General features: G+C 60.0%; 51 protein-coding genes and 4 tRNA genes (2 of these 55 only partly in view). 20 read left to right on the top strand and 35 right to left on the bottom strand.

What is annotated here, in order from left to right:
- From ccmE to ACQUTG_RS09565, 8 genes are all read right to left on the bottom strand, one after another.
- Nucleotides 1-178, bottom strand: partial view of a cytochrome c maturation protein CcmE gene (gene ccmE / locus ACQUTG_RS09530; RefSeq protein ID WP_428919160.1) — the beginning only. 293 nt of this gene lie to the left of the window's left edge; the window shows 178 of its 471 coding nt (coding positions 1-178); it begins with the start codon at nt 176-178; the stop codon falls past the left edge of the window.
- A gap of 14 nt (nt 179-192) precedes the next feature.
- Entirely contained in the window at nt 193-426 is a 234-nt protein-coding gene (ccmD, locus tag ACQUTG_RS09535) for a heme exporter protein CcmD (protein WP_372985093.1), read from the bottom strand.
- Between the two features lie 3 nt (nt 427-429).
- On the bottom strand, nt 430-1,194 hold the full coding sequence (locus ACQUTG_RS09540) for a heme ABC transporter permease (RefSeq protein WP_428919161.1): 765 nt from the start codon (nt 1,192-1,194) through the stop codon (nt 430-432).
- Nucleotides 1,195-1,206: 12 nt separating this feature from the next.
- On the bottom strand, nt 1,207-1,929 hold the full coding sequence (gene ccmB, locus ACQUTG_RS09545; RefSeq protein WP_428919162.1) for a heme exporter protein CcmB: 723 nt from the start codon (nt 1,927-1,929) through the stop codon (nt 1,207-1,209).
- Nucleotides 1,919-2,557: a cytochrome c biogenesis heme-transporting ATPase CcmA gene (gene ccmA, locus ACQUTG_RS09550; protein WP_428919163.1), complete on the bottom strand. Its 639-nt coding sequence runs from the start codon at nt 2,555-2,557 to the stop codon at nt 1,919-1,921. The genes ccmB and ccmA overlap by 11 nt, the downstream gene beginning before the upstream one ends.
- A 176-nt stretch (nt 2,558-2,733) precedes the next feature.
- Nucleotides 2,734-3,843: an ATP-binding protein gene (locus ACQUTG_RS09555; RefSeq protein ID WP_428919164.1), complete on the bottom strand. Its 1,110-nt coding sequence runs from the start codon at nt 3,841-3,843 to the stop codon at nt 2,734-2,736.
- Nucleotides 3,840-6,122 carry an ATPase, T2SS/T4P/T4SS family gene (locus ACQUTG_RS09560; RefSeq protein WP_428919165.1) on the bottom strand — a complete coding sequence of 761 codons (2,283 nt, stop codon included), beginning with the start codon at nt 6,120-6,122 and terminating at the stop codon, nt 3,840-3,842. Before ACQUTG_RS09560 ends, ACQUTG_RS09555 begins: the two co-directional genes overlap by 4 nt.
- A 35-nt stretch (nt 6,123-6,157) precedes the next feature.
- Nucleotides 6,158-6,964 carry a MinD/ParA family ATP-binding protein gene (locus tag ACQUTG_RS09565; RefSeq protein WP_428919267.1) on the bottom strand — a complete coding sequence of 269 codons (807 nt, stop codon included), beginning with the start codon at nt 6,962-6,964 and terminating at the stop codon, nt 6,158-6,160.
- A gap of 167 nt (nt 6,965-7,131) precedes the next feature.
- Here ACQUTG_RS09565 and upp point away from each other — a divergent pair, with 167 nt between their 5' ends.
- Nucleotides 7,132-7,770, top strand: coding sequence for a uracil phosphoribosyltransferase (gene upp / locus ACQUTG_RS09570; RefSeq protein WP_372985086.1), 639 nt, complete (start codon nt 7,132-7,134; stop codon nt 7,768-7,770).
- A 2-nt stretch (nt 7,771-7,772) separates the two neighbouring features.
- A complete protein-coding gene (locus tag ACQUTG_RS09575; protein ID WP_428919166.1) occupies nt 7,773-9,029 on the top strand; it encodes a uracil-xanthine permease family protein in 1,257 nt (418 codons plus the stop codon).
- Between the two features lie 52 nt (nt 9,030-9,081).
- Here the strand turns inward: ACQUTG_RS09575 and ACQUTG_RS09580 are convergent, their stop codons facing one another.
- The 5 genes from ACQUTG_RS09580 to ACQUTG_RS09600 form a co-directional block, all read right to left on the bottom strand.
- The gene (locus ACQUTG_RS09580) at nt 9,082-9,429 is read right to left on the bottom strand and encodes an Hpt domain-containing protein (protein WP_428919167.1); all 348 of its coding nucleotides are present in this window, start codon (nt 9,427-9,429) and stop codon (nt 9,082-9,084) included.
- Complete coding sequence (locus ACQUTG_RS09585; protein ID WP_428919168.1) at nt 9,407-11,161, bottom strand: PP2C family protein-serine/threonine phosphatase; 1,755 nt, start codon at nt 11,159-11,161, stop codon at nt 9,407-9,409. The genes ACQUTG_RS09580 and ACQUTG_RS09585 overlap by 23 nt, the downstream gene beginning before the upstream one ends.
- Nucleotides 11,158-11,463 (bottom strand): STAS domain-containing protein, encoded by a 306-nt coding sequence (locus ACQUTG_RS09590; protein WP_428919169.1) that lies wholly within the window; start codon nt 11,461-11,463, stop codon nt 11,158-11,160. Before ACQUTG_RS09590 ends, ACQUTG_RS09585 begins: the two co-directional genes overlap by 4 nt.
- A gap of 123 nt (nt 11,464-11,586) precedes the next feature.
- Nucleotides 11,587-13,038, bottom strand: coding sequence for a sigma-54 dependent transcriptional regulator (locus ACQUTG_RS09595; protein ID WP_428919170.1), 1,452 nt, complete (start codon nt 13,036-13,038; stop codon nt 11,587-11,589).
- Nucleotides 13,039-13,171: 133 nt separating this feature from the next.
- Nucleotides 13,172-14,530 carry a DUF1329 domain-containing protein gene (locus ACQUTG_RS09600; protein WP_428919171.1) on the bottom strand — a complete coding sequence of 453 codons (1,359 nt, stop codon included), beginning with the start codon at nt 14,528-14,530 and terminating at the stop codon, nt 13,172-13,174.
- A 196-nt stretch (nt 14,531-14,726) separates the two neighbouring features.
- On the opposite strand from ACQUTG_RS09600, the gene ACQUTG_RS09605 reads away from it, so the two are divergent.
- Together ACQUTG_RS09605 and ACQUTG_RS09610 are read left to right on the top strand one after the other, a co-directional pair.
- Nucleotides 14,727-15,239 carry a DUF6586 family protein gene (locus ACQUTG_RS09605; protein WP_428919172.1) on the top strand — a complete coding sequence of 171 codons (513 nt, stop codon included), beginning with the start codon at nt 14,727-14,729 and terminating at the stop codon, nt 15,237-15,239.
- Nucleotides 15,240-15,290: 51 nt separating this feature from the next.
- Nucleotides 15,291-15,551, top strand: a complete 261-nt coding sequence (locus tag ACQUTG_RS09610; protein WP_428919173.1) for a hypothetical protein — start codon at nt 15,291-15,293, stop codon at nt 15,549-15,551.
- A gap of 33 nt (nt 15,552-15,584) precedes the next feature.
- On the opposite strand, the gene ACQUTG_RS09615 is transcribed toward ACQUTG_RS09610, so the two are convergent.
- Complete coding sequence (locus ACQUTG_RS09615) at nt 15,585-16,076, bottom strand: cell division inhibitor SulA (protein WP_428919174.1); 492 nt, start codon at nt 16,074-16,076, stop codon at nt 15,585-15,587.
- A 46-nt stretch (nt 16,077-16,122) separates the two neighbouring features.
- Nucleotides 16,123-16,731, bottom strand: coding sequence for a transcriptional repressor LexA (lexA, locus tag ACQUTG_RS09620; protein ID WP_410328469.1), 609 nt, complete (start codon nt 16,729-16,731; stop codon nt 16,123-16,125).
- A 198-nt stretch (nt 16,732-16,929) separates the two neighbouring features.
- On the opposite strand from lexA, the gene ACQUTG_RS09625 reads away from it, so the two are divergent.
- Genes ACQUTG_RS09625 through ACQUTG_RS09635 form a run of 3 tightly spaced genes read left to right on the top strand, consistent with a single transcriptional unit; the run spans nt 16,930 to nt 19,366 of the window.
- On the top strand, nt 16,930-17,931 hold the full coding sequence (locus ACQUTG_RS09625) for an amidoligase family protein (RefSeq protein WP_428919175.1): 1,002 nt from the start codon (nt 16,930-16,932) through the stop codon (nt 17,929-17,931).
- Nucleotides 17,924-18,667, top strand: coding sequence for a gamma-glutamyl-gamma-aminobutyrate hydrolase family protein (locus ACQUTG_RS09630; RefSeq protein ID WP_428919176.1), 744 nt, complete (start codon nt 17,924-17,926; stop codon nt 18,665-18,667). Before ACQUTG_RS09625 ends, ACQUTG_RS09630 begins: the two co-directional genes overlap by 8 nt.
- Nucleotides 18,668-18,682: 15 nt before the next feature.
- A complete protein-coding gene (locus ACQUTG_RS09635; RefSeq protein ID WP_428919177.1) occupies nt 18,683-19,366 on the top strand; it encodes an SIMPL domain-containing protein in 684 nt (227 codons plus the stop codon).
- 7 nt (nt 19,367-19,373) lie between these two features.
- Here ACQUTG_RS09635 and ACQUTG_RS09640 read toward each other — a convergent pair whose 3' ends face one another.
- Complete coding sequence (locus ACQUTG_RS09640; RefSeq protein ID WP_428919178.1) at nt 19,374-23,123, bottom strand: translocation/assembly module TamB domain-containing protein; 3,750 nt, start codon at nt 23,121-23,123, stop codon at nt 19,374-19,376.
- Nucleotides 23,120-24,817: an autotransporter assembly complex protein TamA gene (locus tag ACQUTG_RS09645; RefSeq protein ID WP_428919179.1), complete on the bottom strand. Its 1,698-nt coding sequence runs from the start codon at nt 24,815-24,817 to the stop codon at nt 23,120-23,122. The genes ACQUTG_RS09640 and ACQUTG_RS09645 overlap by 4 nt, the downstream gene beginning before the upstream one ends.
- A gap of 218 nt (nt 24,818-25,035) precedes the next feature.
- Between ACQUTG_RS09645 and ACQUTG_RS09650 the strand changes: the two genes are divergently transcribed.
- Complete coding sequence (locus tag ACQUTG_RS09650; RefSeq protein WP_428919180.1) at nt 25,036-26,043, top strand: hypothetical protein; 1,008 nt, start codon at nt 25,036-25,038, stop codon at nt 26,041-26,043.
- A gap of 38 nt (nt 26,044-26,081) precedes the next feature.
- Nucleotides 26,082-27,551, top strand: coding sequence for an amidase (locus tag ACQUTG_RS09655; RefSeq protein ID WP_428919181.1), 1,470 nt, complete (start codon nt 26,082-26,084; stop codon nt 27,549-27,551).
- Between the two features lie 27 nt (nt 27,552-27,578).
- Here the strand turns inward: ACQUTG_RS09655 and ACQUTG_RS09660 are convergent, their stop codons facing one another.
- Entirely contained in the window at nt 27,579-31,064 is a 3,486-nt protein-coding gene (locus ACQUTG_RS09660; RefSeq protein ID WP_428919182.1) for an EAL domain-containing protein, read from the bottom strand.
- Between the two features lie 328 nt (nt 31,065-31,392).
- Between ACQUTG_RS09660 and ACQUTG_RS09665 the strand changes: the two genes are divergently transcribed.
- Nucleotides 31,393-31,710 (top strand): Sua5 family C-terminal domain-containing protein, encoded by a 318-nt coding sequence (locus ACQUTG_RS09665; protein ID WP_428919268.1) that lies wholly within the window; start codon nt 31,393-31,395, stop codon nt 31,708-31,710.
- Between the two features lie 164 nt (nt 31,711-31,874).
- Here ACQUTG_RS09665 and ACQUTG_RS09670 read toward each other — a convergent pair whose 3' ends face one another.
- The 3 genes from ACQUTG_RS09670 to ACQUTG_RS09680 form a co-directional block, all read right to left on the bottom strand.
- Complete coding sequence (locus tag ACQUTG_RS09670; RefSeq protein ID WP_428919183.1) at nt 31,875-32,438, bottom strand: hypothetical protein; 564 nt, start codon at nt 32,436-32,438, stop codon at nt 31,875-31,877.
- Between the two features lie 374 nt (nt 32,439-32,812).
- A tRNA-Met gene (locus tag ACQUTG_RS09675) sits at nt 32,813-32,889 on the bottom strand.
- Nucleotides 32,890-32,987: 98 nt separating this feature from the next.
- Entirely contained in the window at nt 32,988-34,313 is a 1,326-nt protein-coding gene (locus ACQUTG_RS09680) for an acetyl-CoA C-acetyltransferase (protein WP_428919184.1), read from the bottom strand.
- A 326-nt stretch (nt 34,314-34,639) separates the two neighbouring features.
- Here ACQUTG_RS09680 and ACQUTG_RS09685 point away from each other — a divergent pair, with 326 nt between their 5' ends.
- On the top strand, nt 34,640-36,046 hold the full coding sequence (locus tag ACQUTG_RS09685; protein WP_428919185.1) for a 3-oxoacyl-ACP reductase: 1,407 nt from the start codon (nt 34,640-34,642) through the stop codon (nt 36,044-36,046).
- Between the two features lie 243 nt (nt 36,047-36,289).
- On the opposite strand, the gene ACQUTG_RS09690 is transcribed toward ACQUTG_RS09685, so the two are convergent.
- The 6 genes from ACQUTG_RS09690 to ACQUTG_RS09715 form a co-directional block, all read right to left on the bottom strand.
- Nucleotides 36,290-36,365: transfer RNA gene (locus ACQUTG_RS09690), tRNA-Val, on the bottom strand.
- A gap of 9 nt (nt 36,366-36,374) precedes the next feature.
- Nucleotides 36,375-36,451 (bottom strand) — tRNA-Asp (locus tag ACQUTG_RS09695).
- Nucleotides 36,452-36,527: 76 nt separating this feature from the next.
- Nucleotides 36,528-36,603: transfer RNA gene (locus tag ACQUTG_RS09700), tRNA-Val, on the bottom strand.
- A gap of 166 nt (nt 36,604-36,769) precedes the next feature.
- Complete coding sequence (locus ACQUTG_RS09705; protein ID WP_428919186.1) at nt 36,770-37,012, bottom strand: hypothetical protein; 243 nt, start codon at nt 37,010-37,012, stop codon at nt 36,770-36,772.
- A gap of 102 nt (nt 37,013-37,114) precedes the next feature.
- Nucleotides 37,115-37,957 carry a DUF2846 domain-containing protein gene (locus ACQUTG_RS09710; protein ID WP_428919187.1) on the bottom strand — a complete coding sequence of 281 codons (843 nt, stop codon included), beginning with the start codon at nt 37,955-37,957 and terminating at the stop codon, nt 37,115-37,117.
- Nucleotides 37,958-38,096: 139 nt separating this feature from the next.
- Nucleotides 38,097-39,065, bottom strand: a complete 969-nt coding sequence (locus ACQUTG_RS09715) for a hypothetical protein (protein ID WP_428919188.1) — start codon at nt 39,063-39,065, stop codon at nt 38,097-38,099.
- A 383-nt stretch (nt 39,066-39,448) separates the two neighbouring features.
- Between ACQUTG_RS09715 and purE the strand changes: the two genes are divergently transcribed.
- From purE to ACQUTG_RS09740, 5 genes are all read left to right on the top strand, one after another.
- On the top strand, nt 39,449-39,940 hold the full coding sequence (gene purE / locus ACQUTG_RS09720; protein ID WP_428919189.1) for a 5-(carboxyamino)imidazole ribonucleotide mutase: 492 nt from the start codon (nt 39,449-39,451) through the stop codon (nt 39,938-39,940).
- A gap of 450 nt (nt 39,941-40,390) precedes the next feature.
- Complete coding sequence (locus tag ACQUTG_RS09725; protein ID WP_428919190.1) at nt 40,391-41,509, top strand: 5-(carboxyamino)imidazole ribonucleotide synthase; 1,119 nt, start codon at nt 40,391-40,393, stop codon at nt 41,507-41,509.
- A gap of 71 nt (nt 41,510-41,580) precedes the next feature.
- Nucleotides 41,581-42,159 carry a superoxide dismutase [Fe] gene (gene sodB / locus ACQUTG_RS09730; RefSeq protein WP_113862535.1) on the top strand — a complete coding sequence of 193 codons (579 nt, stop codon included), beginning with the start codon at nt 41,581-41,583 and terminating at the stop codon, nt 42,157-42,159.
- 187 nt (nt 42,160-42,346) lie between these two features.
- Entirely contained in the window at nt 42,347-42,934 is a 588-nt protein-coding gene (locus ACQUTG_RS09735) for a LemA family protein (protein ID WP_428919191.1), read from the top strand.
- 10 nt (nt 42,935-42,944) lie between these two features.
- Nucleotides 42,945-44,918, top strand: coding sequence for a M48 family metallopeptidase (locus ACQUTG_RS09740; protein WP_428919192.1), 1,974 nt, complete (start codon nt 42,945-42,947; stop codon nt 44,916-44,918).
- A 179-nt stretch (nt 44,919-45,097) separates the two neighbouring features.
- On the opposite strand, the gene gspD is transcribed toward ACQUTG_RS09740, so the two are convergent.
- From gspD to ACQUTG_RS09770, 6 genes are all read right to left on the bottom strand, one after another.
- The gene (gspD, locus tag ACQUTG_RS09745; RefSeq protein WP_428919193.1) at nt 45,098-47,059 is read right to left on the bottom strand and encodes a type II secretion system secretin GspD; all 1,962 of its coding nucleotides are present in this window, start codon (nt 47,057-47,059) and stop codon (nt 45,098-45,100) included.
- A 32-nt stretch (nt 47,060-47,091) separates the two neighbouring features.
- Nucleotides 47,092-47,949 (bottom strand): type II secretion system protein N, encoded by an 858-nt coding sequence (locus tag ACQUTG_RS09750; protein WP_428919194.1) that lies wholly within the window; start codon nt 47,947-47,949, stop codon nt 47,092-47,094.
- 1 nt (nt 47,950) lies between these two features.
- Entirely contained in the window at nt 47,951-48,742 is a 792-nt protein-coding gene (gspN, locus tag ACQUTG_RS09755; protein ID WP_428919195.1) for a type II secretion system protein N, read from the bottom strand.
- Between the two features lie 166 nt (nt 48,743-48,908).
- Entirely contained in the window at nt 48,909-50,561 is a 1,653-nt protein-coding gene (gene groL / locus ACQUTG_RS09760; protein ID WP_428919196.1) for a chaperonin GroEL, read from the bottom strand.
- Nucleotides 50,562-50,636: 75 nt separating this feature from the next.
- Nucleotides 50,637-50,924 (bottom strand): co-chaperone GroES, encoded by a 288-nt coding sequence (gene groES / locus ACQUTG_RS09765; protein ID WP_011785505.1) that lies wholly within the window; start codon nt 50,922-50,924, stop codon nt 50,637-50,639.
- A gap of 196 nt (nt 50,925-51,120) precedes the next feature.
- Complete coding sequence (locus ACQUTG_RS09770; protein ID WP_428919197.1) at nt 51,121-51,660, bottom strand: FxsA family protein; 540 nt, start codon at nt 51,658-51,660, stop codon at nt 51,121-51,123.
- 365 nt (nt 51,661-52,025) lie between these two features.
- On the opposite strand from ACQUTG_RS09770, the gene ACQUTG_RS09775 reads away from it, so the two are divergent.
- The gene (locus ACQUTG_RS09775) at nt 52,026-52,787 is read left to right on the top strand and encodes an SDR family oxidoreductase (RefSeq protein ID WP_428919198.1); all 762 of its coding nucleotides are present in this window, start codon (nt 52,026-52,028) and stop codon (nt 52,785-52,787) included.
- Nucleotides 52,788-53,084: 297 nt separating this feature from the next.
- Complete coding sequence (locus ACQUTG_RS09780) at nt 53,085-53,393, top strand: MGMT family protein (RefSeq protein WP_428919199.1); 309 nt, start codon at nt 53,085-53,087, stop codon at nt 53,391-53,393.
- Nucleotides 53,394-53,548: 155 nt separating this feature from the next.
- On the opposite strand, the gene ACQUTG_RS09785 is transcribed toward ACQUTG_RS09780, so the two are convergent.
- Both ACQUTG_RS09785 and ACQUTG_RS09790 read right to left on the bottom strand, forming a co-directional pair.
- Nucleotides 53,549-54,883, bottom strand: a complete 1,335-nt coding sequence (locus ACQUTG_RS09785) for an AmpG family muropeptide MFS transporter (protein ID WP_428919200.1) — start codon at nt 54,881-54,883, stop codon at nt 53,549-53,551.
- A 78-nt stretch (nt 54,884-54,961) separates the two neighbouring features.
- Nucleotides 54,962-55,444 (bottom strand): YajQ family cyclic di-GMP-binding protein, encoded by a 483-nt coding sequence (locus ACQUTG_RS09790; RefSeq protein ID WP_428919201.1) that lies wholly within the window; start codon nt 55,442-55,444, stop codon nt 54,962-54,964.
- A 237-nt stretch (nt 55,445-55,681) separates the two neighbouring features.
- Here ACQUTG_RS09790 and ACQUTG_RS09795 point away from each other — a divergent pair, with 237 nt between their 5' ends.
- Entirely contained in the window at nt 55,682-56,653 is a 972-nt protein-coding gene (locus tag ACQUTG_RS09795) for a response regulator (protein ID WP_428919202.1), read from the top strand.
- Between the two features lie 507 nt (nt 56,654-57,160).
- Nucleotides 57,161-57,272: the start of an AraC family transcriptional regulator gene (locus ACQUTG_RS09800; protein ID WP_428919203.1), read on the top strand. It continues 908 nt past the right edge of the window; 112 of the gene's 1,020 nt are visible here — the first part of the coding sequence; its start codon is at nt 57,161-57,163; the stop codon falls past the right edge of the window.

Genomic DNA, 57,272 nt, shown 5'->3' on the forward strand with positions numbered 1-57,272 from the left:
CCATGCCGCCGGCCCGGATGCGTACATCCTGTGGCGCCTCACCGGCAGCAATCTGCGACGGATCGTAGAACAGATTGATATTCTGCCGGAGAGCGTAGGTGGTCAGTGCCACGGCAACGCCGATACCAGCGAGGAGAAAGAGAACAATGGTCAGCCGTTTTTTACGGATCGGGTGCATGCTTAACCTGCTTGTCAGTCCTGGGAAACTTCAACTCGGGTGAACGTGGCGGCGGGTCGCGCTGCCCGCTGCCGGCCCTGGTCCTGGCGCTCATAATTCCTGCGGCAAGCTTCCATCATTACGCTGCGCCGGTGCCGCGACCAGACCATCAGTCCGACCATCAATACGAGAAACACACCGTAGCAGGTCCACACGTAGGGGCCGTGGCCTTCCATTGCAATAAACGCGGAGAGTGAATCAAACGCCATGGATCAGTGCCTCCCCGCCATTACCAGATCTTTTACCCACCGGGTCCGCTGTTCACGGGCGATGATCTCCGTCTGCATCCGGAGGCAGGCCAGCCAACCGAAAATCAGGTACAGCCCCAGTATCGATAACAGCAGGGGCACCCACATTTCCGCGGGCATGGAGGGCTTCTCCGTCAGCTTGAAGGTGGCGGGCTGATGCAACGTGTTCCACCATTCCACCGAGTATTTGATAATCGGAATATTCACCACACCCACCAGCACCAGCACGGCGACGGCGCGGGCAGCGGACTTTTCGTCATTGATGGCCCGATCCAGCGCGATCACCCCGCCATACAGAAACAGCAGGATCAGCATGGAGGTCAGCCGGGCATCCCAGATCCACCAGGTACCCCACGTGGGCTTGCCCCAGACCGCGCCGGTAAACAGAGCCAGGAACGTCAGTACCAGGCCGACCGGCGCTACGGCCTTGACAAACACATCGGCCAGCTTCATACGCCATACGAGGGTAACGACAGCTGCCACCGCCATCATGATGTAGACCGACTGGGCCAGAAACGCGGTCGGCACGTGAATGAAGATAATCCGGTAACTGTTGCCCTGAAGGTAATCCTTCGGAGCAAAAGCCAGGCCCCAGATCACGCCTGCCATCAGCAACAGCGCACCAGAAACCAGCAGCCAGGGCATCAGACGGGTCGCAATCCCGTAGAACCATTTGGGCGAGCCCAGCTTATGAAATAATTGCCACATCGATTGGTACCCGTTAACCAATTACCTTGTTTATTAGCTATTGGACATGCTGATTTTCAGTGCTGATGCCGAAGCAAACGGAGCCAGCGTCAGGGCCAGAACCAGGAAGGCCCCCATCAATGCCAGGTAGGCCCCGACCGGAGCCCCCTCGGATGCGGCCGCCACTGTCCCTGTCCCGAAAATCAGCACGGGAATGTACAGCGGAATGATCAACAGGGACAAGAGCACCCCTGCCGACCGCAATCCCAGGGTCAACGCCGCACCGATGGAGCCTATCAGACTCAACACCGGCGTACCGATCAGCAGCGTTAGACAAAGAATGCCGATAGAGTTCCCCGGCAGATGCACCATAATGCCCAGCACCGGCGTCAGGATCACCAGAGGCAGCCCGGTCAGCATCCAGTGCGCCAGCGTCTTCGCCAGTACCAGCAGGAACAGAGGCTGCGGCTGCAGTACCAACTGCTCCAGTGTCCCGTCGTCAAAGTCATGCCGGAACAGATGATCCAGGGACAACAACACCGACAAGAGAGCTGCTACCCACAGGATACCCGCTCCCGCCTCTCGCAGGAATGACACTTCCGGACTAACCCCGAGTGGGAACAGGGTTACCACCATCACGAAAAACAACAGCGGGTTGAGGAGATCCTGGCGTTGGCGGAAAGCCACCTGCATATCGCGCAGAAATACGGCTTTCATGGCGCCGGAAACACCGACACTGTCCCTGACCGGTTGCACACGAACGGGATTACTCGTCATCCGCCTGACCTCCCCCGAGTACGATGCGTTGCATACCGGGCAGTGCCAGATCATGGTGGGTTGTGACCACGACCGCACCGCCCTCCGCCGCGCGCTGCTGCAATAATGTCTCGATCGCCCTGACTCCGTCGGCATCGATCGCCGTGAATACCTCATCCAGCAACCACAGGGGCTCATCGGCAATAAGCAGCCGTGCCAGCGCGACCCGTCGCTGCTGGCCGGCGGACAGATTGCGGCACGGCACGTTCTGGTAACCCGCCAGCCCGGTCCCCTCCAGCGCCCGGGACAGCGCCTCATCAGAAACCGGGTGCCGGCCGGCCATCAGGGCCCGAAGATTTTCCATGGGGGTAAGCAGTGGTTTGATACCCGGCCGGTGGCCAAGATAAAGCATGTTGCGCAGGAAGCTCTCACGCTGCCCCGCCCTGGGCTGGCCGCACCAGTAAAGATCACCGGACCAGGCATCGTTCAGGCCGGCAAGGATACGCAGAAGGGTTGTCTTGCCCGAGCCGTTCGGGCCTTCAACGCGGGTAACGGTGCCCGGCAATACGGAGAAGGAAAGGTCACGGAATAATATCCGCTCATCCCGTTCACAATGGAGATTGACAGCCTGTAGTAACGGCTCAGACATCAGGGCCCCGAATCCAGGCGATGCGCGTTTTGCGGCACCGGGTGTATTCATGACTGACACGACGGGTGCAGACATCGTTAGCGGCAGGGATTGCCGGCGGCGCGTATTATAACCAAAGGTTTTCCGGATTACTCTTGCCGCGCATCAATTTGCCACATATGGTCGACACAGCCTGGCTACTGGATCAGCGAACGCAGCGCCCAGGCCTGCTTCCAGCTGTCCCCCTCCCGGGTGGCCACCGCCGTGTCGAAGTAATGCCGCAGACGCCTGCGATCCTCCGGCTGGTCCTTGAGCGCAGAACCGATGATGTGGTGCATCAACTGCTCCACCGTCATCGCGTCACCGCCGTAATACCAGGCGTTCAGGCTGGCGGCGTGGGCCACCGCCACCGCTTCCGCCGTGGACAGCGCGGCACCCGCCAGGCGATCGGTACTGCGACCGTCGAGGGTCTGGCCATTGCGCAGCTCATGGAACATGGTCACCAGTACCTCAAGCACCCGAGGGTCCGGCTCCACGGAAACACCGGCGGCGATATTGGCCTTGCGCACTTCCCTGACCACCACATCCAGTTCGTCAGCCAGGTTGCGGATCGGCCGGATCTCCTCGAAATCCATCCGGCGCTTGAGGGCGGCGCTCATGGCATGCACACCCTCATCGATGCTGTTGGAAGTGGCAACCACGTTGAAGCCCTCCCGCGCCAGAATGACGCCTTCATCTCCGGCCAGCTCCGGGATCACCACGACCCGATCCGAGAGCACTGACAGCAAGGCATCCTGCAACGCCTGGGGGCAGCGGGCAATCTCCTCGAACCGCACCAGGCGCCCTTCCATCATGCCCCGCAGCAGCGGGCTGGGCACCAGGGCCTTGAGACAGGGCCCTTCATTCTTGAGGATCGCCTCGTTCCAGCTGTACAAAAGCTGGCTGACCTGGCTGACCGCCCCGCCCTGGAGGGTCAGGGTGGAGCCGCCCGAGATTCCGGCCGCCAGCAGTTCGGACAACCACGATTTGGCCGTACCCGGCTCGCCCACCAAGAGGCAGCCCCGGCTGGTGCACAGGGAAATGATGATGCGGACCACCATCGCCCGGTCCGCCACGAACTTGCGCTCGATGCCGAGCTCATCGTCGCCCATGACAAACTTCTCCACCGCCCGGGGGGACATGCGCCATCCCGGTGGCACCGGCCCCTCGTCGAGGGCCGCGAGTTTCTCGAGCTCCGCGGCGTAGGTAACCTCGGCCGGCTCCCGCTGGGCGGCTTTCTTCTGGTGTGTAGCTTTGCTGGCTGTCATCGGGCACTCCTGCGGCCGCCACGAACTTCCGGTGCCATGCGTTCCCTCGGCAGGATACGCGGCAATTCAGACAGAGGAATCACCCCCTCAATTACATGATCCAGAGCACTGTCACGCATGGTGACCAGGCCGGCATCCAGGGCCCGCCAGCGCAGCTCACCAATGGGCGGCTGGCTGGAAATGGCGTTGCGGATGTCCGAATCCACCTCCATGTATTCAACAATCGCCACCCGCCCGTGGGTCCCCCGACCGTTGCACTTGTCACAGCCCTCACCCTCGAAGCAGCGGAAATCCGTCGGCGCACCCTCGGGGAAAAGTTCCGCGAGGATCGCAGGATCGGGTTCCGCCGGCTGACAGCAATGGCGGCAGATGCGCTTGGCCAGCCGCTGGGCGATCACCGCCAGCAACTCTCCGGCAATGGAGTTGGGGTGAACACCCAGGTCATAGAGGCGCTGCAGGGAATCAACCGCATCGTTACAGTGCAACGTGGATAACACCACGTGCCCCGTCTGAGACGCACGGATGGCCTCCAGGGCGGTTTCCTGGTCCCGGATCTCTCCCACCAGAATGACATCCGGGTCTTCCCGGACAAAGGCCCGCATGGCGTCGGCAAAGCCGAAACCGATTTCAGAGCGGACCCGGGTCTGCTGGATGTTGTCGATGGAATACTCGATCGGGTCCTCGACGGTGATCACTTTGCGCCGGCCATCATCTGCAAGGGTCTGCAGGCCCGCATACAGGGTGGTGGACTTGCCGGAACCGGTGGGACCAACCACCAGCACCAGACCCGCGGGGTTATCCAGCAGGCGCTGATAGCGGGCACCGATGGCTTTGGACATCCCCAGCTCGGCGATGGTCATGGCGCGCCCGGTCTGGGGCAGTAACCGGATAACAGCGTGCTCGCCATGCAGCGACGGCTGGGTCTGGATCCGGAGGTCATAGGAAGCCTCCCCCAGCTTCAGCTGGGATCGGCCACCCTGGGGCAGTCGATGCTCGGCAATGTTGAGCTCGGCCCGCAGCTTGATCACGTTGATTACGCCCCGCAATTCCCGGGGACTGAGCTGGTACTGGGGCAGGTCGTGCAGTTCGCCATCCACCCTCAGGCGGATCCGGACCCGGTCGCCGTATTGTTCGATATGGATGTCACTGGCTTTCTCGCTGACCGCATCCAGCAGGATCGCCTCATACACCGAGACCAGATAGGGGCTTACCTGCTTGTTGCCCCCATGCTCACCAAGTGCCCCGGTCGACTCGGTTTTTGAATCGTGGGTCTTTTCCCTGCCCGTGCCGTGGTCGGCCACGAACTGCTTGCCCTGGGCCGTCAGGTCGAGGGCGGACCATACCCTGCGGAAATCCGTCGGCGTGACCAGCAGGCATTCGATCACGGACTTCTGGGTCAGGCGCTCCAGCTGATCAGTGCGGGCATCGGGATCATCGGTGATAACGGTTATCTTGCCGTCGGCCTCGGCCACCGGAAGCAGTCGCGACAAGTCGAGGAAGGTCCGGGAGAATCGGCGGAACAGGGCCGGCTGCAGATCCGGCAACAGCTCGTCGGCCTCCTTGAATACCATGCCCCGCTGCTGGGCCAGGGTCCGGTACAGGTCGATCTCCTCGAGGTTCAGCTTGCGCCGCACCAGGTCAAGGACCCGCGAATTTGTCCTGGCCGCCTCAACCTTGGCGTCAGCCAGGACTTTTTCGTCGATGACGCCGAGGTCAATCAGGATCTGCTCAGCATTGCGGTTGAAATCCACCCAGCCGAGGGTGCGCATCCGGACCAGGCCGAATCCCTGTTTTTCAAACATCGCCAGACTGGGCACCGGCCCTGCCCTGCCCTCCAGGCAGATCAGCCGCCCCTGGTTCCGGAGGAATGGCAGCACCACATCACGCCGGGGCAGGAAGGTGCTGGAAAGCACCAGATCGCAAAGCACGTCCAGCTCGGGCGCACTCTCGATGTCGGCTACCACCACATCCACGTTGTGGTGGCCGAGCCGGAAGAACCGCTCCCGGGCAGCTTCGGCCACCACCGGGTTGCGCTCCACATAGATGACCCGATGCGCCAGTTCCGACAGCACGGCCGTCAGGTAGCCGGAGCCTCCGCCGACGTGCATTACAACCTGGTCCGGTTCGATTTCCGGTATCAGGGACAGGAGATGCCGGACGGTTTCCTCCCTGGGAATGGAGTGCCCGGTAATAGAGGGGGCAAGATCCGAGCAGGCAACAAACTCGTGGCGGGAAACGGCAAGCAGGGCCTCAGCGCCCCTCGGGTACAGTTTACTCATTAACAGCATCCATCAAGATCAGGTCTCGCTCGGGCTCAGACAAGCCGCTCCACAAAGAATTCCACATGACCACGGGGCGAGGACGGCAGCGGCCAGCTGTCCACTTTCTCCGCCAGGGCCTTGATGGCCAGCGAGGCCCGGGCCCGGGGATACGCCTCCACCACGGCACGCTGGCGCTGCACCGCCTTTCTGAACGCCTCGTCATGGGGCACCATGCCCACATACTCTAGCGCCACATCCAGAAACCTCTCGGTGACCCGGATCAGTTTTTCATAAAGCTGCCGGCCTTCCTGCTCGTTGCGAACCTGATTGGCGAGTACACGGAACCGGTTGATTCCGTAGTCACGGTTCATCAGCTTGACCAGGGCGTAGGTGTCGGTAATGGAGGTGGGCTCGTCACAGACCACCAGCAACAGTTCCTGTGCCGCCCGCAGAAAACTGACCACCGCTTCGGACACGCCGGAGGCGGTATCAATGATCAGCACATCGATCTCATTCCCCAGGTCGCTGAAGGCATTGATCAGGCCGGCATATTCCGCGGCCCCAAGCCGGGTCATACGCAGACTGCCGGAGGGAGCAGGAACGATGTGGATGCCGCCCGGCCCTTCCACCAGGACATCCCTGAGCCCGCACTCGCCCTCCAGAACGTCCTGCAAGGTGTGACCGGCAGTGAGCCCCAGCGACACATCGATATTGCCAAGGCCCAGGTCCCCGTCCAGAACCACCACCCGCCGGCCCCTTTCCGCCAGTGCAACGGCGAGATTCACTGAAATGCTGGTTTTACCCGTGCCACCCTTGCCGCCTGATACCGCAATAACCTGTACCGGATTTGCTGTTGTCATCGTAGCCATGACCTCTCGCCGCGCAGTCCGCAGAAAGTGCCATCTTATAGCATCACCACGGGGATTTCATGATACCTGACGCGCCTCTCCAGATACGGTATCCTTGCGCCATTTACGCGCAAATCCGTCAAACTTGACCCGATAATTCCAGACACACAGGTGACCCAATGCCAATCCACGAGGTACGACACCCCCTGATCCGCCACAAGCTTGGCCTGATGCGCCGCGCGGACATCAGCACCAAGAATTTTCGTGAACTGGCACAGGAAGTCGGTGCCCTGCTGACTTACGAAGCCACCAAGGATTTCAACCTTCAGGAAAAAACCATCGAAGGCTGGGCCGGCCCGGTGAACGTGGAGCAAATCCACGGCAAGAAGGTCACCATCGTCCCTATCCTGCGCGCCGGCCTGGGCATGCTGGATGGCGTTCTCAGCCTGATCCCGGTTGCCCGGGTCAGCGTGGTCGGCCAGATCCGTAACGAGGAAACCCTGGAAGCCAGCACCTACCTGGAAAAACTCGTGGGGGAGCTGGACCAGCGCATGGCCCTGATCGTGGATCCGATGCTCGCTACCGGTGGCTCCATGATATCCACCATCGATCTGCTCAAGAAGGCCGGCAGCACGGAAATCCGGGCCCTGGTGCTGGTGGCCGCGCCTGAGGGGATAGAAAAAGTCCTGGAGAAACACCCGGACGTTTCCATCTACACCGCGTCGGTGGATGAGCGCCTGAACGACAAGGGCTACATCCTGCCCGGCCTCGGGGATGCCGGCGACAAGATCTTCGGCACCAAGCAGAAGGACGTCTGAGCATGCAGGACCATACCAACGATCCGGTCTGGAAACAGGCCATCGCCGGTTCCCAGATGCTGCTGGTCGCCTTCGGCGCCCTGGTACTGATGCCGTTGATCACCGGCCTGGATCCCAACGTCGCGCTGTTCACCGCCGGCATCGGCACCCTGATTTTCCACGTCGTTACTGGCGGGCAGATCCCGATTTTCCTGGCCTCCTCCTTCGCCTTCATCGCCCCGATTATTGCCGCCAAGGGCAAGTTCGGACTGGAGCAGACCATGGGCGGTCTGATGGCTGCGGGGATCCTGTACATTCTCCTGAGTGCCGCGGTAAAGCTGCGCGGCACCGGCTTCGTCACCCGGTTGCTGCCGCCGGTGGTAATCGCGCCAGTGATCATGACCATTGGTCTGGGTCTGGCGCCCATTGCGGTAAACATGGCATCGGGACAGACCGGTGACGGCTCCGCAGAGCTGGTGCCCTACGACACTGCGATCTGGATTGCCATGATCTCTCTGGCGGTCACCATCATCATGACCCTCTGGGCCAAGGGCATCTTCCGCCTGATTCCGATCATGTTCGGTGTTGCTGTCGGCTACATCCTGTCCCTGTTCGCCGGTATCGTGGACATGACGCCGATACGGGAAGCACCCTGGTTTGCCGTACCCGACTTCGTGACCCCGGAGTTCGGCTGGAGCGCCATCCTGTTCATGATTCCAGTGGCCATTGCCCCGGCTATTGAACACATCGGCGATGTCCTGGCCATCGGCAACGTGACCCGCAAGAACTACCTGGAAAAACCGGGCCTGCATCGCACCCTGCTGGGGGATGGCCTGGCCACCAGCGCGGCCTCCATGCTGGGCGGCCCACCCAACACCACCTACTCCGAAGTAACCGGGGCGGTCATGCTGACCCGGAACTTCAATCCGAAAGTCATGTGGTGGGCAGCGGTCGTGGCCATCGTGCTGGCGTTTGTGGGCAAGTTCGGTGCGGCCCTGCAGACCATTCCGGTGCCGGTGATGGGCGGCATCCTGTGCCTGCTGTTCGGTTCCATCGCGGTGGTGGGCCTGAACACCCTGATCCGTCACCAGGTGGACCTGTCCGAGTCACGCAACCTGGTGATCGTCGGCGTGACCCTGGTGTTCGGCATCGGCAACATGGCACTTGGCCAACTGGAAGGGATCGCCCTGAGCGCGGTGGTGGCGGTTGCCCTCAACCTGGTCCTGCCGGGCAGCAGGGAGGCCTGGGGCAAGGCAATCTATGAGCACAAGGCCGACTGAGGCCTTCCGACCGGATACCGGTACCCTCGGGGGGCCGGTATCCGGAAACGGATCAGCGCACCAGGAACCCCTCCAACAAGCTGGTCACGGTCACAAACTCCTGCTCGATCGCCCCGACCAGCCGGGATGCCTCCACGAGATCCGGAACCTTGCCGGCTTCTTCCGCCTCCAGGCATAACTCCCCGAGCCGGGGGGCACCAATATTGATGCAACTGCCCTTCAGGCTGTGGGCGGTCCTGGCGAATGCATCGGCGTCGGCTGCCGCCAGTGCGGTTTTCAGGCTGGCTATGCGGTCCCGGGAGTCCACGATGTAGGTCTGGATCAGAACATCGAATTCATCCTCCATGACATCCTGAAGTTCCGCCAGAGCCTCTTCATCAAGGTGTTGTCTGTCTGTCATCACCATCCCCCTGGTGCGCTGAGAAATACCAATCATAAACGATTTCGACGTGGTTACCCTTGCCCCGGAATGTGATGTTTTTGCTCAGTCGTTTCAAGAGCAACAAACCACGACCGGCGTACCGGGGGCTGCTGTCCTCCCCGACCTCACCGGAAACAAGCGGATGATTCTGGAAATCGAACCCGGCACCGCTGTCCTCACAGACCACACGCAGGCGGCCGCCACCGGGTTTCCGGGTGTGATGCAGGCTGAACCGGATGTAATGGCCATCCACCCGGGCCAGCCTGGCTTGCCGCTCGGAGTAGTATCGGCCGAATCCCTCGGCACTGCGCTTCCACTCCGACGGCAACTGCAGGACCCCGTGCTCCAGGGCATTGTTGTAGAGCTCTGACAACAGGGTATAGATTTCCCCACCCCTTGTCCTCAAACCGGGTACCTCCAGGCAGATGTGGAGCAGCAACGGCAACGGACTGAAATCGCCAAGGGTGCGTTCCCGTATTTCATACTCGCACCGCCACTCGGTCGGGCCGGCGAGGGCCGAAGGCAATGCCTGCTCCGACACTTCGGGCACTTCTGGCTGATCCGTGATATCGAGGGCAACCAGAGTCAGGTCGTCGGACTCGGCGGCTTTGTCACTGAACTGACGCACCGCCGCCAGAACCGCATCGAACGGATGTCGGGGTGGCTTCAGCTGCTCAAGGCACCGCTGAATTCCGGCCAGCCCGAACAGTGCGCCTTGTTCATTGGCCGCCTCGAGTACGCCGTCGGTCATCACCAACAGCCTGTCGCCAGGGCGTACCTGGACAGCTTCCGCCACGCTCTCGAACTGTTCCGGGGGAAGAATCCCCAGGGGCAGGTGTCGCGATGGCAACAGCACCGGGTCGCCATCTGAACGGATCACCCACGCCTCCGGGAGCCCGCCGTTCCAGACCCTGAGCTGGCCCAGCTTGAAATCCGCCTCCACCATTGCGCCACAACAGAACATGCCGGTAGGCAGGATCAACTTGAGCTTCTGGTTGATCTCACGGAGCACATCAGCACCACTGAACCCCTTGCGCGCCATCCCGTAGAAAATCTCGGCCACCGGCATCGCACCAATGGCCGCAGGAAGGCCATGGCCGGTGAAATCACCCAGGAATATCAGCATGCCGCCCGCCGGCCGCGGCGAAGCAAACAGGACATCGCCGTTGAACACCGACAGTGGCGAGGCGTGGTAGCGTATGTTTGGCGAATCCAGACAGCCGGTGTGTGCCACATTGTCGAACACCCGCCTGGCGATGGCCTGCTCTTCCAGCAGTTGCCGGTTACGCTCGCTGATCTGCTCGTGCTGGCGCGAGAGGGTATCGTGCATCCGGCGCATGCGATTGAAGGCTTTGATCTTGGCCTCGATAATCACCCGGCTGTAGGGCTTGGTCAGGAAGTCGTCGCCGCCGGCTTCCAGGCATCGCGCCAGGTCTTCGGCATCGGAGAGAGAGGTCAGAAAAATGACCGGCACCAGGCGTTCACCGGCCAGGGCCTTGATGTGGCGCGCGGCCTCCATGCCATCCATCCGGGGCATCAAGGCGTCCAGAAGAACGATGTCCGGATTGTCCTCACGAAACTTCTGCACGGCCTCGAGTCCATCCGTTGCCTCGATCACCTCATGACCCAGGCGCTTGATGAGTGCCTGAAGGATCAGACGGTCCGTGTCACTGTCATCTGCAATCAGAATTCGCAGGCTGTGGTGGCTCACTTGATGGCAAAAAGCTGCTCAAAATTGGAAATGGAGAGAATCCGGCGAACGTCACTGTTGCAATTCTCGATCGAGATCCGGGCACTGTCGCCACCGGCGTGGTCCCGCAGTAGAAGCAGCATGCCCAGGGCCGAACTGTCCAGGTAGGTTGTGTCAGACAGATCGACAATGTAGTTGGTCACCTTGGGACCGGCATGCTCGTAGGAATCCCGGAACGCCTGGTGGGTGCTGAAGTCGAATCGGCCTTCAATCCGGATAACCAGCGTTTTGCCGTCCTCGGCGAGGCTCGTCTGTATCGGCATTCACAAAACCTCCAGAAGCAATCCATGTAGCCACTGCGACCAGTCCGGTTTTTGCGGAACTGGCCTTGCTCTTCAGAAATTCAGGATAGCTGACAACAGAGCCTTTGTCGCCGGTCCGGGCAGTCAGGATTCGGCCGATTCTTCACGCAAGCCGTATTTGCGCACCTTCTCCACCAGAGTGGTCCGACGGATACGGAGTTTTTCGGCAGCCCGGGCGACCACGCCTCCGGCTTCATCCAGGGCCTGCTGGATCAACTGCTTCTCAAGATTGGAAAGGTATTCCTTGAGATCGATGCCATTTACCGGCAGCAATGCCGGGGCGTCCAGCCCCACCAGGCCGGGCACCCCCGATGGCATGCCGGAGTCCTCCACAGGCCGGTTCTCGTCGTAGTCGTCGACATAGCGGAATTTCTTCGGCAACTCCTGCACGCCGATCACGCCGTAGGGGTGCATGATCGCGAGCCGCTCGATCAGGTTTGCCAGCTCGCGGATATTGCCGGGCCAGTCGTGACGGCACAGACTCATGATGGCGGCCGAGTTGAGGCGCAGCGAACCCCGCTTTTCCTTCTCCATACGGGAGATCAGCTCGTTGATGAGAAGGGGGATGTCCTCCACTCGCTCCCGGAGGGCAGGCATCTCGATGGGAAAGACATTCAGGCTGTAAAAGAGGTCTTCCCGGAATTCCCCCGCCTCGATCATATCTTCCAGATTCCGGTCCGTGGCGGCGATGATCCGCACGTCGACACTCTCGCTGCGATGGCTGCCCATGCGCTCGAAGGTCTGGTCCTGCAGGACCCGGAGCAGTTTCATCTGTAATGGCAGCGGCAGCGCCTCAATCTCATCCAGGTACAGGGTGCCGCCGTCGGCCAGTTCCAGCCGTCCCGCCCGGGCCGAAATCGCCCCCGGAAATGCCCCCTTTTCATGGCCGAACAGCTCGCTCTCCAGTAACTCGGCCGGGATCGCGCCGCAACTGAGGGGCACAAACGGATGATCCCGCCGGGAGGAATGGTAATGCAGATTGCGGGCGACCACCTCCTTACCGGTGCCGGACTCCCCGGTGATCAGCACCGTCACGTCCATATCCGCCACCTGCTCCATCAGATGGTGCACATGCTGTATCTTGCGACTGGTGCCAACAAGGCTGCGGAACAACTGCAAGCCCCGCAAATGCCCCCGCTCCTGCCGGCTACGGTCAGACTGGTCCCGGTAGATCTGTGCCCGATAGAGGGAATCGACAAACTTGGCGTAATTCAGAGGCCATTCGAGGCGGGCAATGATGTGGCTGGCACATCCGTCGGACAACCCGGAGGGTTCGGCACCGTTCACCAGCAGAATCGGCACCCCTGGCAAGGCATCACACACCCGGGCAAGGGATTCACCCACCCGGCTGCCTTCTCCGCTGACAAGAGCAACACCAACTTCTGCCCTTCGCAGGTCATCACCATGAGCCAGCAGCGCCAAAGCTTCGTCGCCGGCGACCACCTGCCCTTCGCCGACAAATTCGAGGATCGTGACCAGATCGTGCCGCCTCAGTTCATCCTCACTGAGCACCAGCACCTTGTTATTTTTAGACATTTTTCCCTTCCATTGGAGACTTCACTGGTATTTAAGACCGCTTGGGAGGGAGAGTCAATTTTATGACGGGGTGAAGGAGTACGGGAAGTGAAGTTGGGGTCAGATGAAGGCCTTCATCTGACCCCGTCTTCATTCACCGCCGGGCAGCCCGGCGGGCGGCGGAGGCGGTGAACTCGTTGCCGCGGAAGCCGGGCGCGAAGTCATAGGCCTTGAAGCCGTCGTCCAGGCCGTCGATGTAGTAGCGACCGGCCTTGAGGTCATAGGTCATTTCCATGGTGGTCCAGAACACCGGCTCGCTGTAGTAAGTGATGTTGTGCGCCTCGGACACACGCCAGAGATTGCCTTCCTGGTCATATTCCTCGGAAGCCAGAATCTGCCAGCTGTCCTCGTCCACGTAGAACACCCGGCGGGAATAGATATGGCTGATACCGGTTCGCAGCCTGGCCTCAACCACCCACACCCGGTGCAGTTCGTAACGCGCCAGCTTCTGGTTGATGTGCTTCGGACGAATCACATCGTCGGCTTCCACGGCATCGCCATGCAACTTGTAGGCGTTATAGGGCACGTACATTTCACGCTTGCCCTTCAGGGTCCAGTCGTACTGGTTGGGGGCACCGTTATACATGTCCTTCTGATCTACCGAGCGCAACGAGGACGAGTTCGGCAGGTCGGTTTCATAGGCCAGGTTGGGGGAACGGCGCAAGCGGCGGGAGCCGGAATCATAACGCCAGGCCAGCCGTGGGGAGCGGATCTGGTCCAGGGTTTCATGAACCAGGGTAATCGTCCCGGCCAGCGAGGACGGCGAAATGGTGTTTGTTTTCAGATAGAAGATCTTGTTATCGATTTCTTCCAGCTCCGCCCCTTTGCGGCTGTATGCGAAGAAATAATCGTATTCATTGACAACGGGATGGTAGGAACCGTCAGTCTGCGGCGTGGCCGAGGCACTGCGGAACGAGATCTCCGTGCCACGGTAGCGAAGGATATGGTTCCAGATCACCTCGAGCCCGTTCTTCGGAATCGGGAACGGGCTGGTCATGATGGTGCCCCGGACCCCGTTGCCGTTATCCAACAGCTCGGCAGCGGTGGCGTTCTCGATGGACTTGTCGTAAACATGCTCCGGAAAGGCTGCGCTACGACGGCTCTGATACACCGGTATGAAAAAATCCGGACCGTATTGTTCGATCATCCGGATATGACCGTCGGACAACTTGTCCCGGTACAGATCCAGGTTGTCCCGGGTAATCACGAACAACGGCTTGTCGTCGGGGAACGGATTGGTTTCGATCTCCCCCTGGCGCCAGCTCGCCGGTGGCGTGTTCAGCCCTCCGGTCCACTCCGGAATGGTCCCTGCCGCATTGGCGCCGCGCTCGGCACCCACCGGGGTCAACTCATTTTCAAGCCTCTCGGCTTCCGCCGGACTTACCTTGGCCAGTGCCTGCCCGGATAATCCGAACAGTACCGCCGCTGCACCCGCGACAATGTGGCTTCGCATACCTGACATCTCCAGCAGTTCCATAAGACGGGCTGCTTTTTGCCAAATTCAAACGATCGTTTCAAGTGAATGTTTGTATTTTCTTGTGACGGCACGGGGAATCATGAGACAGGTGCAGAAATCGTTGCACAGAAATGGTACAATCACTCTCTTAACAATCTGCCAGATCTTCCCAATCCGAAATCGCAGGTACTCCATGGCCTCGCAATGGCATTCGCTGGTCTCACAAAAACTGTTTCTGGCCAAGACGCTACTTGGGCAGCTTGATCTGCCGGCATTGGCAGCCAACGGGCAGCCGGCACCGGAAGCGGAGCAAGCGCTCAGACGGGAAGCGGCGATCCAGGGTGCAACAGAGCTGGTACTCCGCAGCCGGAGATTGTTGCTGGTGATGATCGCCCGGCTTTACCAGGAACGAAATGCCGAGCCGGAGACCCTGGAGGAACTGGCGGCACTGATTGGCGCGGAGGCCAACGAAGTGTACCGGTTGCGTAATCTGTCATCAGAGCCTGGTAGCTGGTGGAATCACCTGGATCAGCTGGAACAGAGCCAGAGTCGTCCGCCGGCGACCCGGAAAACCATAACGGATGACAACGTCATCGCGGTTTCAGCGGAAACCGGGCCAGACAGGTCAGCTGCCGGATTGCTTAGAACCCTGGGCGCACTCAAACATTTTGCAGACGATCTGGAAGAACAGCACAGCGAGTGGTGAATAACCGCCCGACGCTGGATTCCGGATCTCAATAACAGACAGGTTTACTGAATGTCACCATCGTTTTTTGAAATTGTACAATTGAGCAACGGCGACTATGCGCTGCGTCGGATCGACGACGACGGTGCGCCACTGGTCAAAATCTCGTTCTCGCAGGAAGCCCGGGAAATGATGGAAGATCGTGACATGAATGTCGCCAAGGCCATGATCGCCGCGGGCATTGAAGCTGTGGGCGACATCACCCATGACATTGACTGGGAAGAGGAAGAGGTCGAGGCAGTCGACCCGCAGCCCTCCTACACCCTGCACTGATCTGGCGGCGGGCGCCCCGGCCCGCCCCAAGCCTCAACGCTGGCGAAGCACCACCCCGTGACTGTTACCCTCGGCCGATGCGTTCTGGAGCGATTCCAGTGCGGAGCGGCCGAGCTTACAGGTCCACATCACAACAGCGTGGCAGGTACCGGCCCTGAGTGCCCGCTCGGCCAACTGCTGGGCCGGCAGCTCAGGCGTCGAACGCAGTACCAGCAATTCCCCCGTGACAATGCCATGCATCTTCTGCCACTTGCTGACCAGCTCCTGTGGCGGATCAATCCAGGCCAACCAGCGCTTTTCCTGGTTGAGCTGGGTCAGCATCGGCAGTAGCAACTGGAAGTTCTCCACCTGCCCCTGGGGCAGGATAATCTCGGTCACGTTACCGGCAACTTCCGCTGGACGGGGCTCGAGACTGCGGCGGGTGCGAATGACCGCCCGTCGCCCGGGAACATCTGACGCCGGTTCGGAATGGGACAGGACGCCTTGCTGATAGGCCAGATTCTGATTGAAGCTCAGTTGTTCCATAAGTCACCCGCTTGTTCTTTTATCGATTGGCTGTGGCTGGCCCGGCTCAGTGGAGGTCGGAGCGGCGTATGACACCCACGCCCAGGCCTTCGATAAACAGTTCCTGCTCGGTCAGATCCACTTCGATGGGCTCGAATTCGTCGTTCTCGGCAATCAGGTACACCTTGGTTCCATCCTTCCGGAAACGCTTTACGGTCACTTCTTCCCCGACCCGTGCCACGACCACTTGGCCGTTGTGTACATCCTGGGTGCGGTGAACCGCCAGCAGATCGCCATCGAGGATGCCAATGTCCTTCATACTCATACCGCGCACGCGCAGCAGGTAGTCTGCCGACGGCGAGAAGAAATCGGGCTGCAGAGTACAGTGATCCTCGATATGCTCCTGGGCCAGGATCGGACTACCGGCTGCCACCTGACCGATCACCGGCAGGCCCGGATCCTCCTCCGCCTCCGGCAAGCGAATACCGCGGCTGGCACCGGGCACCATTTCGATCGCACCCTTACGGGCCAGCGCCCTCAGGTGCTCCTCTGCCGCGTTGGCAGAGCGAAAGCCCAGCTCCGCCGCGATTTCCGCCCGGGTGGGTGGGTAGCCGGTCTCGTCGACGTAGCGCCGGATAATATCCAGTACCTGTTGTTGCCTGGCAGTCAGCTTCATTCCGTTACTCCGGTCAGTCCAGGTGACAGGCCCGCCCCTGACGGACACGCCTGTTTTTTTATACAGTAAATTGACTATATACAGTGTTTTATCCAGTGTAAAGCCCGCCCACCGATTTTCTGTCGCCGGCGTAACCCGTTGACAGCCAGGGGATGTGTTATGGTGAGAAAAATCCTACATGCAGACTCGGGGAGCCCGATGTCACAAACCAGTACCTGCACGTTACCGGAGGTGCGGCTCAACAGCGAAGGCGAGGAGCGCCGCGTTGGCGTCGAGGTGGAGCTGTCCGGCCTGGGCTATGAAGTACTCGTGGATCATGCATCCCGCCTGCTGGATGCGCCTGCCACAACCATCTCGCGGTATGTCACGAGGATTGATACCCTACTGGGCCCTTTCACGATCGAGCTGGATTCGGATCCGATCAAGGGGCTGGACCTGGCAGATGAACGCCTGCCCAGCTCCATCCGCGAGCTGGGAGGCCAGGCCATGGATGTGATTGATGCTGCGGCCGAGCGTGTGGTTCCACTGGAAATCGTGACGCCGCCGATTCCCCTGTCCCGCCTGCAGGATGTCGAAACCCTGGTGGATGAGCTCCACCTGCTCGGCGCCCTGGGAAGCCGGGAGGCGATTTATTTTGCCTTCGGTCTGCAGCTCAACCCCGAACTGCCGGATCTCCAACCGGCAACGATCGTCCGCTATCTGCAGGCCTTCGCGGCCCTGTATGACTGGCTCAAGGCCAGGCACCAGCTCGACATCAGCCGGAAGTTCACCACCTACATTGAACCCTGGGCCTCCCGTTACACCGACGAGCTGATGGCGGATAGCTACGCCCCCGACCAGACACAGCTGATGCGGGACTACCTGGAGTTCAATCCGACCCGAAACCGGGCCCTGGACCTGCTCCCGCTGTTCTCACACCTGGACGCCGACCTGCTTGTCGAGTACGTGCGGGACCCGCGCATCAAGAGTCGCCCCACCCTGCATTACCGGCTACCGGATTGCGACATCGACAACCCGGAATGGCATTTCTCCAGCGTGTGGAACGACTGGGTCATTCTGGAACAGATTGCCAACCGGGCCGATGACCTGGCGGAACTGAGGGGGTTGTTCCGGGACAGCCGGAAGTTCAGTTTCCACAACCTGACCCACAGCTGGCAGGAAACCACAGACCAGTGGCTGCGTACCAAGGGTTATGTCTGACGCATTACAGGAAGCCCCGGAAATCCCGGGGGTCACCATCGGCATCAGTGGGCCGGCCCGACGCAGCCTGGCCCATCGTCTGATCAGCCTTGCGCTGCGGATGCATGGTGCCCGAACCCATTATATTCGCCCCGGTTCCCGGGTGGATGTATCACTGCTGGACGGTCTGGTGCTCTCCGGCGGCACTCACGTTCACCCGGAAAACTTCGGCCAGCAGCCCCAGGTTACCGCCCGCTATGACCGGCGGCGGGATACCACGGACCAGCGACTGCTGAAGGAGGCTGAGGCCATTGGCATCCCGGTACTGGGCATCTGCCGCGGCGCACAGTTCATCAACGTATTCCATGGCGGCTCCCTGTGCCAGAACGTCACCCCCCTGCGAGTCCATACCCGGCACAGGCCCCTGCTGTTGCCCCTGCAAACCGTCAGACTGGTCAGTGACAGCCGGCTCGGGCAGTTGATGCATGGGCCGGTGATCGGAGCCAACCGCATCCACAGCCAGGCCATCAAACGGCTGGGAAAGAACCTGAGGGTGGTCGCCGTAGACAACGACCTGTTTGTACAGGCCATCGAAAACACTCGCGGCCAGTGGCTCATGGGTGTGCAATGGCATCCGGAATACCTGCTGTATCACGGCGGGCACCGACGCATTTTCGGCCACTTTGTCGAAGCCGCCCGCAACTTCAAACTGGCCCGGCTGGAGCCCGGTCTGGCCACCCCTGAAACCACACTCTGAAGGAGTATTGCACCCATGAACGGACGGAACCGCTTGCTGCTCCCCCTCATCTCTCTCACAATGGCACCTGCCCTGACGATGGCCGGCGAGCTGACACTCACCGGCGAAGGGTCGGTGCGCTACGAACCGGACAGCGCCCGTCTACAGTTCACTGCCAGCGCCGAGGATCCCCTCGCGAACAAGGCCAGCGACCAGGTCCGGCAACAGATGGAGAAATGGCGCGAAGGCATCGAGAACTGGCGGGACCAGCTCGCTGACTACAGCGATGCACAGCTGAACCTGTACACCCGGACGATCCCGCCGGCAGAGCGGGGTGGCCAGTCGACACAGCAGGCAGTCGCCTCCCAGACCGTGAGCTTCAGTATCAGCGACCTGACGCTGCTGAACCCGCTGCTGGAACAGGCTCAGGCGCTGGGCATGGAATACAACCTGGGGCCACAACAGTTCTACCACTCCAACGAGCCGCAACTGGAGCGGGAAGCCCTGGCCGCCGCCATTGCCGATGCCCGGGCTCAATGCGAATTCGTGGCCCGGGAGCTGAACCAGTCCTGCGGCGAAGTGGTCACGATGAACATCAACAGCGGTTACCGGCCGGTACCGATGATGATGGCCGAGGCCCGTGCTGCAAAGGATGTGGTGACCAGCGTCGGAGTCCGCGAGATGACGGCCTCGGTTTCCGCCACCTTCACCCTCGAGTGATCCGCACTCAGAAATCCCGGGTGTAAAAGATATCGAGCGAGGCCGCCAGACCACTGGCGGCCTCCAGGTAGAAATATTTGCCGAGGTCATATCGCAATGCCACGGTGGTAATGGGCTCGAAGATGCCCACGCCGTAGCGCACGCTGAGGTCCTCCGTCAGATACCCACTGGCCACCACCGAGGTCTGCTCACCCGTCCCCTCGGCTTCCAGGGTCAGCTGCCGGATACCCAGCTCTTCTCCAAGTTGCCCGGTAACCTTGCTGGCCTGGGTCAGGCCCAGTGACAGGGCAGCGCGGTTCATCTGTCCTTCGTCGCCCTGGCTCTGTGGCGCCCGGCCGAGGATGAGGTAAGAGAGCGCATCGGATTGTGGCATGTCCGGGTTCGAGAAGACTTCGGTCGAGGGCGCCTGGACGGGGCCACTGAGCCGCAGCCCGGCCACTACGGAACCTACCTCTCGTATTGCCTCGATCTCGAGATAGGGCTGTGTGAGGTTACCCACGAACAGAAGCCTGGCTGTGCGCAGTTGCAGCTCCTGACCGTAGGCCTCATAGTGCCCGTCCACCAGCTGCAGGGTACCCCGGGTATCCATATCGTTGCCGATGCGCAGGGTACCCTCGAGATTGCCAGTGACGCCAAAGGCAGCGAAGGTGACCTCATCCTCCCCGACCCGGACGGTGACATCCATTTCCATCGAACGGATGGCGGGCTCCTCCTGTTCCACGCCCACAATGACCTCGTCCTCGGACACCTGGACCGCCTGCGCCGGGAGGGACTTGATTTCGATACTTCCCCGAGGGACAGCCACCTCACCGGAGACCGCCAGATCGCCCTCACTGAAGGTCACCTCCAGGTCCGGGGCAATTTCCAGCCGGGCATAGGGCTCAATGTTGAGCGGAATCCGGCTGCCGGCAATGGCCAGCCTCCCCCTCGGCGCACCGGACCAGTCGACACTGCCATCCAGGGTGGTTTCACTTCGATCATTGCTGCGGATCCGGCCGCTCAGATCAGCGGAATATCCGTTCAGGTCAACCTGGATCAGGATATCCTCAAGAGGCACGGGCAACGTTGGATCCATGATCCGGCCATCCACCAGTGCCAGCTCTCCGGTCACCGCCGGTTTCATCAGCGGACCGGACAATCGCCCCTGGCCACTGATCTCGCCGGCCACCTCCTGGAGCCCGGTAAAAACCCCGGCCAGAGCCAGATCCAGGCCCTGAAGACTGAAATCCCCTTCGACCCGGCGGTCGGCGCTGTCGGGATCGACGGCAAGATCCAGACGAAAACCGCCGAGCGCATCGCCATCCAGCCGGACATCGACATTGGCCACGTCCGGTTGCAAAGCCAGTTCCGCCGTCAGGGACGAGTAACCCAGCGCCTCCCACTCGCCATCGACCAGGACATCAAACTCGCCACTGCCAGCATCAACAAACACACGGCCGGTGGGGCCTGCATCATCCTGGGTGAATGACACTTCGGCGTTCAGCTCCGACTGCCACCGGAGGGTTTCAGGCAGCAGCGGAGACAGCGCCTCAGTCGGAAAGCGGCTGATCCGATAGGCAATCTCCGGGCGCGGATACAGTAACTGGTCCTCGGCGCACACCGAGCTTTGCTGCCAGGCCCAGCAATGGGCGCCGAACCGCACCCGTCCATTCGGTTCCCAGGCCAGTTCCGCCGGCGCCTGCAGGCGCCACCGTTGATCCTGTTCCGGGATCGAGATATCGCCCCTGGCAAGACTCCCCAGCCAGCTTTGCCAGCGCTCGCCAAAGCCGCCTTCAAAATCCACAGTAACCCGGGCATCTGCATGTTGCGCATCGACCGCCAGCGTATGATTCTCCCGGGTGCCGGCGGCATTCAATACCAGCGTTTCCAGCGCCTGACCTGCCGACTCAATCTTCCCGGCCTCCACGCTGGCATCGAGCACCTGGCCTTCCGACAGGGAGGCGTTCACCGCCAGGCTGCCGATGGTCAGCTGGTCCTGCCAGGCCAGAGCCTGGCCATCGGCCACAAGCTCTGCGACCGGGTCCTCCGGACTGCCGGAAAGCTTCAAAGTTGCCTCGAGTTCACCGGCCAGACCGGCAAGAAGTTGCTCGGGCTTGGGCAGGGACATGGTCAGGTCTGCCGACAGTTCAGGCCCCCACGCACCCTCGCCGGACACCCGGTTATCCCCTACGACCAGTTCCAGGCCGGACACCACCCAACTGCCGGTTTCGGTATTCAGAGCGCCGGTGGCCAGGGTTTCGTGAGAGCGCCAGCTCCCCGAGAGATCCCAGCTTGCGGTCATACGTGGCACCGGCGCTTGTTCAAGGGAGCCCTCGCTTTTGACCTCGCCATTCAGCGACGCCTCCAATGCCGGCACCCAGAACCCCGGATTGAAATCACTGAGTTCAAGCGCAGCCTGCCAGCTCACTGGTCCGTCAAAGCCGACCCGGCCACTGCCGGTGGCCGATCCTGCGCCGGTTTCCAGGGCAAGCTCAGAGAGGTTGACCGCCTTGAGATCCCCATCCAGGGAAGCTGCAACGGTGGCCTCCCCCATCGGGCCTCGGGTCTCCGCCTTGAGAGTGCCCTGGTATTGATTGTCCGCCCAACTGAAGTTGCCTGTCAGGGTATTGAGTTCGACCGGCGGCTCGGACAGGTCCGGCACCAGCGAATACCAAGGGAAGCGATCCAGGCTCAGGTCAGCCTCGGCGGAAAAGCCGTCGGCCCAACTCAGGTTACCCCGGACAGTGGCATTGCCGGGCGGCTCCCCTTCAGAAGCCAGCACCAGCTCAAGGTTATCGGCTCCGGCGGTGGTGACCAGGCCAGACAGCCTCAAGGCAACGGGTCCGACGGTACCTGGCAGCGTGGCCTCTCCACGGGTGCGGAAACCCTGCTCCAGCGATCCGTCTGCCTCCACGACAAGGTCCTGGAAGGTGAGAGTTTCGGGCAGGGCATCCAGTGCCGTGAACTGGTCAGCGACAACCCGCAACCGGGCAGGTAACGCCGGATCCAGAGGCGCTACCCGACCTGACAGCCGGGCATCCAGGTAGCCACGACTGACCCCATCCAGGCGCAGATCCTCGACGCTGCCCGACAGGTTCACCGCAATCTCCCATTGATCCCCACGGGGTGGCGGCAGGGTGGCGATGACTTCCAGGTCGACCGGCCAGTCTCCCCGGGTTTCCACCCGTCCCCGGGCGGTCACGGCATAATCCGCCCGTTGGTAATGAACCCGCTCCAGCTGCCAGCTGGCACCGGATCCGCCAGCATCCAGTTCAAACCGGTCCCAGACTGCGGTCCCGTTGACCGTGAATGCCCCGATGCGAACGTCCGATATTTCCAGGGACAGCGGAACGTCGACCACCGGCAGGGTGACGCCCGAAGCCGGTTCCGCGCCGTCCGACGAGGGCGCCGTTTCCAGTTCCATTGCCTGCGCGTGCAATGTGTCGACGCACAAACGCTTCTGGAACAGGCAGGAGGGCGACCAGTCCAGCAGCGGCTGTCGCACATCCAGAGTGATGCCATAGCCCTGCCATTGGAGCCGAGTTGCCTGCCAACGACCCAACAGGGTGCCCTGCCCTTCGTCCACGGTCAGGCCCGGAACCTGCTCGATCATCCAGGCGGTCCCGGTCTCCGAACGCACCAACAGCAGGGCCGCACCGATCAGCAACACCGGTAGCAGGATGATCACCGCCAGGATCAGCCCCAGCCAGCGCAACGGATGCCTCCTGCGGGGGGCGCGTTCGCTGGCCGTGTCCATCGCCCGGTTTTCGTCCGTCACAGCTCAGGCCCCATCGAAAAGTGAATTCGCCAATCCCCGCCAAACTCCGGATCCAGCCCCTTGGCAATATCCAGGCGCAGCGGTCCCACCGGGCTGACCCAACGCAGGCCGATACCGGCACCCGTAGCCAGGGGATCAAGCAGATCGTTGATGGCGTTGCCATGATCCACAAATATCGCCGCGCGCCAGCGCTCGGCAAACTCGTACTGGTATTCGGCACTACCTGCCATCAGGTAACGCCCACCCACTGGCACGCCATTGTCATTTTCCGGGGACAGGGTTTCATAGCCGTAGCCCCGGACACTCTGGTCACCACCGGCGAAGAAACGCAGCGAGGGCGGGACATCCTCGAAACGGTTGGTGCCGACCGCGCCGATCTGGAACCGTCCCAGGAAGCGGTGATTATCAAACAGGGTATAAAGCCCCTTGGCCTGAGCGTATACGTGCAGGATATCCACCTTCGACAGCACCGCCCGATGTGAACCCGTGACATCCAGTTGCAGTCGATATCCCCGTGACGGATCCAGGGGAGAATCCTGTCGCAGCCTGGAATAGCCGACGCCCGGCAACAGCAGGCTACTGGTGCCTTTTTCATCATTGCCGATATTGAAGCGCTCGCCCTCCCAGCGGAGGGACAACACCTGCAACCAGCCGTTATCCAGCTGGTGCTGCCACTGCTGGCCGAGGGTCAGCAGTTCGGATTCCACATTCTCGATATCCTCCCGCTGGTAACCTGCGGTCAGGCGGATCAGATCCGTCATCGGCGGGTCCAGAGGCAGCTCGTACCAGGTACTGAGGTTCTGCCGGGGTTGGGATATTTCGGTTTCGGCACCCCGCTTATGCCCCATGGGATTGACCCAGTGCTCGCGCCAGGTGCCACGGACGCGGGGGCCAACGTCCGTGGAAAAACCCACCCCGGTCGCCACCGAACGGCGCTCCCGGCGCGTCACGGCAACGCTCACCGGGATAACCCCATCGACCGCATTCCCCGGCACGGCATCCACATCCACACCGGAAAAATAACCGCTACTGGAGAGGTCCCGGTTCAGTCGGGCGATGATGTCCGTGTGATAAGGGGTGCCCGGCTCGAAGGTGACAAAATCCTCCAGCAAGGAGGTCTCGAACCAGTGCCCCTCCTCAAAGGTGACCTCTCCCAGGCGGTACCGCTCACCGGATTCAAAGACCAGAACAATCTCGGCAGTGTTCTCTTCCGGATTAACGCGCAGGGTCCGGGTAACAAACTGCCCCCCAAAGTAGCCCCGTTGGCGGGCCCGGGTCTGTATGGCACTCCGCAGGCTGGAATACTCACCGTGATCCAGAACATCCCCCACGGCCGGCGTTTCCGGCAGCCCACTCATGAACTCCGCATCCTCCCCTGCGGGGCCCCGGATATCCACCTCCCGCGAGGTGACTTTCACCGGCTCGCCCGGATCGATCTCCAGAATGAGCAGGGCCAGGTCTTCTTCATCCCCCGCCTCCACTCGCCAGTCGATTTGAGGGTTGTAATAGCCCAGGGCCCGCAGCGCCTCACCGGCCTGACGAACGGCCGTAGCGGCATATCGGCGCAGGTTGGCTTCGCTGCGGCCTTCTACTTCACCAATAAAGGCCTTCGCGTTGGCTTCCAGCTCCGGAAAGTCACCATTGACCCGAACCTCGACCTGCCGGGCATGCCCCGCAGCCGGCCATAGCCACACCAGTAGCAACAGCAGGCAGAACGGGTAAATTCTCGGGATCGGGTTAATAGACAGACTCCGGCTTCTGATGTTCTTTCCCTAGGGGTGGTATACGTTCCATTAAAGATTGGAAGTTTAACGTCAGGCGGTCAAGTTGAGGAGCCTGTCGTGCTTGGGGTACAAATACGCTAACCTGTCAGGGACTTACACAGCCTCCAGATCGGATAAGTGGCCACCGCATGCTGCACATAAACCGGGAAAACCTGAAGTCCAGTCATCAGCTCATCTGGTTCGTCATCGATTTCCTGATGCTCGGCCTGCTCATCCTGAACCTGGCATTCATCATCTGGGACTCCATCTACAATTTTGTCGCCATCCAGAACCTGCTCAAAGAGCATGCGCCGGCGCTGCAATCCGCTTATCACCCCATCCATGAGCGGTTCATTTTCTACGACATGATTTTCGTGACCATCTTCCTCACCGAATTCTTCGTGCGCTGGGCTTATGCCATCAAGGCCAGCGTCTATGACCGGTGGTATTTCTACCCGTTCATTCACTGGTACGACCTGGTGGGCTGTATCCCGGTGGGCAGTTTGCGTTTCCTCCGGATCCTGCGGGTGATCTCCATCATCTACCGGTTGCACCAATACCGGATCATCGACATCACCAGCACGAAAATCTATCGGTTCGTGAACTTTTATTATGAAGCGTTCATGGAAGAGCTGTCCGACCGGATTGTGCTCAAGGTCCTCAGCGGCGTTCAGGACGAGGTCCGCCGGGGCTCTCCCCTGTTTGACCGGATCCAGAAAGACATCCTGTATCCCCGCCGTGACATGCTCTCGGACTGGATCTCCCAGCGCGTTGCCGAGGCTGCACAGGAAGGCTACGTGCCCAATCGTGGCGCACTGCGAAACTACCTCGAAGGTCGGGTGGACAACGCCCTGAAGCAGAACCTGGAGTTGTCGCGCCTGAAATACCTGCCGATGGTTGGCCCCACCATTCAGGAGACCCTGGAAGACGCCGTCGGTGACATCGTTGCCAACGTGATTCACCAGATCCTGGAAGACCTTGCGTCCAGCTCCAACCACGCGTTCATCGAGGACATCGTGAACGTCTTCCTGCCCACCCCGGACCAGGTGGCCGCCGATGAAACCCAGAACCAGGCGCTGATCGACCTGATCATCGAGATTCTGGATGCCATAAAAGGCCAGGTTAAGGTCAAGCACTGGCGTGCCCAGCTGCCGTAACGTATAAGAAAGACGCCCCAAACAACAAGAGATCGCCCATGGACGCTCTGCATTACCAACCGGCTCACGAACTCCTGCGCCACCTCGAGAACGGAACACTGACCAGTGAGCAGCTCGCCCAGGCCCTGCTGGCCCGCATCCGGGAACAGAACCCCGCCATCAATGCGGTGGTCACGCTCGATGAGAATCGTGTCCTGGAACAGGCGCGGGAAGCGGACCGGCAGCGTGCGAACAACCAGCATCTGGGCCCTCTGCACGGCCTGCCGCTCACCCTCAAGGACACCTGGGAAGTGGCCGGCATGACCTGCACCGCAGGCGCCCCTGCCCTGCGGAACCACCGACCACAACGCCACGCGGATGTGGTCAGCCGCCTGGAAGAAGCCGGCGCCATCATCCTGGGTAAAACCAACATTCCGCTCTACGCCACGGATTTGCAGAGCTACAACAAGCTGTTCGGTGTCACCAACAACCCCTATGACCCGACCCGCACACCCGGCGGCTCTTCAGGTGGCGCTGCGGCCGCCCTGGCTTCCGGCTTCACACCGCTGGAGGTCGGCAGCGACCTGGCAGGCTCCATCCGCATTCCCGCGCATTTCTGTGGCGTGTTCGGCCACAAACCCAGCCGGTCTCTCGTGTCGTTCCGGGGCCACATTCCGGGACCGCCCGGCACCGAATCCCAACCGGATCTGGCCGAAGGCGGCCCCATGGCCCGAAATGCGCGGGATCTGGAACTGCTGCTCCAAGTCATCGCCGGCCCACGCCCGGCCGAGAGCCGCAGCTGGGCTCTGGCCATGCAGCCGGCGCGGCTCAAGAAACTTGATCAGGCCCGGGTGGCGCTGTGGCTGGACGACCCCCTGTGCCCGGTTGAGGACGAACTGGTGGAAGGTTATCGAACTCTGGGCAAGAACCTGGAAGACCGGGGCGCCCTCGTGGCCGAGGCCAATCACCCCCTGCTCAGCCTGGAACACATTCTGCCGGCCTACTTCAACCTGCTGGGCAGCCTGATCGGAACTTCGCTGAAACCGGCCCAACGCCGGCAGATGAAATGGATCGCACTGCTGGAGCGCTGGCTACACCTGCTGGGCCCGATCACCCCTTACATTGGCGAATACGCCCGCGGGGTGAACCAGCGGATTTATGAGTGGATGCAGTGGAGCGAAGTCCGGGAAAAGATGCGGGCCGAGATTGAAACCCTGTTCGAGGATTTCGATGTATTGCTCACACCGATCACCCCCACAGCTGCCATCCATCACGACCACAGCCAACCGGTGTTCAAGCGACGTATCACCGTGGCAGGCAAACCCAGGGCCTATATGGATCAGTTTTGCTGGATCGCTCTGGCCACTCTGTTAGGGCTGCCCGCCACCTCAGTACCGATCGGGCGCACGAAAGAAGGCCTGCCCTATAACGTGCAGGTGATCGGGGCGCCCGGCACGGATCTGACGACGATCCGGTTCGGGGAATTGATGGAGGAGCACGGTCTGGCTGGCTTTGCTCCTCCTCAATAAGGCAATGTCAGGTTTTCGACAAAGGCCTCAAATTGCGGTTGTGACCCCCTGACTGGTCCACTCGACCAGGTCGTCAAAGGGCATTGGTCTGGCAAAATAGTAGCCCTGGAATGCCCCACAGCCATTCGCACTCAAAAACCGGACCTGCTCTTCCGTTTCAACGCCCTCGGCGATGACGTTCAGGTCCAGTTCCCGGGCGAGCGTGATCACGCCCTTGCATACAGCCGCATCCTTGTCGTTGGTGGTGACACGATCGACGAAGCTCCGGTCAATCTTGATCTTGTCCACGGGCAGGTTCCGCAGGTAAGCGAAACAAGAATACCCCGTTCCGAAATCATCGATTGCCGTGGCAATGCCCATCCCCGCCAGGGCGTTGAGTATATCGACCGCACCATCCGTATCCCTCATCAGGATCCCTTCGGTAAGCTCCAGTTCAAGGTATTCCGCTCGCAGCCCGGTTTTCGCCAGAATGCTCCTTACCGAACTCAGGAAACTGCGACGGTGAAACTGCAAAGGCGACAGGTTAACCGCCATACGGCCCCTCAGCAGTCCCATTTCCTGGAGCCGCTTCGCGTCACGGCAGGCCTGGGTCGTCACCCATTTACCCAACTGTACGATCTGACCGGTCTCTTCCGCCATCGGGATGAAGTCTGCGGGTGAGATAACGCCTTTCTCCGGGTGCTCCCAGCGAACAAGCGCCTCGAGGCCACACAAGTCACCGAACAAATTGACCTGGGGCTGATAATGCAGAACCAGCTGACCGGACTGGATCGCCTCCTGAAGTTCGTTTCTGAGCGCCACTCGCTTAGAGAGCTTGTTATCAAGGTCTGGCGAAAACAGCTCATAGGTGTCACGCCCTTGCTGTTTGGCCTTGTACATGGCCATATCGGCGTGTTGCAAAAGTTTTTCCGGCTGATCCAGATCTTCGGATAGTATGCTGATACCGATGCTCGCGGAAATAAAGAGTTCATGCGAGCCAATGATGTGTGGTTTGGAAAGTTCTTGCAGAATTCTCTCTGCCACGTTTTCCACCCGCCGTACGGACTCCACGTCCGGCAACAGGAGCACGAACTCATCCCCTCCGAACCGGACCAGGGTGTCGGAAGGACGAATCACGGTCTCAAGCTTCCGTGCCACGCTGATGAGCAGTTCATCTCCAACCTTGTGGCCCAGGGTATCGTTGATGGGTTTGAACTCGTCCAGGTCGATAAACAGCACGGCCAGGACCTGTCCACTCCGCTTCGCCAGGGAAACGTCATGCTTCAGGTGATCCTCGAACAGCGCACGGTTGCCCAACCCGGTCAGAACATCATGGGTCGCCTGGTATGCCAGCCGTTGCTCCTGTTCTTTCTTGTCCGAAATGTCCCGCATGATGGCAGTGTAATGGCTGATTTCGTCATCATGGTCGCGCACCGGGGTCACGGACATCTGGCTCCAGAAGGGTGTTCCGTCCCGACGGTAGCTTTTCATTGTCAGACTGATGCAGCGGCCGGCTTTCACGGCACGTCTGATGCGCCTGATGTCCGCCTCTTCTGTTTCTGGCCCGGTGAGCAGTCTGGCCGGAGCGCCCAGAACCTCGGCTTCGGAATAACCGGTCATCCTGGAAAAGGCAGGGTTCACATAAACCACCGGCAAACTCTCTGCCCGATAATCCACAATCACAACCCCGTTATCACTGGATTCCAGGCTGCGTTTGAAAATTCTCTGGCTTTCCTGGGACAGCAGTTTCTCCGTGATGTCCTTGGCGATGAAATAGGCTCCGGTGACGGCATCGTCCACCACGATGGGCAGAAAGTCACACTCATAGTTCCGGAGATCGCCGCTTCCCGGAGAGGCAAAGCCGATTTCAAAGGACTGGGTGTGCCCCGCCACGGCATTACTGAAGGCCGTCACGAAACGGCGTTTGTCATCCTCGGTCATCGCCGCGGCTCGCAACACCGTTTGGTAATGCGTGACCCCGACATCGGAGTCGTCCAGGCCAACGAGAGCCTTGGCTACCGAATTCAGCGCCCGGTAATAGCCCCGTTTGTCGAAGGCAATGATGGTATCGGGTGATCGGGAGAAAAGGGAGCGGAACTCCTGTTCGGCCTGACCAAGCACCTTCGTTTGATCCTTATAGGCACCAAGCAGATTCCGCCCCATGATCAACAGGTAGCTCATCCACAGACCGAAAAGCAGAACCGTCATCGGAAACAAAAAACGAAGCGAAAACAAGGCAGGTGGGCCGGCCCTGGCGGTCAGCAATACACTGGCTCCGGGGTCAAGCTCGACGACTGTCGTTTCACGGATTTCAGGCAGACCGGTATTCAGGCTCGGATCACTTTTCCCGGCAGCAGGTCCGACCGGCACGAGCGCAAGGTCGAATTCATGGTTGCTGTTGGGTACCTCGTACGCCAACATCTCACGGATATCGAATACAGCCAGAAACTCGCCAGCGGCGCGGTTGGTGGCGACGAGGCTCAGGACCTTGAACGGATCGCTATTGTCAGGGAAAAACCAGCTGTTGGCGATGTTCTGCTCTCGGGCCCGCCGCAGCCACGACAGAACATCAGGCTTGACCACCTGATCCATCAGCCACAATAAATCCCCCGGGGACCGTGCAGATCGCCATAGTGGCTGCCCTTCTCCCCTAACGACCATCAATGCATCCAGGGCCGGCTTGTCTGCATAGTAGCGACTGACTTCCAGTCGCCTGGTTTCATCGGGAACATCATTATCCCCAGCGGCCCAACGCCCGGCCAGACGGTCGATCAGTCTGACGTGCTCATCCACCCCATGCTCCAGGGTTTCCTGGTAGTGCTGGAGGATTGTCCGGGCCTCCTGATGGCGCTGCATATTGATGCTCCAGCTCGCCAACAGGAACAGGACAAAGGTGCCCATGACAGCCAGCAGGCCAATAAAAGCGCCCTTACAGTGAACCGAAAACCGCCTGCTCGCCTTCTGTTCAGAGAGGAGCACGAGGACTGCACCGAAAGCGATACAGTACAGCCCCCCAATCATGGAAAAGCCTGCCCCAAGACCGGCTACCTCTGCATCGAGCCCCTCGTACAAATGGCTGACCAGCACAATGGCACCAATGCCCACGCCGGTGCAGCCGGTAATGAATCCGAACAGACTCCCCCTGGCACTGCGCACACCCAAAAAGCTCACGCCAGCCATCATCAGCAGTGCCAGGGGTGGCAGCAGGTCCAATACATTAGAAACGCTAACCGGATGCAGCCCCCCCCCTGACCAGAGGGACAGCAGCGAACGAATCAGCCCGTAAACGCCGAATATGGAAACCAGACCTCCCGCCAGCATCCGCCAAAAGTGCCGAGGGAAAGTCAGGGCAAGAACGGCGAAACCGATAAGAATGATGGCAGGTGCCCCCTCCGGACTGAGCGTCAAGCGCTCCGGCACGGCCAGGAACGGCAGAGCCTCCATGGCAAAACTGATCAGGCCCGTAAGGACACTGCAGCCAAACAGGACCAGCAGGATCGCCTGCAGCCGAAACTCATTGGGTGTCGGGAGCATAGACTAGAGGAACCAGTGAAAAGATAGATGGCCACAAAAGTTGGCCAAGTCCTTGGGGCAAGAACTTTATAAAGTAAATCATGTGCATATTTCGCACCAAAATGGCCCGCCATGCAATAGTATTTTTTTTGAGCAGGGTCAGATTCCGTAAACTTTTGCAAAAGGTGGTTTCATAGTGAGGGTGCAACGGCATGAATCCAGGAATGCATCCCCTTAACATCGAAAATACCGATCCTTTAATATTAAAATATCAGGCGCTACCGAACACGCAGCGAACCTGCTCCGACGTGGCCACCTGGTAGCCCTTCCTACGGAGACCGTCTACGGTCTGGCCGGCGATGCCAGTAAATCCCAGCCGAATACGCCAACTATTGGTATACCGGCTCAGGACTTTCCGGAACAATTCTCTCGACGCGTCCCTAAAGGCTCGCGCATTGGCGTGATCTGGTGGCAATCCGTTCCCGGACCTGAGGCCGACGAATCCAGCCGGCTCCCTGCCGATCCGGATGAGTATGCCCGAATGCTGTATACCGCGATGCATTCGATGGACCTGCCTGATCTGGATTATCTGTTCATAGAGCTGCCACCGGAAACCGACCGCTGGATGGCCATTCATGACAGGCTCAGGCGGGCTTGTTCGAGATAGGCGAGTGAAGTATTGCAGATGAAAATTTGTGCTGGGGCTGAATGGCTTAATTCCAATGGTGTTGTAGGACCGAGTCGGCGCCAAGGCGAAGATTCGCCGGATTCAAATTGGACATGGAAGCCGAGAACCACCTGAGGACAAGGCTTGAGAATAGGGTTGCTCTTTCAGCCCGCCCCGTTCGCCCGAATAGCCAAAACCTCATTGAGCTGCTTCCAAAACCCAAGAATCACCTGGCGCTCCCCCTGCAGCTGAACCTCTTCGCAAGTGAACGTATAGAGCCTGATTGAGTAAATCCGATAGCGGAACCAACAGACTCCGGCAATGGAGGTGAGAAGTGTTATCCCTAACGATTTACTCCACAACATCCATGATGAAACGTTCTCCGCCGCCAACATCGCCATAGCGGTCGAAATCAACACTACACTCACGACAAAAGGCAATATCCAAGGGCGTCGGATCTCCCCCCAAAACACGTCTTCTACTTTGAGGCATCGGTCATCAGTGCGGATTTCAGAATAAGTCAGGATGGCCGGCTCTTCCGCCAAAACCTGGTTCGGAGATAGCGCCCACAACGGAACGTGATTTTCAGTGGCCGGATTATAACCACATTGCCTGCAGACGGTACTACGCCCCATGATTGTCTCAGTGCACGACGAACAGATCGAAAATGGATGTTCACCACGAAACTCTACATGGTGACTCTCAACTTCGTTTTCGAAATGGCCCATGTCTTGACTCTCAACTGCAATGTGGTCCGACAGCTCCTGAATAAGTGCGCAGCCTCAAGTCCCTGATGACTATCTAGATTCTATAAAGGACCTCGATGCTGTCACATAGGTAACTCGATACTTGGCCCTAATTGAATGGGAATTATCACTAGTCCGGAACGGGGTTGAACCCTCTTGAGAAATCGCGACGACAAACGCGTTGCTGTGGTCATGAACGACATGAGCGAGGTGACGAGGAGCTATTGGGAACAGGCAGGGTTTGGGGGGGGGAGGCAGGGTTTGGGGGGGGAGGCAGGGCACGGAGAAAAAGAGCTGACCCAAAAGCCCCCGCTCAAAAGCAACAAAGCCCGCAAAAGCGGGCTTTGTTTCAATAGTGGTAGCGGGGGCTGGATTCGAACCAACGACCTTCGGGTTATGAGCCCGACGAGCTACCAGACTGCTCCACCCCGCATCAAAACTGGTTGTCTTTCGGGGTAACCCCGATCAACGTGGCGCGCATGATACGGTCTGGGATGCAGACTGTCAAAGGATATTACGGCTCTCCCGTAATTATCTTTCCAGGATCGCCGTCACCCCCTGTCCGCCAGCCGCACAGATCGAAATCAGGCCCCTGCCGCTGCCCTTTTCCTCCAGCAGTTTGGCAAGCGTGGCCACGATCCGGCCACCGGTGGCAGCGAACGGATGACCAGTGGCCAGACTGCTGCCCTTTACGTTGAGCTTATCCCGATCAATGCTGCCCAGCGGCTTGTCCAGGCCCAGACGCTCCTTACAGAAGGCGGGATCTTCCCAGGCCTTGAGCGTGGAGAGAACCTGCGCGGCAAACGCCTCGTGGATCTCGTAGAAATCGAAATCCTGCAGCGTCAGACCGGCCTTCTCCAGCATCCGGGGCACCGCATACGTCGGCGCCATCAGCAAACCTTCCTTCTTGTCGACAAAGTCCACCGCAGCCACTTCCGAGAACGTCAGCCAGGCCTTCACCTCCAGATTGTTCTCCTTCGCCCACTCCTCACTGGCCAACAACACGCAGGACGCGCCGTCTGTGAGCGCAGTACTGTTGGCAGCCGTCATGGTGCCATTCTCGCGGTCAAACACCGGTTTCAACGTCGCCAGTTTCTCCAGAGTGGTATCCGGGCGGAGAATGTTGTCCTTCTCCAGCCCCGCCAGCGGTGTCATCAGATCGCTGAAAAAGCCTTCCTCATACGCCTTGGCCAGCTTCTGATGACTCTCCCAGGCCAACTGATCCTGATCTTCCCGGGCAATATCCCACTCCTTCGCCGTTACCTGGGCATGCTCACCCATGGACATCCCGGTTCGCGGCTCGCCATTCTCCGGAATCTCCGGCACCAGATGCCCCGGCCGGAACCGACCCAGAATCTTCAGCCGCTCCTTCGCCGTCTTCGCCCGGTTCAGATCCAGCAGAATCTCCCGCAGGCCCTCACCGACACCGATCGGCGCATCGGAGGTAGTATCGGTACCCCCGGCAATCCCGCACTCGATCTGGCCCAGGGCAATCTTGTTTGCCACCAGAATCGCTGCCTCCAGCCCGGTACCACAGGCCTGCTGAATATCATAAGCCGACGTCTCCGGCGCCAGTCCACAACTGAGCACCGACTCCCGGGTCAGATTGAAATCCCGCGAGTGCTTGATCACCGCACCGGCGACCACCTCGCCCATGCGCTTACCCTGGAGATCAAAACGATCCACCAGGCCACGGAGTGCGGACGTCAGCAGTTCCTGGTTACTGATCTTGCTGTAGGCGGTGTTGGATTTGGCGAAGGGAATGCGGTTGCCGCCGATAACCGCAACGCGGCGGATTCCGTTATCGGTCTTCTTCGCTGGTGACTTTCTCTGTGTACGTTTCGGAGCCTGTGCCATGGTCTTGTTACCTGAGTTAAATGAGGATGAGCGAATGAATGAACCCAGTATGGGGTGATTGGGGAGGCCTTTCCAAAACTGTGCGGAGCCATGGATGGCGGAGCCCAAGCGTCACAGGGACGTGCCGCAAGGAGCGTGTTTTGGAAAGGCCTCCCCAATCACCCTCCCCCAAGGTCTAAATCACCGGGACCCAGTCTAGCGACAGAACACAATGCCTCATTGGCGCCCCTGACAATCAACCAAAAGCATTGAGTCAATCCAAAAACTAAAGGATTCTTTACCCTGTAGGTCAAATTGCATCCAACCGCAAATACAAGGAAGACCCAATGTCTGACCTCTACCTTAAAATCGTCAACACCCCCGTCGGCAAATCCGCCGCCCAAACCCTGGGCCTGCCCTCACCCGTGCCCCTGAAACGCCTGAAACGCACCGACCAGCCCTTCATCGAAGGCGACGTCCTCGTCGGCGCGGCCCCCGGTGCCCGGGCCAATGCCACGGTAGGCAGCATCCTCGGCGCCAGCGCCGCCACCCTGCACCATGCCGCCGGCCCGGACACCCTGACCGATTCCGCCAAGGCCGGCAACAAAGCCAAGCCCCTCGAGATTGGCGGCGACATCGACCAGAAGTTCTCCGCCCTGGTATTCGACGGCACCGGCATCAAAACCCCGGAGGAGTTGCGGGCGGTCTACGACTTCTTCCACCCGACCATCAAAAAAATCGCCGGCAATGGCCGGATACTTGTGATCGGCATGGACCCGGCCAGCTGCCGAAAGGCACCCCAGGCCGCTGCGCAACAGGCCCTGGAAGGTTTTGTCCGCGCCGTGGGCAAGGAAATCGGCAAGAAAGGCGCCACGGCCAACCTGATCCGGATGGTGCCAGGCGCTGAAAAGCAACTGGACTCCAGCGTCCGCTTCTTCCTCTCCGCCCGCTCCGCCTATGTCGATGGCCAGGTGGTGCGCATCGGCAAGAGCACCGAAGCACCGGCCACCAACCCGGTGGCACCGCTGACCGGCAAAGTCGCCCTGGTGACCGGTGCCTCCCGGGGCATCGGCGAAGCCATTGCCCGCACCCTGGCCCGGGACGGCGCCACCGTCATCGGTCTGGACATCCCGCCGGCCATGGAAGATCTTCAGAAGGTGACCGATTCCATCAAGGGCAAGGCCCTGGCCTGCGACATCACCGACGAAAATGCACCGAAACTGATCGCCGACTTTGCGGAGGAACACTTTGGCGGCCTCGACCTGGTGGTCCACAACGCCGGCATCACCCGGGACAAAACCCTGGGTAACATGCCCGAGCACTTCTGGGACATGACCATCGCCGTGAATCTGTCTGCCGAAGAACACATTGACGAAGAACTGATGAAACGGGAACTGCTGCGGGAGAACGGCCGAATCGTGTGCATCTCCTCGATCAGCGGCATCGCCGGCAACTTCGGCCAGACCAACTACTCCACCGCCAAGTCCGGCGTGATCGGTTATGTCGAAGCCATGGCGAAACAGCTGAAGAACCGCATCACCATCAATGCCATTGCCCCCGGCTTCATCGAAACCCAGATGACCGCCGCCATGCCCATCACCATCCGCGAGGCCGGCCGGCGCATGAACAGCCTGTCCCAGGGCGGGCTGCCGGTGGATGTGGCCGAAGCGATTGCGTGGTACTGCAGCCCGGCGTCGAATGGCGTGAACGGGAATGTGGTGCGGGTTTGCGGGCAGTCGCTGATCGGGAAGTGAGATGGTGGACGGGGGCTGGTTGCCCCAGGGGTCTGATGAAAGCCTTCATCTGACCCCAGGTTAGCGGCAAGCTCTGAGTTTGACCTGAAAGTGGGGTCAGATGGAAAGCCGGAGGCTTTTCATCAGACCCCTGGGGTAGCGTCAGGCCTTAAAACGGGGTCAGATGAAGGCTTTCATCAGACCCCTGAGTGACCCCTAGAACGAAAAAAGGCCGATCCTCGCGGATCGGCCTTTTCGGAATTCTGGTGGGTGGTGCAGGGATCGAACCTGCGACCCTCGCCTTGTAAGGGCGATGCTCTCCCAGCTGAGCTAACCACCCGGGAAAAAATGGCGGAGCGGACGGGACTCGAACCCGCGACCCCCGGCGTGACAGGCCGGTATTCTAACCAACTGAACTACCGCTCCGCATCAATTCAGCCCGTGGGCTTGAACCTGAAACCGGATGGGGTGATCCGGTGATGCCTTTGAAAGACTCTGAAAGTGGTGGGTGGTGCAGGGATCGAACCTGCGACCCTCGCCTTGTAAGGGCGATGCTCTCCCAGCTGAGCTAACCACCCACTTCCAACCTCGAGAGGCTTTCAAGTCCTTGCTGTCTCAAGCAAGTGAGACGCGCATTTTAAGCATTTCGCTGACGGTGTCAAACCTTTTCCGGAAATTTTCTGAAAAAATCTGCAAGCCATTCAAAATCGGGCGGTTTTTAACCAAAACCTGATCAGAAACCGGTCATTTACCGGAGCCGTTTTTCGGCCCCTTTTCCACCAGCCGCTGGCCCGCCTGTTCGGCCTTTTGGCGCAGGGACAACTCACTCACCCGCGAGCGCCGATCATCGGGAATGGACCGGCTCGCCAGCGAGCAATTCAGCTCCTCAAGGCGTCTCCGGACATCCTCAAGCCCCTGCATGGCCCGGGGCACCACATCATCGGCCAGCTTTTCCAGCCGGCCCTGCAATCGATCCTTCAAAGACATCGTCCTGACTTCCTGATTCATTTCACTGAATGCAGTGTAGTAACCCGTTCCGGCATTCACAATTGTGAAACTGCTCCTGCGCCCTGTCGATTCAGCCAATGCTCAGAAAAACCACCAGCCCCCGGATTCGGCCTCTTCCCGACGCTCCCGCTCCTCCTCCAGCGCCGCATAGTCCCGCTCCAGCTTGCGGATCTTCCGCTCTGCCTCCAGTGGCACCGTCGGGCCACCACCGAACGGCCAATACCAGGGGGCGGAATCGTATTTTCCCGTCTCCTTGAGGCGCTCAACCTCCAGCTCCCGCTCTTCCTCCAGCGCGGTCAGCGAGCGCTCATAGTCGATATCCTCGTTCACCTCCACAATCGAGGTGGCGGCATGATTGGGCGCCAACAAGTCGCTGTTCAGGAACTGCGTCGATACGATCTCCCCGGCCTGCATGGCATAGCTGCGGGTTACCAGCTGAAGGTCCCCCTCAGTCAAGGGATGCTCGGGATCCAGGTCCGGATGGATCTGCTCCGGTTCCGTGAGCTCGTTGTACCGCAGGTAGTAGATCTGCCCCGGCTCCACACGGAGTGTGGCATCGGCAATCAGACTGAGACTGAACGAATTCAGCCCCTCCAGTCCGAGCAGCGGCCGACGCATGGCGATGTGGCGCTCACCGGGACTCACCTCGAGCCAGGTGTAGCTGTCGTTGCGGATATTGAAATAGTGATGGTCGTCTATATAAACGCTGGGCGCCTCGATCTCATCCGCCGCCCACTGGGAATGGGTGCGGTAGAAATAAAGAAGGGCGTTATCCGGATCCCACTGGTCATCCGGGATGTGAACGAAATCGGGGCCGGACACCGGGTGCAGGAAAGACCCGACGCTCTTTCCGATCGACTGGTACACCGTACAACCGGAACCAAAAACCAGAAGCGACAGCGCCAGAAGGGTTCGTTTGCTCATTGTTCTTGCTCTTCATCCCTTTGCGAGTTGCCTGATCATAACAACTGGCTCCCGCCAGAAATGAGAGCTACCGCAAGGGATGAATACAAACTGTTACAAAGCGCCGAACACCTCGTTTAACGAAAACTCAACAGCCCGATCACTGACCGGACATCCTCGCCTCCAGCCGGTCCACCTCATCCGACAGGCGAACCAGCCGAGACGTCAGCTGCGCCCGGGACGCATCGATGGAGTCCACCGTCTGTTTGAGAGAGGCCAACTGGTTACGCAGGGATCGAACCTCCGAACTGCCCGCTACCCCATCCGTCTTCTTCTCCAGGGCAGAAATCCGGCTCTCCATGCCACTGATCCCCAACTTCTGCTCCTGCTCGAAACGACGAATCCGGCTCTCGATCACCTGATCCACATCCGCCATCTGCTGGCTGAGTTTGGTAATCTGCTCCGAGGCCTGGGCGGTGTTTTCCTTCAGCGCAACAATCGACGTCTGCGTCTGTTCATCAAGCGCGGCAATCTCCGAAGACAGAGAAGCCTGGGCTTCTTCGAGTGTGGATTCCAGACCGGCGACCGCCTTCTTCTCTTCCTCCAGCGCCGACTTCAGCGTCGCCAACTGCTCCTCATGCTCATCCAGCCGCGCCTTGTTACGCTCGTTGGCCACAACCCACAACTTCCGAATCTCACTGGAAGCTTCCTCTAGCCCCGACTTGTTCGACGCGATCTGCTCCTCCAGCGATTGCCCCCGCTCCTGAAGATTCTCCCCGGTCTCCGAGAGTTCACCCTCGAACCGCGCTAACGCCAACTTACTCTGCCGCGCCCAGTAATCCGCCTCCTCCAGCTGCGACTCCAACGCCTGGATCCGCTGATTCTGGGAATACCAACCGGCAACCGCAGCCACCGCAACCGCAATCAACAACAACCAGACAGCGGCCAGGCCGCCCTTACCATTGCCCCCGTTCCCGTTACCCGCCGGCGGTTTCCGGCCGCCACCAGAGCCACCGGAACGATCAGCCGGCGCAGCGGCGGCCTTTTTCGGAGCAGAGCGTTTCCGCTCGCTACTGCCAATCGGCGCGTCTGCTCGAAGTTCGTCGTCATCTGGGCGGATGGAATCCATTACTGCTCCTGGGTCTGAGTTCTGGTTGTTCATTCTTCTGCGGGCCGAATCATTAATAACGTAGATCCGGACGGCTCTGTCTGGATTATGGACGCTTTTCAGGTCAACGACTGATAATACATGCACTTATGAACGGGGTGAAATGAAGCTCCGCTAATGTGGCACGGGGTCGGGGTCAGAAGAAAGCATTCTTCTGACCCCTTTTTAGCGGCAACAACGGAGTCTGACCTTAAGATGGGGTCAGATGAAGGCTTTCATCAGACCCCTGAGGATGGCTCCGTCTTCAATGCCCTGCCGGCACCATGCACCCAAATAGTCAAGTTGCATGCCAAGTAGCCAAAACATACAATGGCCGGCTTTCCAATTATCTCAGGATGTTGCATATGCAGCCGCTTGTAGGACTCATCATGGGCTCCAAATCCGACTGGCCCACCATGGAACACGCCGCCAACATGCTCGAGAAACTCGGCGTACCCTACGAAACCAAAGTCGTCTCCGCCCACCGCACCCCGGACCTGCTCTTTGACTACGCCAAAACCGCCGCCGACCGCGGCCTGAAAGTCATCATCGCAGGCGCCGGCGGAGCCGCGCACCTCCCGGGCATGGTCGCCTCCCAGACCGCCCTGCCCGTACTCGGTGTCCCGGTCCAGTCCAAAGCCCTGAACGGCCTCGACTCCCTGCTCTCCATCGTCCAGATGCCGGGCGGTATCGCCGTCGGCACCCTGGCCATCGGCAAAGCGGGAGCCACCAACGCCGGCCTGCTGGCAGCACAAATCATCGGCACCTTCGACAACAATGTCCGAAAGGCCGTAGAGGAATTTCGTTCGACCCAGACTCAAACGGTGCTCGATAATCCGGATCCCAGCGATCAGTAGACCCTGATATCCCGGAGCTGACTGGCACCACGAACTTGGGAGAAGGGAGTCTTAGGGGTATCCTTTCCAAAACACGCTACAAGCACGTCCATGTGCGCTTGTTTCGGGCCGTCCCTGGCCCTCAACAGTTTTGGAAAGGATACCCCTAAGACTCCCCGTACTTGTTGTGATAGCCGTTCAAGCTCAGAAAAGGGCAAACTTGTCGGGTACTTGAGAAATCTGACTAGCGCGATTGCAGTGTGAAAAAGCGGTTGTGCACAAGGTCCAGTTGAGCGGGTTGGGTAAGGCTTTCCAAAACTGTGCGGAGCCATGGATGGCGGAGCTCAAGCGTCACAGGGACGTGCCGCCAGGAGCGTGTTTTGGAACGCCTTACCCAACCCGCTCACACTCCCGAAGTCAGACCAGAAATCAGACTAAACTCATATGCCAAACCATGGCAGGAGAACACAAATGAGAATTGGTGTACTAGGCGCCGGCCAACTCGGGCGCATGCTGGCCCTCGCCGGATACCCGCTGGCCAAGACCTTTGTATTCTACGACATGTCCGGCAGCCCCAGCGCCGGACTTGGCGAAGTCATCATCGACCGCGAAGGCCAATACCTGGACGACTTCCTGTCCAGGGTAGACCGCGTCACCTACGAATTCGAACACCTGCCGGTCGAGGTTGCCGAAAAACTGGCCAAAGAAAAGCCGGTCCACCCCTGCCCCCGCGCCCTGCAGGTGTGCCAGAACCGCGAAGCCGAGAAAACCCTGTTCGGCCAGCTTGGCATCCCCACCCCCGAGTGGAAAATCGCCGACAGCGCCGAATCCCTGAAAGCCGCCGCCGAAGAGCTCGGCTGCCCCGTGGTCGCCAAGTCCATTACCGAAGGCTATGACGGCAAAGGCCAGGCGGTTCTGAAAGATCACGAAGACGCCGAAAGCGCGTGGGAAAGCATCGGACACCGGCGTCTGATCGTCGAGAAATTCGTCAACTTCAAGCGTGAGGTATCCATCATCGCGGTGCGCGCAGAAGACGGCGAACTGGCCTTCTACCCGATGGCCGAGAACACCCACCACGAGGGCATCCTGCGCTACTCCATCGCCCCGGCCCCCGGCCTCGAAAGGCATGTCCAGGAAGACGCCGAGCGCTACATCAAGGCGCTGTTGAACGAATTGGACTACGTCGGCGTATTGACTCTTGAGCTGTTCGAGACCGAAGACGGGCTGGTGGCGAACGAGATGGCACCCCGGGTGCACAACTCCGGCCACTGGACCATCGAAGGGGCCATGACCAGCCAGTTCGAGAACCACATCCGCGCCGTCAGCGGCCACCCGCTGGGAAATGTCGCGCCCCGTGGTCTAAGCTGTATGATCAATATCATTGGCGAGCACGGCGACATCGAGCGGATTCTGGAACTGCCCTACGCGCACGTTCACCTCTACAATAAAGGGGAGCGGCCGGGCCGCAAGCTGGGTCATGTGAACATCCTGGCGGACAGCTACGAGGAGCTGGTCTGGCGGGTCCGGAACTGCGCGCAGTTCCTGCCGGGCTGCCCGGAGTTTAAAAGTTCTTTGACACCAAAGGGTTGATATAGCTCAAATCGCCCTTATATTGCAGCAACGTACACTCACATAAACAGAGAGACAGGGAGAACGACCTCATGGCATTTGAACTTCCCGCACTGCCTTACGAAAAAAACGCACTGGAACCGCACATCTCTCAGGAAACCCTCGAGTACCATTACGGTAAGCACCACAACACCTACGTCACCAAGCTGAACGGCCTGATTGAAGGCACTGACAATGCCAACAAGTCCCTGGAAGACATCATCAAGAGCTCCAGTGGCCCGCTGTTCAACAACGCAGCCCAGGTGTGGAACCACACCTTCTACTGGCACTGCCTGAGCCCGAACGGTGGCGGTGAGCCGACTGGCGCAGCCAAGGACGCCATCGAGAAGGCCTTCGGTTCTTTCGAAGACTTCAAGAAAGAGTTCAACGACAAGGCCGCCAACAACTTCGGTTCCGGCTGGACCTGGCTGGTGAAGAAGGCTGACGGCAGCGTGGCTATCGTCAACACCAGCAACGCGGAAACCCCGCTGACTGGCGCGGACAAGCCGGTACTGACGGTAGACGTTTGGGAGCACGCCTACTACATCGACTACCGCAACTCCCGCCCGAACTACCTGGAAGCGTTCTGGAACCTGGTTAACTGGGATTTCGTCAACGAAAACCTGGCATAATCAGCCGATTCCGGCTTTCAGACGGCGGTCCATTCGGGCCGCTGCAAGCGCCCGCCTTCGTGCGGGCGTTTTTGTATCCGTTCAGCACCAAAAATGAACAAATTGATACAACCCTGCCGGGAAATCTCTGAAAAAATCATGGATACTCAAGGAAGTAGATTCAGACCAACCATTCAGAGGAGTTGAAATGGGAACGACCCTTATCGGCCTGGCAGTGATCGCTGTCGTCGTTATCTACCTGGTGTTCATCTACAACCAGCTGGTGTCCCTGCGCAACCAGTTCAAGAACGGCTTTGCCCAGATTGACGTGCAGCTGCAGCGGCGCCATGATCTGATTCCCAACCTGGTGGAAGCCGCCAAGGCCTATCTCACCCACGAGAAATCCACCCTCACCCAGGTGATGGAAGCCCGTAACAACGCGGTCAGCGCCCAGAAGGACGCCGCCACCGACCCGGGGGACAGCACCAAGATCCAGCGTCTGGGCGGCGCCGAAAATCTGCTGACCAAGGCCTTGGCCAACTTCTACGCCGTGGCAGAAAACTACCCGGAGCTGAAGGCCAACGAAACCATCCAGCAGCTGATGGAAGAGCTCTCCAGCACCGAGAACCGTGTCTCCTTTGCCCGCCAGGCCTACAACGACGGGGTCATGAACTACAACATCTTCCGCGAGAAGTTCCCCAACAACCTCATCGCGGGTATGTTCGCGTTCAAGGAAACCGCCCAGCTGCAGCTTGAGTCCCCGGAAGCCCGCCAGGCCCCGAAAGTCGCTTTCTGAGGCCTGAGCCATGGCTCATCCCGGATTTTTCCAGCGCCAGGCCCATGCCCGGCGCAACACCGGCCTGCTGGTGTTCCTTTTCCTGACCGCGGTGGTGCTGATCACCCTCGCGGTCTGCGTCGTTGGCTACCTGGTCACCCGCAGTGAAACCTCCAGCCTTGCCTTCCATCACTGGCTGCTGTCCAGCCATGGCCTGATCACCGCTTCCGCCGTGGTCGCCCTCATCGGCATCGGTTCGCTGGTACGTTGGGTAGATCTGGCCGGCGGCGGTGAACGGGTGGCCCGCATGGTGGGTGCCCGCGCCATCGATCCCGACACCCGCGATCCGGACGAACGCAAGCTCCGCAACATCGTCGAGGAAATGGCCATTGCCAGCGGGGTTACCGTGCCGGAACTGTATGTGATGGACCAGGAGACCGGTATCAACGCCTTTGTCGCCGGCTACACGCCGGGCGAGGCGGTAATGGTGGTCACCCATGGCGCTCTTACCCAACTGAACCGGGACGAGCTCCAGGGCGTTGTCGGCCATGAATTCAGTCACATCCTCAACGGCGACATGCGGATCAACGTACGCCTGATTGCATTGCTGGCCGGCATTCTGATGATTGGCCAGATCGGCCAGTTCCTGCTGCGCGCAGGGTTCTACAGCAGCCATGGGGTCCGGTCCCGGAACCGGGATGGCCGCGCCCAGGCTGCCATGGCCTTGGTGGGGCTGGCCCTGATGATCATCGGCTACGTGGGCGTGTTCTTCGGCCGTCTGATCCAGTCCGCGGTCTCCCGCCAGCGGGAAATGCTCGCGGACGCCTCCTCGGTGCAGTTCACCCGTAACCCCGAAGGCATCGGCGGGGCGCTGTTCAAGATCGGCATGAAGGGCGGCTACCTGGACACCACCAGCCACGCCAGCGACATGAACCACATGTGTTTTGGTGAAGCCGCGCGGATGAAGTTCACCTCCCTGCTGGCCTCACACCCGCCCATCGATGTGCGCATCAACACCATCCAGCCCGGCCTTCTGGCCCGCCTGCGCAGCCGGCTGCGAGACACCCGGCCCAGCGCCGATCTCCGTACCGGCGTCCAGACTCCGGCAGGTGCGGCGGGTTTTGCAGATGTTGCCCGGGACATCTACCAGCCGGTCCGGTCCGGGCGTACCGCCCCGATTTCCCGCGCCGCGCCGGTGCCGGCAAAGGAACTGTCAAGCCAGGTGGGCACGGTCACCCGGCAGGGTGAAGACTTCGCCATCAGCTTCCTGGAGCAGCTGCCAGCCACCTTCCGCACCCTGCTCTACACCCGCGCCGGGGCTATTCAGTTGTGTTATGCCATGCTGGTGTGTGAGCTCTCGCGGGAGCAGCAAAAGGAGCGCCTGGCCCTGATTGCCGAGCACCCGGTGCTGGGCTGCCAGCCGGAGATCATGGAGAAGATCCTGCCGGCCCTGAAAAGCATTGGTGAAGGGGTGCGTTTCCCCGCCCTGGAACTGGCCATGCCGGCTCTTCGCAAGCTGGATCCGGAGGAACGGGACGGCCTGATCAACAACGTCCGCAAGCTCGCCGCGGCGGATGAGAAGATCAGCCTGTTCGAGCTGACCCTCACCAGCTTCCTGTCCCGCCACCTGGGTGATCATGCCGGCCGTGCAGTCCCGGTCCGCCACAAGAGCTACAAGCCACTGCTACCGGCAATCCAACGATTGCTGAGCCTCATGGCCCGCGCCGGCACTGCCGACAACACCGAGGCGCAGAAACTCTACCAGGAGGCTGTTGCCGGTTTCGTCGATAACCGGAAGGGAGACCTGCCACCGCTGGAGAAAGTCACCATGCGGCAGTTGCAGGAGGCACTGAGGGCATTAAACAGCCTGTCGCCCCTGCTGAAGCCAGCCATCATCGATGCCTGTGCTCATTGTGTGAGCCACGATGGCAAGGTGGAAGTCAAAGAATACGAATTGATGCGGCTGGTAGCGGACCAGATGGATTGCCCGATGCCGCCGCTTTAGGGGGCAAGGGTAAAGCTGGGGTCAGAAGAAGGCTTTCAACTCAGGGGTCTGATGAAAGCCTTCATCTGACCCCATCTTCAGGCGAACCTTGGGTGTATCGTATCCAAGCTGGGGTCAGATGAAAGCGTTCATCAGACCCCAAGAGGTGACCCCAAGAGGCATGCCCCCGTCTTCAAAACTCACTGCGCCCGCATCTCGCTGCCGGGATCAAACAGGTCATCAATCGCCGGCCGTTCCTTCGCGTCGGGCAGGCCGAGTTTCTCGCGGACGTTCAGGTTCACCTCCCACAGCGCCTTGTACTTCTCGTCGGTCGCGACTACCGCGTCCGCCTTGCCCAACATGATCTTCGGCCTCAGGAAAACCAACAGGTTGCGCTTGATCCGACTCTGGGACTCGGAGGAGAACAGGCGGCCGAGGAACGGGATATCGCCCAGCAGGGGCACCTTGCTCTTGGTGACCTGGAGGTCGTCGCGGGTGAGGCCGCCGAGGACGATGGTTTCGCCGTCGTCCGCCAGCACGGTGGTCTTGATTTCACGCTTGTTGGTGACGATATCGGAGGCGTTCTCGATACTGTCGGCCACGCTCTCGGTGGTCTGCTCCACCACCAGGCGCACCAGGCCGTCGGCGCTGATGGTCGGGGTCACCTTGAGGGTCAGACCCACGTCGCGGCGCTCGATGGTAGTGAACGGGTTGCTCAGGCCATCGCCGGTAACCGCCGTCTGGCCGGTGCGGAAGGGCACGTTCTGGCCTACGGTAATCTCCGACTCCTGGTTATCCAGGGTAATGATACTCGGCGTGGACAGCAGGTTCGCCGCACTTGAGGTGGACAGGGCCTGGAGCAGAATACCCCAGCTCAGGCCGTTCTCATCCCGCTCGCCCGCGCCGATGGTGATGCCTCCCGTTGCCGGGGTGATGGCCGATCCACTCAGGATTGCAGTGAGCACATCCCCGAGACTCCGACCGACATTACCGAAATTGGTACCGACTACCGGTGTCGATTCACCGGACTCGTCCCCCGCCGCGAGCTGGACGCCAAGGTCCTGCCCCAGCTCATCACTGATCTCGACAATGGCCGCCTCGATCATCACCTGGGCCCGGCGAACATCCAGTTGCGCCACAATCTGCTCGGCTTCCTGCATCAGGGAGGGATCACCACGGACCACCAGGGCGTTCAGGCCCTCGTCCGCGAAGACTGAAAAGTTGTTGTTCGGGTTCCCGCTGGTGCCACCGGTACCGCCGCCACTGGCAGAACCGCCTTCCTTGAGCACCTCACCCATTACACCCTTGAGGATCTCGGTCAGGTTCTTGGCATCGGCATGTTTGAGCCGAATCACCTTGGTGGTACCACCGGTAGCCGAGGGCTGGTCCAGTTTCCGGATCAGCTCACGCATCTTCTCCCGGAAGGTTTCATCGCCCCGGAGAATCAGACGATTGCTGCGTTCATCGGCGGTGACGCTGTATTTGCGGGCGGCATTCTCGCCCCCGGCCTTGCCCAGCTCATCCGGCGCCAGTTCCTGCAGCAGGGTCACCATGTCACCGACCCAGGCTTCCCTCAGCTGGATCACTTCCACCTCGTACTTGGAGGGGCTGTCCAGCTCCCGGACGATCTGCTCGATGCGTTCGATGTTGGAACGGTGGTCACTGACAATCAGGGCGTTGGCGGCCGCTACACCGGCCAGGTGCCCGTACTTGGCCACCAACGGTCGCAAAATGGGCACCAGCTCCAGGGCGTTGGCGTTATCAATCTGGATGACCCGGGTGATCAGCTGCTCAGAAGGCGTTTCGGGAAATCGGTCCAGTATCTCGGCGGATTGCTTGGCGTCTACCTGCTGCACGATCTTGATCACCTCTTCCCCGGGGATGGCGGTAAAGCCGTGCACGTTCAGCACTGCCAGGAACAGATCGTAGATTTCATCCTTGTTCATGGGGGCGCTGGAGAGCACCGTCACCTTGCCCTTGACCCGGGGGTCCACCACAAAACTGTAGCCGGTGATGTCTGCCACCTGGGTCACGAAGGCGCGGATGTCCGCATCCTTGAGGTTCAGCCTCCAGGTCTCCTCCTGCCCGTGTGCAAGAGACATCATCGGGAGAAGGATCAGCAGCGCAATGGCCCGTAGAAGATTCGTCTTGTGGTTATACATCTGGCGATTTCGTCCTGTATCGTTGATCCCGGTCAGCGCCACTGCTCGGGTATGGCATAACTAACGGTGAGGATGCTTCCGTCACGCTCGATTTCGATTTCCAGCTGGGCCTGGCCTCGCCAGCTTTCCAGCAGGGATTTATCCTGTTCCAGGTCACCCAGCCGCTGACCGTTGATGGCGGTGATCACATCGCCGGCCTGAAGGTTGACGGCATTGAGCATGGCGTTGGAGCCGTCGTAGACATAACCTGACATGCCGCTATCATCCACCGGGCTCAGGCCGTATTGGGCCAGCGCCGCCGCACCCTGGCTATCCAGTTGTTCCCGGGCACTGGCCAGGAAGGCATCCGGTGACGATTCTGCCGGCACATCCTCCACTTCTGCAACCATGCCCGAATCCACCGACTCCTCAAAGGTCAGTGATTCATAGCGCCCACCCCGACGCAACAGGATCCGGTCCGGTTCCACCTCGGCCAGTTCGGCATTGCCGGGCAACATGTCACCCACCCGATAATACGCGGTTTCGCCGTTACTTCCTGCAACTATAGCACCGGAACCCTCGGGGCGTTCGCCAACCAGTACCCCCTCAAGCCGAAGGCGCAGGCCGGTTTCCGGTGCCGAGCGCTTCACGGATTCCGCCACCCCCGCCTGAACGCTGGGCCGACCAAAGAAATCATAACCAGCGATCGGAAAATCCTGGCCGCCGGAACCGGCCATTCCCAGCGACTCCTGGGACGGTGCCACCGGCACCGGCCGGTCATCCCAGGCCACCAGCCAGGTGACCCGGGCCAGGGCAACCGCGAGGTAAAGCGTCAGCCCAAGCAACAACAGATTGGCGAGAATCCCGGACACGCGGGCCTGGGCCTGGGCCTGGCGAGGAAAGACCACCATATTATATGCCTCCGGGAATCAACGGTTGCCGGACCCGGAACACCACGTCGTCCGGACTTGCCGAATCCGACCAGGGCTGGTCGGCCAAGTCCACCATACGCTTGTAGACCCGTATTTCCATCATACCGTTCCAGAGCAGATTGGCCTGGGCGGCGGGGCCATCACCACCCTGCTCCGCGATCTTCAGCTCCACGCCACCCTGGACTGTATCCAGGTTGGCCTGCATGGGCGGGAAATCCGCCGAACCGGTCTGATCACCCATGGGCCAGGTTACCCGGCCGCCCGGCCACATAGCCAGGCCATTGGTCCGGGTAATCCGGTTATCTTCCCAGGCCAACTGCAGACGCTCGATGTTCACATCCCCTTCGATCATGGCGCCACGGCTCTTGCGGATCAGCTCGCTGAATTCTGAAACCCCGATGTGACCGGAGGCATCCAGCGTCGCGCTCAGTGGCCAACCCAGCGTCAGATCGCCCTGGAGCGAGGATTGTGCCGTATCCAGTTCAATATCCACGGGCAATGTCATTCCACCAGGGGAAGGCCAGCCCAGCGCCCAATCCATCCGCAGCGGATAACCGGCGACCACGACACCCGCGGCACCGTCCCACAGTTTGCCGGACACCTGCCGCACCTGAACCTGAGGTGGCACATTCACATGGGCAGACGCCTGCTGCCACACCCAGCCGGCGGGCACCAGAATCACGAGTGCCACCACATACACCAGTGCCCCAAGCAGGAACAGCAACAGCAGCTTGCCCAGGCGGAAAAAGGATTTGGTTTCGGTGTCACTCATTCATTAATACACACATAAAAGTCTGGAATCCGAGTCTAACAAAGGCATGGGGCAAGTTCATGACAAAAAACGAAAAACCCCGCACCAGTTTGACCCGGTGCGGGGTTTTTCAGGGTAGATCGGGCCAGGTCCCGGAATTCGGGACCCGGTCGGGATCAGGCCGGCATTACATCATGCCGCCCATGCCTCCCATTCCGCCCATGCCACCCATGTCCGGCATGCCGCCGCCGGCGCCTTCTTCCTGCGGCTCATCCGCAACCATCGCCTCGGTGGTGATGATCAGGGAAGCCACGGAAGCAGCAGCCTGCAGCGCGGAACGGGTTACCTTGGCAGGATCCAGGATACCCATTTCCAGCATGTCGCCGTATTCTTCGGTGGCGGCGTTGTAACCGAAGGCACCTTCGCCGTCACGAACCTTGGCAACCACCACGGAAGACTCGCCACCAGCGTTGAACACGATCTGGCGAAGCGGCGCTTCCATGGCACGGCGCAGGATGTTAACACCGGCCTTCTGCTCTTCGTTGATGGCGTCAACCTTGTCCAGAGCCGCAATGGCACGGATCAGGGTCACACCACCACCGGCCACGATGCCTTCTTCAACGGCAGCGCGGGTGGAGTGCAGCGCGTCTTCAACGCGGGCCTTCTTCTCTTTCATTTCCACTTCGGAGCCGGCGCCAACCTTGATCACGGCAACACCGCCAGCCAGCTTGGCTACGCGCTCCTGCAGCTTCTCCTTGTCGTAGTCGGAGGTGCTGTCTTCGATCTGCTTGCGGATCTGCTCAACGCGAGCCTCGATGTCTGCCTGGGCACCAGCACCGCCGATGATGGTGGTGTTTTCCTTGGTGACGTTGACACGCTTGGCAGTGCCCAGGTCATCCAGGGTGGTGTTTTCCAGAGTCAGACCGACTTCTTCGGAGATCACAGTACCGCCAGTCAGGATGGCAATGTCCTGCAGCATTTCCTTACGACGGTCACCGAAGCCAGGCGCCTTCACGGCGTTGACCTTCACGATGCCGCGCATGTTGTTCACAACCAGGGTCGCCAGGGCTTCGCCCTCGATGTCCTCGGCGAGGATCTGCAGCGGCTTGCCAGCTTTCGCGACAGCTTCCAGCACCGGCAGCAGCTCGCGGATGTTGGAGATCTTCTTGTCGACCAGCAGGATGTACGGGTCATCCAGCTCGGCAGACATGTTGTCCTGGTTGTTGATGAAGTACGGGCTCAGGAAGCCGCGGTCGAACTGCATACCTTCAACCACGTCCAGCTCGTCTTCCAGGCTGCGACCTTCCTCAACAGTGATGACGCCTTCCTGACCAACACGCTCCATCGCATCCGCGATCAGCTTGCCGATGGTCTCGTCGCCGTTGGCGGAGATGGTGCCAACCTGGGCGATGTTACGGCTGTCGTTGCAGGGAGTTGCCATTTCGCGAATCGCTTTTACGGCTTCGGTAGTTGCCTTGTCGATGCCGCGCTTCAGATCCATCGGGTTCATACCGGCAGTGACGGCCTTGATACCCTCGTTAACGATGGACTGGGCCAGAACGGTTGCGGTGGTGGTACCGTCACCGGCGTTCTCGTTGGCCTGGGAAGCGACTTCCTTCACCATCTGGGCGCCCATGTTCTCGAACTTGTCTGCAAGCTCGATTTCCTTGGCCACGGAAACGCCGTCCTTGGTGACGGTCGGAGCGCCGAAAGACTTCTCCAGAACCACGTTACGGCCCTTGGGACCCAGGGTTACCTTGACCGCGTCCGCCAGGATGTTGACACCTGCGACCATGCGCTTGCGCGCGTTATCACCGAATTTAACTTCTTTTGCTGCCATGTCTTCTATTCCTGTTCGTTAAACCGAAATTGAACCAATCGGATTAATGAGCGTTCGTGCCTGTCGCCTCAGCGATCACTCAAGCACGCCGTAGATGTCGTTCTCGCTCATGATGAGCAGCTCTTCACCGTCAACCTTGACGGTGTTACCGGCGTACTGGCCGAAGACCACGGTGTCACCCACCTTGACCGCCAGGGCGCGGGTTTCGCCGTTGTCCAGGATACGGCCGTTACCGACGGCAATCACTTCACCCTGGGAAGGCTTCTCTTTGGCGTTACCCGGCAGCACGATGCCACCCGCAGTTTTCTCTTCTTCTTCCTTACGGCGCACGACAACACGATCGTGTAGCGGACGAATTTTCATTGCTCGGTTTCTCCAATAGTCAGATTAATGTGGCAATGACAGTTGTTAATGAGGTTGGACGGAGCGACGCCCTGTCCAGCCAAATTGCCCGGCTGCATAAGCGGCTGATTTACAGCCGATATCAGCCCGCAGCGAACTTGTGAGACCTTAATGGGGTTGGCGTAGGTATTTTCAACACCCGGGATGAAAAATTTTTTCACTTTTTTTCGATGCGATCGTGGTCCCGCTCGGTCTGGTCCTGGTACTCACCCTCGATGATGTCGCCGTTCTCATCGCGCTCAAACGGACGCTGCCGACCAAAGGGATTTTCCCGGCCCCCGAACGGATCCTGACCGAACGGATCACCCCCGCCGGCCCGGAAATAAAAACTGCTGCTCTGCCCCGAGATCACAAGCCGCTTGAGGGCCTGGGCCGCCAGAAAATGCCGGCTGCCCGGTAGCAGACACAGAAAGCCGATGGTGTCAGTAATAAAGCCCGGCGTAAGCAGCAGCGCACCACCGACCGCCAGAATCAATCCTTCCGCTACCTCTCTGGCCGGCAGCTCACCACTGTTCATCCGCTGCCGCGCCCGCAGCAGCGTTGCCAGCCCTTGCTGCCGCAGCAACCAGGCACCAATCACCGCCGTCAGCAGCACCAGCCCGACGGTATTGAGAACACCAATCATGCCACCCACCTGGATCAACACCGCCATCTCGGCGATCGGCATGACTATGAATAAGAAAAGAAAGATGGCCAAAGTGCCTCCTCTTGGTCGTAAGATGGGGTCAGATGAAAGCCTTCATCAGACCCCGAGTTTCGTGCCGCACAGGGGTCTGAAGAACCTGTTCTTCTGACCCCGAGTTAGACTTTAGCAAAGGGGTCTGAAGAACTTGTTCTTCTGACCCCGAGTTAGGTCCGACCTCTAAGCTTCCGTCCAAACAGGGGTCTGAAGAAAGCCTTCTTCTGACCCCATTTTCAGGTCCAACTCCAGAGCGCCCGTCCAAGCCGGGGTCAGATGAAAGCGTTCATCAGACCCCACGTTCACGGTTATACTCCCACCACAAAAAACAAATCCCGGCACACAGAAACGTAAACCACCTGATAACTCAATTAGGGCAAACCATGAAACTTCAAGATTCCGTGATTGCAATCACCGGCAGTGGCCAGGGCCTGGGCCGCGCCATGGCTGAATATCTGGCGGGCAAAGGCGCCAAAGTGGCACTCATCGACCTGATGCCGGAAAAACTGGCCGAAGCCGCCGAAGCCTGTACCAAAGCCGGCGGTGAAGCCAAAACCTACGTCTGCAACGTGGCCAAAGAAGACGAGGTGGAAGCCACCTTCAAAACCATCGTTGAAGACTTCGGCCAGCTCAACGGCCTGGTCAACAACGCCGGCATCCTGCGCGACGGCCTGATGGTGAAGGTCAAGGACGGCAAGGTCGAGAAACGCATGGAACTGTCCCAGTGGCAGTCCGTTATCGACGTCAACCTCACCGGCGTGTTCCTGTGCGGCCGCGAAGCCGCCACCCGCATGATCGAGAATGGTGACCAGGGGGTGATCGTCAACATCGCCTCCATCTCCCGCGCCGGCAACATGGGCCAGAGCAACTATTCCGCCGCCAAGGCCGGCGTCTCTGCCCTGGTCCCCGTTTGGGCCAAAGAACTCGCCCGCTACGGCATCCGCTGCATGGGCATCGCCCCCGGCTTCATCGAAACCGAAATGACCGGCTCCATGAAACCCGAAGCCCTGGAAAAAATGACCGCCGGCATTCCGTTGAAGCGCATGGGCAAACCGGAAGAGATTGCCTCGACCGTGGCGTTCATCTTTGAAAACGACTATGCCTCCGGTCGGGTGATTGAAATCGACGGTGGCCTGCGGCTCTAAGGGAAAGCTCAAGACGGGGCCCTGGCACAGGGGGCTGAGACCAGCTCAGGGGTCTGAAGAACTTGTTCTTCTGACCCCATCTTGGCTCTGGCCTCGGAGTTGAAGTCCAAGCAGGGGTCAGATGAAAGCGTTCATCAGACCCCGAGTTCGGCCCCGGCAAAGGGGTCGGAAGAAAACCTTCTTCTGACCCCAAGTTCAGATCTGGCCACGGCGGTCAGTCCAAGCAGGGGTCAGAAGAAAGCTTTCTTCAGACCCCAACCCGACATCCAACTCAACTTCACTCATAATCGCCCAACCATGGAACCCACCAAACCCCAAAAAATCTGGCAAGTCGTCCATGCCATCCCCCCGGGCAAAGTCGCCAGCTACGGCCAGGTCGCCCACATGGCCGGCCTGGGCCGACAGGCCCGCTTCGTCGGCCGCGCCCTGGGGCAACTGCCGGAAGGCCACGAGGTGCCCTGGTTCCGGGTAATTCGCAGCTCCGGGGAAATTGCGTTTCCGAAGGATTCGGAGAAGTTCAGGACTCAGGTTGGGCTGCTTGAGGCCGAGGGGGTGGAAGTGGTGAATGGGCGGGTATCGATGCGGCACTATCAGTGGCAGCCGTGAGGGGTTTGGACACGGGGCTGGTTCAGGCACAGGGAGTTGATTCAAGCACAGGGGTCTGAAGAACTTGTTCTTCTGACCCCAACCTGGACGAAAACTCCAGGGTTAAACTGAAAATGGGGTCAGATGAAGGCTTTCATCAGACCCCTGTGCCTGCATCAGGCCCGCGCCTCAGGCTCAACCCCAGTCTCCGCCCCAGGCGCCAACGCATCCAAGCGCTCCCCCCGGCTCATCAGAAACAGCACCAACATAATCGCCGGAATCCCCATTATCGCGGAGATGGTAAAGAACTCAGCATACCCGAAGTCCGCCACCACAATCCCGGAAAACCCGCCAAGGAACTTTCCGGGCAATGTCATCAGTGAACTGAACAACGCATACTGCGTCGCGGTAAACGAAGCACTGGTCATACTCGACAACCACGCAATTAGCGCCACATTGGCAATCCCGCCGCTGAGGTTATCGGCACTGACCACAACCGCCAGGGTCACAATATCCGGCGGATACTGCGCCAGCAGCACGAACAGTAAATTAGTCGCCGCGGTCATGATCGCGCCGGCCAGCAGGATCTTGCGCACGCCGTAACGCACCACCAGCACGCCACCGACCAGAGAGCCAGCGATGGTCATGAAGAAGCCGAAGATCTTGGTGACATCAGCCACCTGCGTCTTGGAGAAGCCCATGAAATCCAGGTAGAACGGATTGGCCATCACGCCCATGGAGATGTCAGCAATGCGGTAGACCGCCACCAGCACCAGAATCGCCACGGCCAGCTCCCGGTACCGGCGGAAGAAATCCAGGAACGGACCGGCCACCGCCGCATAGAACCAACCGGCCAAACGGGCCAGGCGCGGGGACAGGTGGCTGCGCTTCGCCGCCTCCTGTTCAATCGTGTGGGCAATATCCGCCGCCGCGGCAAAATGATTGACCTGCGGCTCCCGGACGATCAGCACGGTCAGCACACCAACACCCACCAGCGCCGCCATCACCTCGTAGGACACCTGCCAGGACCAGAACTCCGCCAGATACAACGCCCCGGCCCCGGCCACCAGCAACGCCAGCCGATAACCGAAAATATAGGTCGCCGCCAACGCCGCCTGCAGACGTTCCTCGGCAATCTCGATCCGGTAGGCGTCGATGCCGATGTCCTGGGTGGCCGAGGAAAACGCCACCAGCAGACCGCACCAGGCCATCAGTTCAGGGTTAGCCGTCGCATCCACCTGGGCCATCAGGTACAGCCCGGTGGCAATCCCCGCCTGCGCCAGCAGGATCCAGCTCCGGCGTTTGCCGAACACCCGGTCCAGTATCGGCAGTTTAAGTCGATCAACCACCGGCGCCCAGAACACCTTGATGGAATATGTAATCCCCAGCCAGCTGAAGAAGCCGATGGTGGCTGTCTCCACCCCCACATCCGCCAGCCGGGCATTGAGGGTGGAGAACACCAGCAGGAATGGCAGGCCCGCCGAAAAGCCCAGGAACAGCAGCGCAATCACCTGCCAGCGGGTGTAGGTGTAGAACGTGTCCCGGACCAGGGCCCAGCGGGTGGAGAAAAGGATAGGAATGCCTCCGGATCAGTCGCGGAAGTTGTTGAACTGCAGCGGGATGTCCAGCTCGGCTTCCTTCAGCATGGCAATGGCCACCTGCAGATCGTCCCGCTTCTTGCCGGTCACCCGGACCTTGTCGCCCTGGATGCTGGCCTGGACCTTCATCTTCTGGTCCTTGATCATCTTCACGATCTTCTTGGCCTTGTCGGTCTCGATGCCCTGCTTGAGGGTGAAATGCTGCTTCACCAGCTTGCCGGCCTTGCTGTCGCCTTCCTCCGCCAGCGCCCGAGTATCGATGTTGCGCTTGGCAAACGCCATCCGCAGCATGTCCTTCAGCTGCTCCAGCTGGAACTCCTGCTCCGCGCTGATGGTAATGCGCTCACCCTCCAGCTCGATATCCGATTCCACATTCTTGAAGTCCCACCGGTTACCCAGCTCCCGCTTGGCCTGGTCCACCGCATTTGTGACTTCGTGCATATCTATTTCAGAAACTATGTCAAAAGAGGGCATGGTCGTCATTCTCCAAAAACTGGCAGAGGTATACTGGCAAAAATGTTGAGGGCTGCCGAGGCATGTCGGGGTCTGATGAAAACTTTCATCTGACCCCAGCTTAGCGGGTCACTCCAAAATGGGGTCAGAAGAAGGCTTTCTTCAGACCCCAGGTGCAAGCCCCCGATTCATGCCGAGGATCATACCAAGCCCCGGCAAACACCGCATCTGACAATGGACTGGTAAGAAGAAGACGCTATGCCAAACCTCGACCTCCCCATTCTCGTCGTCGATGACGCCAAATTCAGCAGTATGGTGGTTGGACGCACCCTGCGAAATGCCGGTTATCGAGACATACGCGTGGCCAACAACGCCCCCGCCGCCCTCGAAATGATCGAGCAGCGGCCAGTGAGCGTGTTGATCGCCGACTGGCTGATGCCGGAAATGGACGGCCTGGCGTTGACGGACCGGGTGCGGCAACAGGATGAACAGGCCAACCACTACACCTACGTGATCCTGCTCACCGCCCGGGAAGGGGTGGAAGCCCTGTCCGAAGCCTTTGACCGGGGCGTGGATGACTTCATCTGCAAATCGGACATGACCAAGCAGCTGATCCCCCGAATCTTCGCCGCCGACCGCATGGCCAATCGCCAGAACACCCTGCTGCGGGCCAATGCCTTGCTGATCCAGAACAACCGCGCGCTGGAGTCCACCAACATCATCGACCAGGAAACCGGCCTGTGTAACCACAAATACGCCCGTGACCGCCTGGACAAAACCCTGCGCCACGCCGAAGCCCGGGGCGGCGCCGCTGCTTATGTCCTGTGCGGCATCCGCAACTGGCACGAACTGAGCCGCAAGCATCCGCCCTCGGTCATGCGCGAACTGGCCACCGGCATCGCCCGCCGCCTGAAATCCCTGGTACGCCCCATCGACCTGCTGTGCCGCGTAGGTGACAACCAGTTTGCCCTGATTGCCTACGTTCCGAACCGCGAACACTGCACCGCCACCACCTTCCGGCGCATCTTTGACGGCATCAACCACAAGGCCCTGAAAACCTCCGTCGGCTACATCTCCGTGGAGGCGGGCATGGTTCTCTGCCGAGCCGACGCCAGCACCGGCACGCCCTCCGTGCATGACATGGAGCACACCGCCATGGAGGGTCTGATGAGTGCTTACGAGACACGGCGGTTTACCGAGATTTCGCCCAGGGCGCTGCAGGCAGGCTAACTGGAAGCTGGTGGCACCCCAGGGGTCTCACCCCAGGGGTCTGATGAAAACCTTCATCTGACCCCGAGTTAGACCGCCATCCCCAAAGCCGAAAAGGGCTCAGAAGCACCCCAGGGGTCTGAAGAATTTATTCTTCTGCCCCCAAGTTAGATCAAGCCCCAAAGCTAAAAAGGGGTCAGAAGAAGGCTTTCTTCAGACCCCATGCTCACTCCTGAAAAACAATCCGTAACACTGAGACACAACTCACAAACAGACATGTCAAAAGGAAATACGTACTCTGAAACCGTGGATTCAAGCAGTATCCCCCATGGCGGAGGAGCCGTGCAGTACCTCCGCCGCCATATGGGCGATGAGTTCACAGGATTAACGAATTTTTTCAGGCACTTTCGTTCTTTCCTTGTTTTCAGGCCAGCTTTTTAGCTGGCCTTTTTATTTGGCCTGAGTCCCGCCCCGCTTCTCCTGTATACTCGGCAACAAACGACGACAACAAAGCCGTACCGTATAACCATGACAACTCCCGGAACCGTCTCCGTCGCTGCCCTGCGCCAATACGTCCGTGCCGCCGAAGCCTCGGGCATCGATATCCTCCCTCTTATTACCCGTGCCGGACTGGATCCCG

Source organism: Marinobacter sp. DUT-1, assembly GCF_050379415.1.
Taxonomy (GTDB): Bacteria; Pseudomonadota; Gammaproteobacteria; order Pseudomonadales; family Oleiphilaceae; genus Marinobacter.

Excerpts from the sequence above, each read along its gene's own strand:
- ccmD (WP_372985093.1), bottom strand. The coding sequence starts at position 426 with ATGGCGTTTGATTCACTCTCCGCGTTTATTGCAATGGAAGGCCACGGC.
- ccmB (WP_428919162.1), bottom strand. The coding sequence starts at position 1,929 with ATGACGAGTAATCCCGTTCGTGTGCAACCGGTCAGGGACAGTGTCGGT.
- ccmA (WP_428919163.1), bottom strand. The coding sequence starts at position 2,557 with ATGTCTGAGCCGTTACTACAGGCTGTCAATCTCCATTGTGAACGGGAT.
- ACQUTG_RS09555 (WP_428919164.1), bottom strand. The coding sequence starts at position 3,843 with ATGACAGCCAGCAAAGCTACACACCAGAAGAAAGCCGCCCAGCGGGAG.
- ACQUTG_RS09560 (WP_428919165.1), bottom strand. The coding sequence starts at position 6,122 with ATGAGTAAACTGTACCCGAGGGGCGCTGAGGCCCTGCTTGCCGTTTCC.
- ACQUTG_RS09565 (WP_428919267.1), bottom strand. The coding sequence starts at position 6,964 with ATGACAACAGCAAATCCGGTACAGGTTATTGCGGTATCAGGCGGCAAG.
- upp (WP_372985086.1), top strand. The coding sequence starts at position 7,132 with ATGCCAATCCACGAGGTACGACACCCCCTGATCCGCCACAAGCTTGGC.
- ACQUTG_RS09575 (WP_428919166.1), top strand. The coding sequence starts at position 7,773 with ATGCAGGACCATACCAACGATCCGGTCTGGAAACAGGCCATCGCCGGT.
- ACQUTG_RS09580 (WP_428919167.1), bottom strand. The coding sequence starts at position 9,429 with ATGACAGACAGACAACACCTTGATGAAGAGGCTCTGGCGGAACTTCAG.
- ACQUTG_RS09590 (WP_428919169.1), bottom strand. The coding sequence starts at position 11,463 with ATGCCGATACAGACGAGCCTCGCCGAGGACGGCAAAACGCTGGTTATC.
- ACQUTG_RS09595 (WP_428919170.1), bottom strand. The coding sequence starts at position 13,038 with ATGTCTAAAAATAACAAGGTGCTGGTGCTCAGTGAGGATGAACTGAGG.
- ACQUTG_RS09600 (WP_428919171.1), bottom strand. The coding sequence starts at position 14,530 with ATGCGAAGCCACATTGTCGCGGGTGCAGCGGCGGTACTGTTCGGATTA.
- ACQUTG_RS09605 (WP_428919172.1), top strand. The coding sequence starts at position 14,727 with ATGGCCTCGCAATGGCATTCGCTGGTCTCACAAAAACTGTTTCTGGCC.
- ACQUTG_RS09610 (WP_428919173.1), top strand. The coding sequence starts at position 15,291 with ATGTCACCATCGTTTTTTGAAATTGTACAATTGAGCAACGGCGACTAT.
- ACQUTG_RS09615 (WP_428919174.1), bottom strand. The coding sequence starts at position 16,076 with ATGGAACAACTGAGCTTCAATCAGAATCTGGCCTATCAGCAAGGCGTC.
- lexA (WP_410328469.1), bottom strand. The coding sequence starts at position 16,731 with ATGAAGCTGACTGCCAGGCAACAACAGGTACTGGATATTATCCGGCGC.
- ACQUTG_RS09625 (WP_428919175.1), top strand. The coding sequence starts at position 16,930 with ATGTCACAAACCAGTACCTGCACGTTACCGGAGGTGCGGCTCAACAGC.
- ACQUTG_RS09630 (WP_428919176.1), top strand. The coding sequence starts at position 17,924 with ATGTCTGACGCATTACAGGAAGCCCCGGAAATCCCGGGGGTCACCATC.
- ACQUTG_RS09635 (WP_428919177.1), top strand. The coding sequence starts at position 18,683 with ATGAACGGACGGAACCGCTTGCTGCTCCCCCTCATCTCTCTCACAATG.
- ACQUTG_RS09650 (WP_428919180.1), top strand. The coding sequence starts at position 25,036 with ATGCTGCACATAAACCGGGAAAACCTGAAGTCCAGTCATCAGCTCATC.
- ACQUTG_RS09655 (WP_428919181.1), top strand. The coding sequence starts at position 26,082 with ATGGACGCTCTGCATTACCAACCGGCTCACGAACTCCTGCGCCACCTC.
- ACQUTG_RS09660 (WP_428919182.1), bottom strand. The coding sequence starts at position 31,064 with ATGCTCCCGACACCCAATGAGTTTCGGCTGCAGGCGATCCTGCTGGTC.
- ACQUTG_RS09670 (WP_428919183.1), bottom strand. The coding sequence starts at position 32,438 with ATGGGCCATTTCGAAAACGAAGTTGAGAGTCACCATGTAGAGTTTCGT.
- ACQUTG_RS09680 (WP_428919184.1), bottom strand. The coding sequence starts at position 34,313 with ATGGCACAGGCTCCGAAACGTACACAGAGAAAGTCACCAGCGAAGAAG.
- ACQUTG_RS09685 (WP_428919185.1), top strand. The coding sequence starts at position 34,640 with ATGTCTGACCTCTACCTTAAAATCGTCAACACCCCCGTCGGCAAATCC.
- ACQUTG_RS09705 (WP_428919186.1), bottom strand. The coding sequence starts at position 37,012 with ATGTCTTTGAAGGATCGATTGCAGGGCCGGCTGGAAAAGCTGGCCGAT.
- ACQUTG_RS09710 (WP_428919187.1), bottom strand. The coding sequence starts at position 37,957 with ATGAGCAAACGAACCCTTCTGGCGCTGTCGCTTCTGGTTTTTGGTTCC.
- ACQUTG_RS09715 (WP_428919188.1), bottom strand. The coding sequence starts at position 39,065 with ATGGATTCCATCCGCCCAGATGACGACGAACTTCGAGCAGACGCGCCG.
- purE (WP_428919189.1), top strand. The coding sequence starts at position 39,449 with ATGCAGCCGCTTGTAGGACTCATCATGGGCTCCAAATCCGACTGGCCC.
- ACQUTG_RS09725 (WP_428919190.1), top strand. The coding sequence starts at position 40,391 with ATGAGAATTGGTGTACTAGGCGCCGGCCAACTCGGGCGCATGCTGGCC.
- sodB (WP_113862535.1), top strand. The coding sequence starts at position 41,581 with ATGGCATTTGAACTTCCCGCACTGCCTTACGAAAAAAACGCACTGGAA.
- ACQUTG_RS09735 (WP_428919191.1), top strand. The coding sequence starts at position 42,347 with ATGGGAACGACCCTTATCGGCCTGGCAGTGATCGCTGTCGTCGTTATC.
- ACQUTG_RS09740 (WP_428919192.1), top strand. The coding sequence starts at position 42,945 with ATGGCTCATCCCGGATTTTTCCAGCGCCAGGCCCATGCCCGGCGCAAC.
- gspD (WP_428919193.1), bottom strand. The coding sequence starts at position 47,059 with ATGTATAACCACAAGACGAATCTTCTACGGGCCATTGCGCTGCTGATC.
- ACQUTG_RS09750 (WP_428919194.1), bottom strand. The coding sequence starts at position 47,949 with ATGGTGGTCTTTCCTCGCCAGGCCCAGGCCCAGGCCCGCGTGTCCGGG.
- gspN (WP_428919195.1), bottom strand. The coding sequence starts at position 48,742 with ATGAGTGACACCGAAACCAAATCCTTTTTCCGCCTGGGCAAGCTGCTG.
- groL (WP_428919196.1), bottom strand. The coding sequence starts at position 50,561 with ATGGCAGCAAAAGAAGTTAAATTCGGTGATAACGCGCGCAAGCGCATG.
- groES (WP_011785505.1), bottom strand. The coding sequence starts at position 50,924 with ATGAAAATTCGTCCGCTACACGATCGTGTTGTCGTGCGCCGTAAGGAA.
- ACQUTG_RS09775 (WP_428919198.1), top strand. The coding sequence starts at position 52,026 with ATGAAACTTCAAGATTCCGTGATTGCAATCACCGGCAGTGGCCAGGGC.
- ACQUTG_RS09780 (WP_428919199.1), top strand. The coding sequence starts at position 53,085 with ATGGAACCCACCAAACCCCAAAAAATCTGGCAAGTCGTCCATGCCATC.
- ACQUTG_RS09790 (WP_428919201.1), bottom strand. The coding sequence starts at position 55,444 with ATGCCCTCTTTTGACATAGTTTCTGAAATAGATATGCACGAAGTCACA.
- ACQUTG_RS09795 (WP_428919202.1), top strand. The coding sequence starts at position 55,682 with ATGCCAAACCTCGACCTCCCCATTCTCGTCGTCGATGACGCCAAATTC.